The sequence below is a fragment of the Janthinobacterium sp. genome (assembly GCF_031995485.1).
GTDB lineage: Bacteria > Pseudomonadota > Gammaproteobacteria > Burkholderiales > Burkholderiaceae_D > Janthinobacterium.
Genome location: NZ_DAMAGB010000051.1, coordinates 1 through 48,303 on the forward strand (window position 1 = coordinate 1; position 48,303 = coordinate 48,303).

Consider the following 48,303-nt stretch of genomic DNA (forward strand, 5'->3'; position numbering starts at 1 on the left):
AAAGCTTGCTCAAGGCCACCATGGGAAGCTTTCCACACTTGATGGTGACATAGCCTTTTCAAGCCAAGGCAGGTCCGCGTAATCCGACAACATCGTTGGCAGCTTACTTCTTCAGCGTCTTTTCCAGCGCGACCTGGTAATCGGTCTTTTCGTAACCGGCGAAGTGCTTGTTGGTCACGTCGAGAAAGGCGCGCGAGCGGTACGCCGCTTCCAGGTCTTTGACCCATGGCTTGCCTTTGTCGGCCGTGCGGATGGCCACCAGGTTGATGTAGCTGTCCGAGATCTTTTCGGCCACCAGGGCGCTGGTCAGCTTGATGCCGGCCGCCTGGGCGAAGTTACCGTTGATGAAGGCGTAGTCGGTATCGGCCAGTGCGCGCGGCAGTTGCGCCGCTTCCAGTGGCACCAGTTTGAGTTTTTTCGGATTGGCGGCCACGTCGCGTTCGGACGCGCGCAGCGGGTCGACGTTCGGTTTGAGCTTGATCCAGCCCATCTTGTCGAGCACTACCAGTGCGCGCGCCTGGTTGGTCGGGTCGTTCGGCATGGCGATGGTGGCGCCATCCTTGATCTCGGTGAGGGCCTTGTGCTTGCTGCTGTACATGGCGATGGGGATCGTCGGCACCGTGATCAATGGCGTGATGGCCAGCTTGTTATCGGTGGCGAACTTGTTCAGGTAGACGATGTGCTGGAACACGTTGGCGTCCAGCGAGCCTTCGGCCAGCGCGTAGTTCGGCTGCACATAGTCGTTGAACTCGACGATGCGCACTTTATAGCCCTGTTTTTCCAGGATCGGCTTGATGCCGATTTTCAGCTGGTCGCCGTACGGGCCGGCGCTGGTGCCGATGACGATTTCCTTCGGGTCTTTTGCGTGGGCCGAGAAGGCCAGGGCCAGGCCGACGGTGGCGGCCAGCAGGTTGCGGCGGATGGTGTTCATGAGTGTCCTTTGATTCAATATATGATTAACGTTTGTCGAGGCGCTTGGCGATGCGGGTGCCGGCGAACTGGATGATCTGCACCAGCACGATCAGGATGGCGACGGTGACGACCATGATGTCGGTCTCGAAGCGGTAATAGCCGTAGCGGATGGCCAGGTCGCCGATGCCGCCGCCGCCCACCACGCCGGCCACGGCCGAATACGACAGGAAGCTGATCGACAGCACGGTCAGGGCCAGCACCAGGCCGGAACGCGCTTCGACCAGCAGCACGCGCAGAATGATCTGCATTTCCGACGCGCCCATGGCATGCGCCGCTTCGATCACGCCGCGCGGCACTTCGCGCAGGTTCTGTTCCACCAGGCGCGCCAGGTAGGGAATCGCGGCAAACGACAGCGGCACGCTAGCGGCCAGCGGGCCGATCGAGGTGCCGGCGATGACGCGCGTAAACGGCGTCAGGGCCACCAGCAAGATAATGAACGGGAACGAGCGCACGGTATTGACCAGCCAGCCGAGGATCATCGACAGCGGACGGTTTTCCAGCGACTGGTTTTCCGACACCAGGAACAGCAGCACGCCCAGCGGGCCGCCGATCAGGATGGCGGCGGTGAGACCTATGCCCAGCATGGTCATGGTCTGGCCCAGCGCGACCCAGATTTCCGGCAGCAGCGCGACGACGTTATTGATCGATTCTTCAAACATGGCTTGCATCCTTCCAGGCGGTCGCTTCAAACGCTTCGGTGCCGTAATAGGCCAGTTCGCGGCCCAGCGCCGTCTGGCGCGGGGTGGCGGTGTCGGCGAGGTCGAACTGTTCCGCAATCGCGCCGTTTTCCACCACGGCCACGCGGTTGCAGATGGCGCCCAGCACCGACAGCTCGTGGCTGACGAACACGATGGTCACGCCCAGGCGCTGGTTGATGTCGCGCAAGGTGCCGAGCAGCGCGCGCGTGGTTTCCGCGTCGAGTGCCGAGGTCGGTTCGTCGCACAGCAGCACGTCGGGGTGGCTGGCCAGCGCGCGGGCGATCGCCACGCGCTGTTTCTGGCCGCCCGACAGCTGCGCCGGATAGCTGTGCTGCTTGTCGGACAGGCCGACCAGCGCCAGGCATTCCTCGACACGGGCAGCGACCTGCTCGCCCCTGGTGGTGCCATGGATTTTCAATGGAAAGGCGACATTGTCGAATACGGTGGCGTTTTGCAGCAGGTTGAACTGCTGGAAGATCATGCCGATATTCTGGCGCGCGTCGCGCAGTGCGTTTTTCGACAGGCTGGTCAGTTCGCGGCCGGCCACCGTGATGGTGCCGCTGTCCGGACGTTCGAGCAGGTTGATCAGGCGCAGCAAGGTCGACTTGCCGGCGCCGCTCTTGCCGATCAGGCCGAAGATGTCGCCGGGGTAGATATCGAGGCTGACATCCTTGACGGCGTGGAATTGTTGGCCCTTGGGCAGCGCGAAGGTCTTGTTCGCGCCTTCGATGCGGATCACCGGCGGGCTGGGAGGTGTGGTCATGCAGATTCCTTTTATTATTGGAGCGTCGCGGCGCTGCCGTTGCAGTGGTAGCGGCTTCGGACAGTGCGTGGTGCGGCGTCGGCTGCGTAGTATACCCGAACGCGTTATTACTCTAACGACAGAATCTTGCTTTGGATATGCAAATAATGTCTATGCTGATGTTTTGTGGCGGTAAAAACAGGCGCGATGTTTATTGGCCGAATAAAATTCAGCATCCAATGCCAGGCATGGCGGCAGGCAAGCGAATATTTGCTGCCGGAGGCGTCACGGGATCAAGCGGCGGCGCGGCGTGGATGCGGCACGCCGCGGCGGGAAGGGGGTTATGGCGTGGAAGAGGATGGCGGCGGGGCAGATTCTGCTCCGACAGGCACCGGGGCAGGCGCCGGGCCTTCCGGGCGGCGCAGCAGGTAGACCAGCACGGCCAGCTCCATCGCGCCGACCATGGCGATCACCCACCATGGCGGATGGCCCAGGCACATGGCGACAAAGCCGATCGCCATGCCGAGCGTCGCCATGGCCTTGCCGCGGCGCGAGACGGCGCGGTGCTGGCGCCACTGGCGCAGCGGATGGCCGAAGCGCGGGTGGTTCAGCAGCCAGTGTTCGAGGCGCGGCGAGGCGCGGCTGAAGCAGGCCAGCGCCAGGATCAGGAAGATGGTGGTCGGCATCACGGGCAGCATGGCGCCGATTATGCCCAGCGCCACCATCAGCATGCCGGCCGCCGTCCAGGCCCAGCGGCGCAGGCGCGCGCCATGCGCCTCGCGCGCGGCTGGCGGCAGCTCCGGCAAGGGACCCGCGTCGCTCATCGGCCCAGCGCCTCGACGTGGCCGTGCATGCGCATGAAGGCGGCGCGCGCGCCATCGATCAGGCGCGCTTCGCCGTCCGCATCGAGCGGGGCGGAATCGAGCACGGCCGTGAAGTCGCGCCAGTGGCGCGCGCGTCCGTCCGGATGGCCGGCCAAGTGGCGCGCGCCGAAGTGTTCGTCGAGGCCGATCTTGCCGGCCAGCTTGTACAGCACGGCCGCGCCCAGCTTCGAGCCTTCGCTGACATACAGCCAGCCCAGCGCCGTGCCCAGGTCCAGCTGTTTGCCGAACGGCGGCGTGGGCGAATCGGACGGCAGCGCCGCGTCGAGGTCGCGCAGGTCGGCGGCGATGCTGGCGTAGCGGCGGCGCTGCTCCAGGTCGGGCAGCAGGGCGGCCAGGCCAGCATGGTCGTACAGGGCGTCGACATCGCGCAGGAAGGCGTATTGTGCTTGCAGGAAACGCGCGTAGTTTTGCTGGTTGTCGAATGGCGCGCTGGCCATGATGCGTTTGTCGAGCACGTCATGGGTGGCCGAGGTGTCGGCCTTCAGACGGGCGCTGCGGGGCAGGGCAGGAGTTCCGCTGTCGCTTGCGGTAATGGAATCGGGTGTGGCTGCGGTCATGTGGTCGGCTCGCTTTACGTCTCTGTATTATGGATGAATCAGGGCAATGCTGCATAGGCGGATGGCGGGCAGCGCAGATGCGCGCGGGTGGCGCGGCAAAAGGCCGAGATGATAGCAAGCGAAAAGAATAATAACAAGAATCATTCTCATCTGGTGTGCTGGAGTTTTTCAGCCAGGTGGAGAATAATCGGCAGCAGAAGGCGGTAGGGCGGAGGGCTGATTGCTTACTATCGATATTTTCGATGCTAAGTAAGTAAATTTTCCGTTTTACATCGATCTTCATGCCATGCATAATCATTGCAACAGAAGCCACATCAGTGGGCCAGTTGTACCTCAACAATGGCTTGCTTGCGGTTTTACCTCTCTTCACCTTACAGGAAACTGATCATGAAAAAACTGCTCGCCTTTATCGCCGCCGCCGGCTTCTCGCTGTCCGCCTTTGCCGCTCCAGAAGTGTACGTCATCGACGGCAGCCACACCTTCCCCCGTTTCGAATACAGCCACATGGGTTTCTCGACCCAGCAAAGCCGTTTCAATAACACCACCGGCAAGATCACGCTGGACCGCGCCGCCAAGACCGGTTCCGTCGAGGTACTGATCGATACCAAATCGGTCGACACCGGTTCGAACCTGTTCAACGGCCACATCCAGGGCGAAGACTTCCTGGATACCGCGAAGTTCCCGGTTGCCACCTACAAATCGACCAAGTTCAACTTCAATGGCGACAAGCTGGCTACCGTCGAAGGCAACCTGACCCTGAAAGGCGTGACCAAGCCAGTCACCCTGACCGTCACCTCGTTCAACTGCGCGCCACACCCGATGCTGAAAAAAGACGCCTGCGGCGCCAACGCCACCGCCCAGATCAAGCGCTCGGAATTCAATGCCGGCAAATATGCGCCAGCCGTCAGCGATGAAGTGACCCTGACGTTTGCGATTGAATCGGTCAAAGAGTAATTGTTTTAATGCGAAAAAAATGGCGGCGGGCCGATGGCCCGCCGCCATTTTTTTTCGTCTGTCTGGCAGGTCGGCTCAGGCCGCAAGCCGACACCACCACCGAATGCGCCAACAATGTTTCGCGGCATCGTGAATTTGCGGTTACGACAAGTGATGCACCTCCTGCTGCCCATACACGGGCGTGTCCAGTCCCTCCATGCGGGCCTTCAGCTGCAGCGACAGGTATTGCGAATAATGGCGCGACTGGTGCAGGTTGCCGCCGTGGAACCACAGCGCCTGCTGGCGGGTCGGCTTCCACATATTGCGCTGTTCGCCTTCCCACGGACCCGGATCTTTGGTTGTATTCGACCCCAGTCCCCAGACCTTGCCCACCTTGTTGGCCACTTCCGGCGAGATCAGATCGGCGGCCCAGCCGTTCATCGAGCCATAGCCGGTGGCGTACACCACCAGGTCGGCCGGCAGTTCGGTGCCGTCCGTCAGCAGCACCGAGTGTTCCTTGAGCTCCGCCACGCCGACGCCGCTTTTCAGCTTGATCTTGCCGTCGGCCACCAGTTCGGACGCACCGACGTCGATGTAGTAGCCGGAACCGCGGCGCAGGTATTTCATGAACAGGCCGGAATCGTCGTCGCCGAAGTCCAGCATGAAGCCTTTTTCTTCCAGCCGTGCATAAAAATCGGCGTCGCGCTCGCGGATCGCCCTGAACACGGGTTTTTGAAAATCGGCCAGGATCTTGTACGGGATCGAGGCAAAGGTCAGGTCGGCCTTGGCGGTGGTCATGCCGGCCGCCAGCGCCCGTTCGGAGTACAGGTCGCCCAGCGCCAGGTCCATCAGCGAGTCGGACTTGACGATATGCGTCGACGAGCGCTGCACCATGGTCACGTCCACGCCCGCTTCCCACAGCGCAGCGCAGATATCGTGGGCGGAATTGTTGGCGCCGATCACCACCACCTTCTTGCCGGCATACGCGTCCGGCCCCGGATGCTGCGACGAGTGCTGCTGCTCGCCGCGGAACACGTCCATGCCCTTGAACTTCGGCAGGTTCGCCTTGCCCGACATGCCGGTGGCCAGCACCAGCTGTTTCGGCGTCAACGTGATGCTCTGGCCATCGCGCACCACCTTGACCGTCCACTCCCCGGTGGCCTCGTCGAAGCTGGCCGACTCGCAGGTGGTCGAACCCCAATAGTTCAGTTCCATCACCTTGGTATACATCTCCAGCCAGTCGCCGACCTTGTCCTTCGGCGTGAAGACGGGCCAGTTGTCGGGGAACGGGATATACGGCATATGGTCGTACCAGACGGGGTCGTGCAGGCACAAGGACTTGTAACGCTTGCGCCAGCTGTCGCCGGCCCGCGCATTTTTTTCGATAATGATGGTGGGAACATTGAGCTGGCGCAGCCGCGCGCCGAGCGCGATGCCGCCCTGGCCGCCGCCGATAATCACGCAATACGGCTGGCGCGCGTAGCCGAGTTCTGCCGCCTCGCGCTCGCGCTGCTCCAGCCAGCTGGTGCGGTTGGTGCGCGCGCCGTGCTCGGCGCCCATCGGCCGGCGTCCACCCTTGGCCTCTTCAAAGCCTTTCAGCTCGCTCATGGTGGTGAGGAGGGTCCAGATCTTGCCGTCGCGGATGCGGATAAAGCCCACGCCGCGCGCCACATTGGTGTCGATGCTGATCCAGCATTGTGTGACGCCGCCGGCCTCGCTGGCCTGTTCTCCCTCGGCGATGCGGATGGTCACGGGACGCACGGCAGCGAGCTGGGCGTGCAGCATGGCGCTGATCTGCGCGCGGCCCTCCAGGGTCTTCAAATTCCAGGTGAACAGCACCAGGTCGCGCCAGTAGCCGTCTTGCTCGAACAGCTGCGCCGCGCTGTCGCCGTCGCCGGCACGTAAATGGCCTTCGAGCTGCTCCAGCATGGCGGCCACCGTGTGTTGATGGGTATCGTTGCTCATCGTGTCTCCTCATGTCGTGATGATGGAATGCGGCTTGTGTTTTTCCACCGCTGACGATGTTGTATCACGCGCGATTTGAGGTGGCATTGCGCAGTGCAGCACAAGCGGCGATGAGACAAAAATCTCAGCTAGTTGCCGCTTATTGCCGCTTATTGCCTGTGCGGTGCGACGATGTTCAGCTGTTTCAGGCGCCGGTACAAGGTGGCGCGCGAGACACCCAGCATGGCCGCCGCCGTCAATGGCCGCCATTTGGCCTGCGTCATGGCCTGCACGATGCGCGTGCGTTCGGCCTGTTCCTGCGCGTTGTAGTCTGGCGCATTGTCGACGGGACTGGCAGTGCTGGTGATACGGCCGCGTGGCTTGGCATGCCTGGCCGGTGCGCGCACGCGCGCATGCAGCCAGGTGCCCGCGCCCGCCAGCCGCAGCGACAGCAACTGATGGCCGGCGCGCGCATCGACCAGCCGTTCCGCGCGCACCTCCAGCACCTCGCCGACGGGCCGGGGCAGGGCATCGAGACCGGCAATCACCTGCCGCGCGCAGCGGTTCGCCGCCACGATATCGCCATGTTCGTCGATGGCGAGCAGCATTTCCGGCTGTACTTCCACGAAATGGCGGTTGCGGTGGGCCAGCAAAATACAGCAGTGGCCATATGATTGGAGGAAAAAACCGTCCTCGATCACGGTCGCGCTTTGCCGCACCAGCTGGTACACCAGGCGCTGGCTGTCGCGCGCATCGGGCGAGGACAGGGCGGACGCATCGAGCACACCAATCAGCTCGCCATGCGGAGTAAAGATCGGCGCGGCGCTGCAGGTGAGGCCCGTAAACGCGGCGCGGAAATGGTCGGTCTTGTGCACGGTGATCGCTTCCCGGTCCAGCAGCACGGACGCGATGCCGCAGGTGCCTTCTTCATTTTCGGACCAGCACGAACCCGGATACAGTCCCGCTTTCTTGAAATGCTTGCGCTGGTCCTGGTCGACCGCGTAGTCGATCGTCACGCCGTGCGCATTGGCCAGGATCACGCAGTAGCCCGCTTCGCGCACCATCGCATGCAGGCGCGGCAGGCATTGTCCGGTCGAGCGTAAAAAGTTCTCTTCCGACTGCTGGATCGCGCGCAGCTCGCCGCCCGTCAAAATGCGCGGGCCGGTGGTCGAGGCGGGGTCAAGCCGGTAGTCGTCGAGCGAACGGCGGTACGATGAGGCAAGGCGGGCAAGGTCCTGGCCCGGATTGACGACCCTGCCGGCGATCAGGTCGCGCACGCGGTCAAGATGGCTGGTCTGGCGCACATAGGGCATGGCGGTCTCCTTTGGTGTTGCTTTTTATCTGCTGCTTGTAGCACGAAGCGGGGCGCAATGCATTCTGCAGCGCAGCACCGTGTCCAGATGAGACATTCGTCTCAGCAGTGCGGCGCTGATGGGCACAATTGCAATACCATGTTCCTGCTGTTACCAACTATTACTTGAAATGCAAGTAAAAAATACCAAGGAGTATCAAGATTGAATGCTGGCCGTCCCGATGATCATGCAGTAACGCCACCCCCGCCACCGCCGAGGCTGAGCTTGGGCAAGCGCCTGCTGTGGCCTTTCGTGCAATTGGGGCAGGCCTTCAAGCTGACCGGCACCCACTTGCTGCACCATATTATCGGTGCCACCCTGATCGCCTCGCTGATGCTGGCGCTGGAAGGGTTTCATGTGCTCGAATGGCTCGATGCGGCCATGCTGCGCGCCAGCGCCGAACATGGCCAGCTGACGCGCGAGCGCACCGACCAGGGCGCGCAATACCGGCCCGGCATTATCGAGATCGACCAGCCGGCGTTTGAAAAAGTATTCGACGAGCGCGAACCGCTGGAGCGCTCGCGCCTGGAGCAGCTGATCGCCAGCGCGGCCGCGCGCGGCAGCAAGGTGCTGGCGATCGACCTGGACCTGGCGCCGGCCGTGTATGAGCAGAACAAGGATGGCGAACGCCCGCTCGACAGCCTGCTCGACAGGCTGGCCGGCGAGGGCCGCCAGCTGGTGCTGATCCTGCCCGAACAGTCGGACCAGAACGCCAACCTGCCGTGGATCCGTGAACGCTGCGCGGCCGGCGTGCATTTTGCCAGCGCCCGCATCCGCGAGCGCATGGGCGCCGTCACCCGCATCGAAGTGAAAAGCCCGGTGCTGTCGGCCGTCGCCTTCGAGCTCGCGCATGGCGCCGAGGAACAGGAAAACAAGCAGCCGATACCCGCCGTGCTGTCCGAACAGAAGGAAGTGGTGCCGCTGGCCGACCGCGTCTGCCAGCTGGCCAGGCGCACGAATAGTGAAAAGGAACTGGCGCGCTGGGCGTTCGAGCCGGTGATCCATGGTGACGCGAAGGATGCTGCCGAACAGAACGCCGTCACGGCGCCGTTCCACCCGACGGCGATGGCGCCGGAATTCCTGAACCCGACGCGCACGCGCGTGAAACTGGTCGATGGCAAGGCCGGCGTGGCGGCCGACGCCCTGCGCAAGAATGTCGTGTATATCGGCGCCACCTACGACGTGCGCGACCGCTACACCACGGCCGAAGGCGAACAGGCCAGCCTGCACCTGCATGCGGCCGGCCACACTTCGCTGGGCATCGGCACGGCCGACGTCAACAAATATGCGGTGTTTGCGGCCGATGTGCTGCTGGGCATCCTGCTGGGCTGCCTGTTCGGCGGCCTGTGGACCCTGTACGGCCGCGCCGAGCTGGCGATCGACAAGCGCATGGAAGACCACGATATCGGCAAGCTGCACCAGATGGGCACGCTGGCCGAGTTCTACGGCATCCGCATGATCCTGGCGGTGGTGTGGGCCTCGCCGGTGCTGATCGGCGTGTTGGCCGTGTACCTGTCGCATTTCCTGCTGGAACAGGGCTGGTGGGTCAATCCGGGACCGCTGATTGCAGGCATGTTCCTGCACGCCATGTCGCTGCGCGACGAAGCGCATCACCCGCACGAAGAAGTGCCGGGCCTGAACGTGTGGGCCCAGCTGCGCCGCACGCATCCGGGTATCGTGCTGGTGCAGGCGCCGCTGGCGGTGATATTATTTATTATCGCCGTCGTGTAAACCATTGTTGGCGCCAACGCCGTTGTCGGATTCGCGGCGCTGCGCGCCGCTAATCCGAGCCGGGGAGGATGCCATGCTGAACGGAGGATGTTTGTGCGGAGATATCCGCTATGAAGCGGGTGCGGGCGCCATGCACCAGAGCGCCTGCCATTGTTCCAGGTGCCGCCGCGCCTCGGGCGCGCCGTTTGTTGCGTGGTTCAGCGTGCCGCGCGCGAATCTGCGCTGGCTGCAGGGCAGGCCTGTGGCGTATGCTTCCAGCGAGCACGGCACGCGCAGCTTCTGTGCGCGCTGCGGCACGCAATTGATGTTTGAAGACGACCGTTCTCCGGAAGAGGTCGATCTGACCACGTGCAGCCTGGACCAGCCGGATCGGTTGGCGCCGCAGAGCCATATCTATACAGCCACGCAGGTGGCGTGGGTGAAGCTCGCTGATGGCTTGCCGAGATATGATGCGTCCAGTAGGTCGGATTAGGCCCGTCGGGCCGTAATCCGACAAAACCGCCGACGCCAACAATGTTGTCGGATTACGCGCTTGCGCGCTAATCCGACCTACGTGACTCCACCGCGCCGTAATCCGACGGATTCGCCGGGATTCGCCGCGTTATGCCAGCAGTTTCAACCCCGGCGGCAGCGCTTCGCCCAAAATTCGTTTTGTACTCGCTTCATCGAGCTGCACCATCTCGCGTACCATGGCGATCCAGGTGTCGGGCGCGCCGATGCCTTTCAGGCGGGCGATGATGGCGGCGCGCTGCGCGTCGCCGATATCGCGCGAGCGGTCGCCCGTCATGCGCGCGATATGCGAGGCGGCAAAGGCCGCCGCTTCGGTTTTTTTCCAGTCCAGCATCAAGAGCTTGTCCAGCCATTCGGCGGCGGTTTGCGCGTCCACCACTTCATGCGCGCTGCCGTGGAAGGGCTGGCGCGCGCCGACCCTGGCCAGCGCCCACAGGCTGTGCGCGTCGCCGGCGTCGGTCCTGCCCCTGGTTTTTTCCAGGCGTTTCAACAGCCAGGCGCCCACCTCGGCCTTGTAGCTGCCGGGGATGCGTTCGAGCGAAGCGCCCAGGCGCAGCATGTCGTCGGCGCTGCCGTTGACCAGGGTGACAGGGCGGCTGCTGCGCTGGGCCGCATCGGCCTGCAGATTGAAGGCGAAGTCGTCCAGCAGGCGCAGTTGCCGGGCGGCGTCCAGCCCGCCCGTCACGCGGCGCCACAGGGTCCACCATTCGGCGCAGACCTGGCTGTCCTTGTGGTGCTGCACGCCCGTGTCGAACATGGCCCACAGCTGGTCGATGCGCCACGAATCGAGCGCGTCGCCATAGCCGGGGCGCAGGCACCAGCCGGCCAGGTTCAGCCACACGCGCTCGTGTTCGGCCGAGCGGCGCCGGCCGCGCGCGCGCTGCAGCAGGGCGTCGAACAGCTGGCGCAGCAGGGCGGTATCCCAGCCTTCGCGCCCGCCCAGGCCCTGTTCCAGGTGCTGGCGCAGCTGGCGCACTTCCTTCGGTTCGACTTTCTGCGCCTTGCCGCCGAAGATGCGCTCGATCTTGTCGAGCGCTTCCCTGACGCGTGGCGGGACCGTGTCCGCGTCGTCGTCGGGATCTTCACCGGCGCGCAGCTGGAACTCCAGCAGCCAGCGCAGGCTCGCCTTGTCCTCGGCCACGCAATGCACTTCCAGCGTGCCCACTTCCGTCATCACGGTGGCCAGCTGCACCGTGATTTCGCGCTTGTCGGCCGGGTTGGCCGGATCGTGCAGCACGCTGGCCAGCGGCGGCAGGCGCACAAAATCGCCGTCTTTCAGGTCGACGATATGGCCCAGCTGCGGCGGCGTGCCGGTTTCGCCGGTGGACGAGGCCAGGTGAAAACGCACGGGCCGGCCCAGGCGCAGCGCGAAGCGGCGCTCAAGCAGGCGGATCTCTTCGCCGCTGTTTGCTCCGCGCGGCAGGATGCAGACGGCGCGCTGGTCCTTGCCCGCGTCGCCCAGCACCAGGAAATAGCTGCGCGGCGAGCCGCCACCGATGCGTGGCGCCTGGCCACGGCGCGCCAGCGCGTAGGCAACGGCGCCACGCGCCACCGCCACGTCGGGATTATCGTTGTGCAGCACCGTGACGGGCGCGCCGCGCCAGTGCGTCAGCGTGTCGGCCAGCCGGCGCGCCAGCGCATCGGCGCGGAACACGCCGCCATTGAGCAGCAGGGTGTCGGGCAGCGCGCCCGGATGCTGCTGCAAAAAGCTGGCCAGATGGCGCGTGATGGCCGCATCCTGCGCATACGGCAGGCCGAATGCAACGATGCCGGCGCGGCCCTTCCTGGCCATGTCCGATGCGTCCACCAGCGGGAAGAAACCGTCGATTATCATGGTGGCGACTTCTTCGCGCGTGATCTCGACCGAGCGCGTGCCGCCGATCAGGCGCGATCCCGCGCCCAGCAACGTCACTGTCGCCTTGTCGGGCGCGTCCTGCGACAGCAGCACTTCCTTGGCGGCGCGGCAGCGTTCCATCAGCTGCGACAGGCGCGCGGCCGACAATTTCATGCCACCGTCCGCGCCAGATGCCATGCGCGTTTCGACCAGATGCGCCAGCGCCAGGTCCATATTGTCGCCGCCGAGTATCAGATGGTTGCCCACGCCGCTGCGCGTGAACTGCGGTTCATTTTCATCTTCGTCAAAACTGACGTCGATCAGACTGAAGTCGGTGGTGCCGCCCCCCACATCCACCACCAGGATGCGGCGCGTGCCGGCCAGCTGCACGCGCAAGTCATCGCGGTGGCGGTGCAGGAAATCGTAAAAGGCCGCCTGCGGTTCTTCCACCAGCCGCAGCGCAGGCAGGCCGGCGATGTTTGCCGCTTCGACGGTCAACGCGCGCGCGCCTTCGTCGAACGAAGCGGGTATGGTCAGCACCAGTTCCTGGCGCTCCAGCGGAGCGTCGGGAAAGCGGGCATTCCACGCGGCGCGCACATAGGCCAGGTAGCTGGCGCTGGCCGCCACCGGCGACACCCTGGCCACATCGTCCGCCGCGCCCCACGGAAGAATCGGCGCATGGCGGTCGACCTGCGCATGCGACAGCCAGCTCTTGGCGCTGGCCACCAGCCGGCCCGGCACCTGGCCGCCGAGCACGCGCGCCAGCGTGCCTGTCACGGCGTCCTGAACGCCAGCCACGTCGGGCGTCGACCAGGGCAGGCGCAATGCGTCCTGCGCCAGCTCGCCGGCGGCAGGGTGAAAGCGCAAGGAGGGCAGCAGCGGGCGCGGCCCCACTTCACCGGGTGCCAGCAGCTGCTCGATGTCGAACAGGCGGAGGCCTGCGCTGGTGTCCGACGCATCGGCGTAGGCCACCACCGTATTGGTGGTGCCCAGGTCGATGCCGACCAGATACGCCGCTGTGCCCCTGGCCTTGGCCATTTATTGTGCCGTGCCGCGCACGTCGAACTCCACCTTCCAGCGCTCGGCGCCGTCCGGCGAGACGGCCAGCAGCTCCAGGGTGCCCGCTTCCGTCACGCGCGCACGCAGTTTTACCTGCACCACGTCGCCGGCCTGGCGGTTTTCCGCCGACAGGGTGGCCTGGATTTCGTTCAGTTCCTGCAGTTCTTCCGGACCCCAGAAGTCGAGCAGGTCGCCGATCTGGTCGCTGCGGCGCGTGGACGAGGCAAAGAAGCGGAAGTGCACCGGTTCGCCCACCACCAGGCCGAACTGCTGGCCCGGCAGTTCCAGCTCGCTGCCTTCTTCCATGCCGAACGGCGCCACGCACAGGGCCTGGATCGGCGGCTCCATGCCGGGAATGGCCGGCATGGCCGACTCGATCGCCACGTAGAAGGAACTGGCCGTGCCGCCGCGGATGCGCACGCCATGGCCGCGCCGCACATAGCTGTAATAGGCGGCGCCGCGCGCCACCGCCAGGTCCAGGTCGGCGCCGGCCAGCATGCGTGCCGGTTCCGCGCCTTCCAGGTACAGCCAGTCGTTGACGGCGCCCATGATGCGCTGCACCAGCAGGTCGGACTTGAACACGCCGCCGTTGAACAGCACGGCGGTCGGATGCAAGAAACTGGCATCGCTCGACTGGCGGCCGGCAAAGCCTTCCAGTTCGGCGGTGGCGCCCACTTGCCGGCCCAGGAACGCGGCCAGGTGGCGCGTGATGGCCGCGTCCTGCGCATACGGCAGGCCCAGCTGCGTCAGGCCGGCGCGCGTGCGCACGGCAGGGCGGCTTGATGCTTCCACCTGCGGGAAGAAGCCCTCTAAAATAAAGGTCGACACTTCAGCACGCGTGAGCTCGGTGCGGATCGAGCCGCCGATCAGTTTCGAGCCGCGGCTCGGCACCACGATCGGCGCGGTATCGAGACCGCTGTCGGCCAGCAGGCTTTCCTTGGCGCTGCGGCAGCCGTAGGTCAGCGCGCGCATCTGCCACGCATCGAGCTGGGTGCCGTTGGCGGCCAGCTTGCGCGCCACCAGGTGCGCCAGCGCCAGGTCCATATTGTCGCCGCCGAGCAGGATATGCTCGCCGACGGCCACGCGGTGCGGTTCCAGCACGCCATCGCGTTCGAGCACGGCGATCAGCGAGAAGTCGCTGGTGCCGCCGCCCACGTCGACGACCAGGATGATGTCGCCCGGTTTCACGTCCTTGCGCCAGCGGCCTTCGCTGGTCTGGATCCAGCTGTACAGGGCCGCCTGCGGCTCTTCCAGCAGGGTCAGATTGCCGTAGCCGGCCGCCTGCGCCGCTTCCATCGTCAGCTCGCGCGCGGATGGATCGAACGAGGCGGGAATGGTGACGGTGATTTCCTGCTGCGCGAACGGCGCTTCCGGATGCGCGTTGTCCCAGGCCTGGCGCAAGTGCGTCAGGTAGCGCGTGGCGGCCGTGATGGGCGAAATGCGCGCCACTTCCGGCGGCGCATCGTTCGGCAGAATCGCCGCGCGGCGGTCCACGCCCGGGTGGCACAGCCAGCTTTTCGCGCTCGACACCAGGCGGATCGGCGTGGTGGCGCCGCGGCTGCGGGCCATCTCGCCGACCACGAACGGCGCCTCGGCTTCTTCGGTCACCCAGGGCAGGGCCAGGTCGCCGGGCGCCACTTCATCGGCGTGCGGCAGGTAGACGAAGGACGGCAGCAGCGGCAGCTCTTCCAGCGTGCCGGGGCTTGACAACTGCGGCACCTGCAGCACGCCGTGCACGGATTTCTCGCCGTCGCTCTGGCCCAGGTTCACATACGACAGGGCGCTGTGGGTGGTGCCGAGGTCGATGCCGATCGCAAATTGCGGGGTCAAGGTCTGGGCGCTCACAGTTCCACCTCGGCCGGCGCCAGGATGGCTGCGTCATGCTTGTCGTTCAGTTTCGGCAGACGCACGGCGGCGGCGCGCCAGCCGCGGTGGCTCAGCGTTCCCGTAAACGGCGCCGAGCCGACCACGTTGCCGGTCAGGCGCACGGTGGCCGGATCGAAGCCTGCCTGCAGCACGATGCGGCTGCCTTCGTTTTCGGCGCGCACCGGTTCAATGCTGAAGTACTCGCGCATCACCTTGGCGCAGCCTTCATGCACCACGCGGGCGGCGGCGCCGATATCGGCATCGGCATGGCTGGCCAGGTTTTCCTGGGTAAAGTCGATCAATCGTGCTTCGCGTTGCAGCAGCGCCAGCAGTTGCAGCGCGGCGTCGGGCGTGGCTTCCTTCAGGATGACGGGAGCGGCGGCAGGCGTTGGCACCGGCGCCGGTGCGGGCGCCGGGGCGACGGGCGCGACCGGTGCGGCCTCGGGCAGGTTCAGCTTTTCCACGCGGGCGGCATAGGCGCCATCGGACAGGGTGCTGAAAAAAGCGCCAAAGGCCAGCGGGATGCGGCGCCAGAACGACGGATGGTTTGGTGTGCTCATAATGGATGCGTTCTCTTATAGTAGGGCGTCGGCGGCGCGCGCTTGAGTGGCTCGATGCGCAGGGCCGCTTCGCGGTGTGTTGCAAGGCTCGGGCTGCTTGACGGCCCGGCGTTTGCCCGCATGATACCAGTTAGCGGCGCAGGGCCAAAGCGGGCGTCCGCCTTGCGCGTTGCGTATGTTTTATGTTTGGCAATAGAATGCAGGCAATCGCATATTAATAAAAAGGAAATCATGCAATTTTCTATCAAGCTGGTCAAGGTGGCTGCGGCGGTAGCACTGATTGCGCTGGCCGGTTGCGGCAGCAAGAGCGAAAGCGGCGGACAATCGAGTCCGGCACGCCTGCAGGGCAAGGAAAAGGGCGCCGAGTTTCTCGCCTATGAACACTCGGTCGGCGTCGATACGGGCGAGGCGCAGGTGCGGCCGCTGTATGAAAAGGTCGTGGCCGCCTGCAAGGCCGATACGGCCAATGGCTGCATGCTGCTCGACTCCAGCCTCGACAGTGGCCGCTACATGCAGGCGCGTATCAGTCTGCGCGCCAAGCCGGCCGGGGTGCAGAAAATTGTCGCGCTGGTGGCGGCCGAAGGCGAGCTGACCAGCCAGGGCACCAAGGCGGAAGACCTGGGCCGACCCGTGATGGACAGCCGCAAACGGCTGGAAATGCTCAGGCAATACCAGGCGCAGCTGCAGGAACTGGAAAAGAAGTCGGGCAACGATGTCGACGCGCTGATCAAGGTGACCAAGGAGCTCGCCACCGTGCAGACCGAGCTGGAGGAGGCGACGGCGGAAAAATCGCTGCTGATGCAGCGCATCGATACGGACTTGCTGAATGTCTCGATCAGCGCGCAGGGCAAGCGCAGCTTCTGGTCGCCGGTGAAGCGCTCGCTGGGCAACTTCACGGAAAACCTGTCCGAGGGCACGGCCAACGCGATTACCGCGCTGGCCTACATCCTGCCCTGGCTGGCCGGCTTTGCGATCCTGTTCCCGCTGCTGCGCAAAGGCTGGCGCCGGCTGCGCGCACCACGCAAGGGCGTGGCAAAGTAAAGCACCAGCGCGTGGCGTTTCTGGCACCCGGCTGCACAGTCCTTGTGCAGCCGGGTTTTTTTTCGTGCGACAAAACCATCTGCGCACCATATCGTGGCGCGTTTGCTCCTGTCGCGTCAGGGCCGATGCTGGCATGCATTCTGCTTTAACAACATTCGTATGCCCCTCTAGCCTATCCCTCACCCTCAGGAGTCAACATGTCACGACGCATCATCTTGAAAGCGGCAGCAGCAGGCGCACTGGCCATGGTTACCTCGGCGTTTACGCAGCCGGCGTTTGCCGCCGACACCATCAAGGTCGGGATTCTGCATTCGCTGTCCGGCACCATGGCCATTTCCGAAACCTCGCTGAAAGACGTGGCCTTGATGACGATCGCCGAGATCAACGCCAAGGGCGGCGTGCTGGGCAAGCAGCTCGAACCGGTGGTGGTCGACCCCGCGTCGAACTGGCCGCTGTTCGCGGAAAAAGCGCGCCAGCTGGTAGCGCAGGACAAGGTGTCGGTGGTGTTCGGCTGCTGGACCTCGGTGTCGCGCAAATCGGTGCTGCCGGTGTTCAAGGAACTCAACAGCCTGCTGTTCTACCCGGTACAGTACGAGGGCGAGGAGCTGGAAAAGAATGTGTTCTATACGGGCGCCGCGCCGAACCAGCAGGCGATTCCGGCGGTTGAATACCTGATGAGCGCGGACGGCGGCGGCGCCAAGCGCTTCGTGCTGCTGGGCACCGATTACGTGTATCCGCGCACCACCAACAAGATCCTGCGCGCATTCCTGAAAAGCAAGGGCGTCAAGGACAGCGATATCAGCGAAGTCTATACCCCGTTCGGCCATGCCGACTACCAGACCATCGTTGCCAATATCAAGAAATTCTCGGCCGGCGGCAAGACGGCCGTCATTTCGACCATCAATGGCGACTCGAATGTGCCGTTCTACAAGGAGCTGGGCAATGCAGGCCTGAAGGCGACCGACGTGCCGGTGGTGGCGTTCTCGGTCGGCGAAGAAGAGCTGCGCGGCATCGACACCAAGCCGCTGCTGGGCCACCTGGCGGCATGGAATTATTTCGAGTCCGTCAAGAACCCGGTGAATACCGACTTCATCAAGAAGTGGAAAGCGTATGCAGTGAAACAGAAGCTGCCGAACGCCGGCTCGGTGGTCACCAACGACCCGATGGAGGCGACCTATGTCGGCATCCATATGTGGGCACAAGCCGTGGAAAAAGCCAAGTCCACCGACACCGACAAGGTCATCGCCGCCATGGGCGGCCAGAGCTTCAGGGCGCCATCGGGCTTCACCCTGACCATGGACCCGACCAACCACCACCTGCACAAGCCCGTGATGATCGGCGAGATCAAGGCCGACGGCCAGTTCAATGTGGTGTGGAAAACTAAAGAGCCGATCCGCGCGCAGCCGTGGAGCCCGTTTATCAAGGGCAATGAGGCGAAGCAGAAGTTGTAACGCTGATATGTAACCCACCAGCAACTGCCGGGGTCGGACCCTCAGGGACTAGGCGTCCCCGTCCGACCCCAGTCCTTGCCTTTGGGGTAAGCGAACTCCCTAAGCCGCTCTCATCAGGAACTTACAATGCAGCTCCTCCCCAAACTGCTGGTCCTCGCCTGCCTGCTTTTCTCTTCGCTGGCGCAGGCCGCCGTCGACCCCGCATTACTGAAACCGCTGGCCGGCGACGACCCCGAAGCCCGTCTCGCGGCCGTCGGCCAGCTCGCCGCGCTGGCCACGCCCGAGGCCGCCCGTGTCTTGCTTGCCCTGCAGGCCGAAACCCTGTATGCCACCCCGCGCGGCGATGTGCTGATCGTCGAAGGCGATGGCGCGCAAGCCTACGACCCTGCCACCGGCAAGACGGCGGCCACGCCCGACGGCATCGACGGCGTCATGGTCAACAACCGCTTGCGTGGCGTGGTCGAGGGCGCCTTGTCGGGCCTCAAGCTGCTGGCACCGGAACGCGGCGAACGCCTGGCCGCCGCGCAGCAATTGCAAAAGGCCGTCAGTCCCGCGCAAGTGCCGCTGATCCGCAAGGCGCTGGCGCAGGAGACCGATCCCGAGATCAAGCCGCTGCTGCAGGTGCTGATCGCCAGCGCCAATCTGCACGCACCCGACAGTGCCGTGCGCAGGCAGGCGGTGCAGGACCTGGCCGCCAGCAGCGATGCGCGCCTGCTTTCGCCCCTGCAGGCGATGCTGGACAAGGGGCCGGACGGCAAGCCTGGCGAACCCGACGAAGCGGTGCGCATTGCCGCGGTCGATACGATAGGCCAGATCAAGGGCCGCGTGCAGCGCACCGAATTTGTCGGCAATATCTTTTATGGCCTGTCGCTGGGCAGCGTGCTGCTGCTGGCGGCGCTGGGCCTGGCGATCACCTTCGGGCTGATGGGCATTATCAATATGGCGCATGGCGAACTCTTGATGATCGGCGCCTACACCACGTATCTGTGCCAGCTGTTTTTCCGCAGCTACCTGCCCGGCATGCAGGACTGGTACCTGGTGGCGGCGCTGCCGGCTGCGTTCCTTGTGGCAGGGGCGGTGGGCGTGCTGCTGGAACGCACGGTGATCCGCTGGCTGTATGGCCGGCCATTGGAGACGCTGCTGGCGACCTGGGGCATCAGCCTGATCCTGATGCAGCTGGTCCGCACGATTTTTGGCGCGCAGAACGTGGAAGTGGCCAATCCGGCCTGGATGTCGGGCGGCGTCACCGTGCTCGGTTCGCTGGTGTTGCCGTATAACCGCATCGCCATTATCGCCTTCGCCATGCTGGTGGTGGTGGCGGTGTGGCTGATCCTCAATAAAACCCGGCTCGGCCTGTTCGTGCGCGCCGTCACGCAAAACCGCCGCATGGCCGACTGCGTGGGCGTGGCCACCGGCAAGGTCGACATGCTGACCTTCGGCCTCGGCTCCGGCATTGCGGGCCTCGGCGGCGTGGCGCTGTCGCAGCTGGGCAATGTGGGGCCGGACCTGGGGCAGAGCTATATCGTCGACTCGTTCATGGTGGTGGTGCTGGGCGGCGTGGGCCAGCTGGCCGGTACCGTGATCGCGGCGCTGGGCCTCGGCGAAGTCAACAAATTCCTGGAACCGGTGGCGGGCGCCGTGCTGGCCAAGATCGCCATCCTGGTGTTCATCATTATTTTCATCCAGCGCCGGCCGCAGGGCCTGTTTGCCATGAAGGGACGCAGCGTCGAATGATTACCTCACTCCGTGTCAGGCAGGGCCTGTTTTCGCGGCCCGTGTGGGCGGCGATCGCCGCCTTCACCATCGTGGCAGCCTTGCTGCCCGTCTTCAACCTGCTGTTTGCCGAAGGCCATCGGCTGCATGTGTCGGCCTACACGGTCGGCCTGGTCGGCAAGTTCATGTGCTATGCGCTGGCCGCGCTGGCGCTCGACCTGGTCTGGGGCTATACCGGCATCCTGTCGCTGGGCCATGGCGTGTTCTTTGCGCTGGGCGCCTATGCGCACGGCATGTACCTGATGCGCGCCATCGGTGCCGGGGGCCAGTATCAGAGTGCCTTGCCCGACTTTATGGTGTTCCTCGACTGGAAAACCTATCCCTGGTACTGGGCCTTCACCGAACATTTCTGGTACTGCATGGCGCTGGTGGTGCTGGTGCCGGGCGTGCTGGCCTTTGTGTTCGGCTACTTTGCGTTCCGTTCGCGCATCAAGGGCGTGTATTTTTCCATCATCACGCAGGCGATGACGTATGCCTTCATGCTGCTGTTCTTCCGCAACGATACTGGCTTTGGCGGCAACAACGGTTTTACGGACTTCAAGACCATCCTTGGCCACAGCGTGACGGCGCCCGAGACCAAGGCCGTGCTGTTCCTGCTGACCCTGGCGTTCCTGCTTGCCGCGCTGATCGGTGCGCGCGCCATCGTCAGCTCCAAGCTGGGCCGCGTGCTGCAGGGCGTGCGCGATGGCGAGGCGCGGCTGATGTTTTTGGGCTATAACCCGCTGTGGTTCAAGCTGTTTGTCTGGACCCTGTCGGCCGTGCTGTGCGGCATTGCCGGCGCCCTCTACGTGCCGCAGGTGGGCATTATCAACCCGTCCGAAATGTCGCCGGCCAATTCCATCGAGATGGTGGTGTGGGTGGCGGTCGGCGGGCGCGGCACCCTGATCGGCCCGATCCTGGGCGCGTTTACCGTCAACGGCCTGAAAAGCTGGTTTACAGCCGCCTTGCCCGAACTGTGGCTGTTCGCGCTGGGGCTGCTGTTTATCGTCGTCACGCTGTTCATGCAGCAGGGCATGCTGGGCATGCTGGCCAAACTGAAACGCAGGAAAAGCGCCATCGCGGCAGAGGAGGCCGCATGAGCATCCGCATGTTGCCCGGCATGGCCGGGGCCGAAGCCGGGGCGGGCCCGTCGTATGCGCGCGTCAAAGGCGAGGGCGTCGACACCACCCATGGCGCCATCCTGTACCTGGAAGACATCACCGTCTCGTTCGACGGCTTCAAGGCCATCAACAAGCTCAGTCTCGATATTTCGGTGGGCGAATTGCGCTGCATTATCGGCCCGAATGGCGCGGGCAAGACCACCATGATGGACGTGATCACCGGCAAGACGCGGCCCACCTCCGGCACGGCCTGGTTCGGCCAGACCATGGACCTGTCGACCATGACCGAATACGCGATCGCCCACGCCGGCATCGGCCGCAAGTTCCAGCGCCCCACCGTATTCGAGCAGCATACGGTGTTCGACAACCTGGAACTGGCGATGAAGATGAACAAGCGCGTGGCCACCACGCTGTTTGCGCGCCTGACCTCGGAGCAGGAAGGCAAGATCGAAGCCATCCTGCGCCTGATCCGCCTGCACGGCCAGGAGGCGCGGCTGGCCGGGCTGCTGTCGCACGGCCAGAAGCAGTGGCTGGAAATCGGCATGCTCTTGATGCAGGAGCCGCAGCTCATTTTGCTCGACGAACCGGTGGCCGGCATGTCGGACGCGGAAACGGCGCGCACGGCGGAACTGTTGAACGAACTGCGCGGCAAGCATTCCATCATGGTGGTCGAGCACGACATGGGATTTGTCACGGAAATCGCGCAGCAGGGCATCGTGACCGTGCTGCATGAAGGCAGCGTGCTGGCGCAGGGCCGCATGGACGAAGTGCAAGCCGACGAGCGCGTGATCGAAGTCTACCTGGGAAGATAAGCATGCTGGAAGCGACGCAACTGAATCAGTATTATGGCTCCTCGCACACCCTGCGCGGCGTGTCCCTGACGGCCCGCAAGGGTGAATGCCTGGCTTTACTGGGCCGCAATGGCGTGGGCAAGACCACCTTGCTCAAATGCCTGATGGGCGTGCTGCCGGTGGCGCAGGGCACGGTGGTGTTCAATGGGCGCGACATTACCAAATTGTCGCCGCATGCGCGGGCCAGGCTGGGCATTGCCTATGTGCCGCAGGGCCGCGATATCTTTGCCCGTCTGACGGTCGAGGAAAACCTGCTGATGGGCATGGCCGTCAAGAAGGGGCGGCAGGCCTCGCACATCGACGACACCGTGTATGAGCTGTTTCCGGTGCTGAAGGACATGCTGCAGCGGCGCGGCGGAGATTTGTCCGGCGGCCAGCAGCAGCAGCTGGCGATCGCCCGTGCGCTGCTGGCCGAACCTCAGCTGATTATCTTCGACGAGCCGACAGAAGGCATCCAGCCATCCGTCATCAAGGATATCGGCCGCGTGATCAGCCTGCTCAAGCAGCGCGGCGATATCGCCATCGTGCTGTGCGAACAGTATTTTGATTTCGCGCGCGAACTGGCGGACCAGTTTATCGTGCTGTCGCGCGGCAGCGTGGTGGCCAGCGGCCCCGCCGGGCTGATGGATGGCGAGGATGTCAGGCGCCACCTGGCTGTCTGACGGCGCCATTCAGCTGGCACTGCCGGCAACGACAAAGTTGCCGGCAAATATGCGCTTGTCATTGACATTACATATTTATGCGCAATACTTCCCCTGTTGCCGCTTGTAACGCCCCTCGTCTTTCTTCCCCGATTCTCGTTTGCTTCTCTCCACCTGACCGCAGGAGCCTGCCCATGATAACGACCGACCATACTTTGCATCTGCCTGCCACGCCGCTCCATGCCCATGCACGGGTGGATCTGGCCATGAGCAAGATCGTCGAGCTTGGCATTGCCGAGCAAGCCGCCTATGGCACGGTGTGCGCGTTGGAATACCTGAAGTCATACCGGCTGGCGCCGGAACTGATCGAGCGCGTCCTGACGCGGCCGGCGGAACGGCGCCAGTTCAGTCAATAAGATACCAGGCGCTGGCAATGTTGCCGGCAGGGCTGGAATGGGATTGTCGATTTGCTCACTACAGCTCAGTTATGCACAAATGATGGGTTAGCGAAATTGCGTAAATAATTTTCCAGGCATGAACCTTGTTTTTGCAAGTGCTTGATTTGTAGGGGATTTATTTCTGCTGCTTGATTGAGCAGTTTATTGAAAGCCGCACTGGCTGTGGCTTTGAGGCCTGTCAATAGGGCCTTATCCACAAAGATATCCACAATCCGTGTGGATATCTGAAAAAGCGCTTGAGAATCCGCCACTTAGCGCAAGTGCGGTGGCGGGCAGCATGGATTGCATTTGGACATGCACAAATCGACGTTGCTCAATACTGCTGTATGCCTATCCAGTGTTGTTGTTTACTGACCAAAAGTCACGCCGGGCCAGTCTGCCCGGAAGGCTTGGCCGGCACCTCAATGCAATGTTCGAGCGCGGCCGCCAGGTCGGCCACTTGCCGCTCGGCATCGCGCAGGCTGGCATAAGTGCGCAGCGAAGAGATCACCGTGGTAAACAGTTTGCGCGTGGTGAGGTCGGTCTTGCACCAGAAATCGTTGATATCGTAGTCGATGATGATGCGGTGTTCAAGCGCCTGGCCCGGCTGGCCCGTACGCAGGATAATGCGCACGGCGCTGTTGTGCAGGTCTTCGCGGATCTGGCGCGCCACGTGCAGGCCGGCATCCTGGGTTTCCATGATGACGTCGAGCAGCACGACGGCGATGTCGGGGGTGCTGCGCAACAAAGCCAGTGCTTCTTCGCCCGTATAGGCGTGCAGAAAGCTCAGCCTGCGGCCTTCGAAGCTGGCCTGGCTGAGGGCGAATTTGGTGACGACGTGGACATCGACATCATCATCGACGATCAGCACGCGCCATGGCGGCGGCGGGCTGGCCTGGCCGGCCTCGTCATCTTCTGCGGTGTGCGGATCATCGACCAGCCAATCAGGTTCATCATCCGCCTTGGCGGCTTTAACAGTATCGGTATTCATGCATTTCCCAGCGTTGAGCGTGCGCGCCGCATCTACCTTAGGCCAGTGCAGGCGCTTTGTCAAAGGGCAGGCCTGCGCGCAGTAGCCGGATGGCGCCCGGCTTATGCACAGTAAAAATATTTTTCATCTTATTCGGCATCTGTCTGCGCAAGCGCAAGAGCGCTATCGCAAGTCATTGATTTGATTGACTTAAAATATTGCCTGCGAATTCAGCAAATTGTTGAAACCCGCATCAGTACTGGCGTTGCGGCTTGTCAAGAGGTGCTTATCAACAACTTTATCCACAGTTGCTGTGGATATCTGAAAAAGCCGTGCAAAAACCGCAGCTTAGGGCGGGCAAGCGCGGCAGCGGGCAAAGCAACGGTGGCACGCTCGTATCCTCATGCAGCGCCCACTGAGCCTGTCAGTTCGTGGTAGCGCTGCAAGAAACATTGCTTTGCTTCACCGGGATCCATGGCAACAATTATACCGGGCAAAGGCGCAATGCCGTCAAGGTAAGCCCAGCGCTCGGTGGAGTGGGGCATCAGGTCGCGTTTCTCGGTTGCCAATGCCACCAGGTCGGCGCGCTTGATCGGCGCATAGTCGGAAAAGTCGATGCCATAGGTGGCGGCGATGATGGCCGTGACCTTGTCTTCCAGCGCGGCAAATTCCGGCAGCAGGACTTTCAGCGGCTTGACCATGTCGCCCAGATAGGCTTCGGCCGCATCGTGCAGCAGCGCCGCCAGGCGCAGGGGCGGCGGCACCAGGCTGGCGACGATCAGGCTGTGCTGGGCAATCGAATAAAACGTTTTTGTCTGGCCATTGAAGCGGCACTGGTAAGCGAGGCCATGGGCGATGTCCTCGATCGCCACCTGGTCGATATGGGGGCGCAATGGATAAAAGCGGTTGCCGGAAAAAGTGGAAACGTAATCGGTGGTGATGGCAGTGTGTTGCATATCGATAGTCAATCTGGCGGTAGCAAAGGGCAGGCCACCATCGTACACCGGGCTTTGCATGGGCGTCGGTTCTGCAAAGCGACTCAGCAATTAATTTCATATCGTCAATCTTGCTTCGTCACCTACACTAGTAGCTGCGTTTTTTACAACCGGGACAGGCAATGACACGACCTTCTTATATCTACCAGGGCGGCTCGGTGATGATGCACTCGCCGCTGCAACTGAAGCAATCCGAGATGGTCGGCTATTTCGTGAAAGGCGACCTGGCAAAACTGCAGGCCACCGTCGACACGACCTTGAACCGGGTAGCGGGCGAGCACCTGACCTTCAAAGCCCTGTCGCCGTACGTGATGCTGACCTTTACGCGCGTCAACCATGCGGACTCCGCCAACCCCGCCGACCAGGCCAAGGGCTGGATCACCGAAGTCGATATCGTTACCTGGATCATGGTCGGCGAGATCGATGCGAAAGGGAAACTCGCGCATATCTACTGGTATCCGTGCCACATCTTTGTCGACGATGCGATGGCGCTGATCAACGGGCGCGAACTGTTCGGCTACCCGAAGTATCTGTGCGAGTACGAGATTCCCGCAGCGGGTACCGAGCCGCTGCGCTGTTCGGTGTCGGCCAAAGGCTTTCATCCTTTTTCGCCCGAGACGAAAATTGCCCTGCATCCGCTGCTGGAAGTGAACGCCACCGGACAGGCCGGGCCGCACAAGCCGATCGGCAGTTTCCTCGAACTGATCGAGCAGGCGTTCAGGATCTTCCTGTCGATTCCCGACTTCTTCGACATGGATGCGGCCGGCTGGCAGGATATCCTGTCGCTATTGCGCAATCCGCGCATCGATCAGATTTTCCTCAAGCAGTTTCCGGACAGTGCCGGCGTCAAGGCCGTCTACCAGGCGCTGGTGGCCGCGCCGGCCGAAATCAACCGCCTGCACAGCGCGCGCCTGCTCGGTTATGAATACGAATGCACGCTGCACGCGTTCGACAGCTTTCCGCTCAACCAGACGCTGGGCCTGCGGCTGGGCGCGCAGGCGGCCATCCTGCCGTTCCAGGTCCATTTCGATTTCACGGCCATGCCGGGCGAGGAACTGGTCGACAATTCCGTCATCGCGCCCGAAAAGATCGCCATCCTCGGCGGCGGCGTCGGCTCGCTGACGGCGGCCTACTATCTGACCGGGCAGCCGGACTGGCAGAACCGCTACCAGGTCACCGTCTACCAGCTGGGCTGGCGCCTGGGCGGCAAAGGCGCCAGCGGGCGCAACGCGCAGCAGGGCCAGCGCATCGAGGAGCACGGCCTGCATATCTGGTTCGGCTTCTATGCCAACGCGTTCAAGATGATCAAGAAGGCGTATGCCGCGCTCGATCGTCCGCCCGGTTCACCCCTGGCCACCTGGCGCGACGCCTTCAGGCAGCAGGATTACGTGGCCCTGTCGGAAGACGTCAAGGGCGAGTGGCGCAACTGGTCGATCGTGTTCCCCACCTTGCCGGGCGAGCCGGGCGAGGGTGGCGAAGACATTACGCTGTGGCAGATGGCGGTGGCCATGGTCGGCTGGATCGAGCAATGGATACGCCAGATCCGGCAGGTGGCCGACGCCGATGCGCGCATCGCGCGCGCCGCCACCGACCTGGGCACCAGCGCCGAGGGGAAGTGGCCGGGCTGGCTGCGCCGCCTGGCCGATGAAGTGGTGGGCCAGGCCGATGAGCTGGGACTGGACGTGGGCCTGTCCGTGGGCGCGCTGGTGGCGCTGGTGGCCGACCTGGCGCCCGACTCCACGCACCACGATGCGGCCCGCCACCAGCTGCTGGCCAGCACCCTGACGGGCATCCGCGCCTGGCTGCGCCTGCGCTACCGGGCGCTGATCGATGCCGACGACGAGCTGCGCCGCCTGTTCACCTGCCTGGACCTGGGCATCACGGTGATGAAAGGCTGTTTCGACGATGGCGTGTTCAAGCACGGCTTTGATGTCATCAACGATATCGATTTTCGCGACTGGCTGAAAAAACATGGCGGCGATGAGCGCTTCAGCGTCAATTCGGCGCCCGTACGCGGCTTTTACGACCTGGTGTTTGCCTACGAAGGCGGCGACTTTTCCAGGCCGAATATCGAGGCCGGCACCTTGCTGCGCTCGATGGCGCGCATCGGCCTGGCCTACCGCGGCGGCATCATGTTCAAGATGCAGGCCGGCATGGGCGACACGGTTTTCACGCCGCTGTACGAAGTGCTGAAACAGCGCGGCGTGCAGTTCAGGTTCTTCCAGCGCGTGGAGGAACTGGTGCCCGGCGGCGGCACCGGCGAGATCGACAGCATCCGCATCACCGAACAGGTGGCGCTGCGCGACCCGGCGGCCGGCTATGCGCCGCTGGTTGATGTCAAGGGCCTGGCCTGCTGGCCTTCCACGCCCGACTACGCGCAGCTCGATCCTGCGCAGGCGGCATTGCTGCAGGAGGCGGGCGTGAACCTGGAATCGTACTGGAGCGACTGGCCGCAGCGCTACCAGCAGGCTTTCGGCCAGCCGCTGCCCGCCACCGTGCTGAAAAAAGGCGTGGATTTCGACAAGGTGGTGTTCGGCATCTCGATCGGCGCCTTGCCGATTTTGTGCCCGCAATTGCTGGCGCAAAGTCCCGCCCTGCGGCAAACCGCCGACAACGTGCAAACGGTGGCTACCCAGGCCTACCAGGTATGGCTGAACCAGGACCTGGCGCAGCTGGGCTGGACCACGCAGCCGGGCGGCCAGCAGCCGGTATTGTCTGCCTTTACGGAGCCGTACGACACCTGGGCGCCGATGGACCAGCTGCTGGCGCGCGAAGACTGGCCGGCTGGACTGGCGCCGAAGAACGTCTCGTATTTCTGCAGCGCGCTGCCGATCGCCGGCTATCCGCCGCTGAGCGACACGGGCTTTCCGGCCCGCTGCGCCGAGCAGGCCAGGCAGGGCGCGCTGCACCAGTTAAGCGAGGAAATCGGCGCGCTGTGGCCGCAGGCAGGAGCGCGGGGCGCGTTTCCGTGGCACTGGCTGGTGGACGCAAAAGAGGGCACCGGGCCGGCGCGTTTCGACAGCCAGTACTGGCGCGCCAATGTCGATCCGTCCGAGCGCTACGTGATGTCGGTGGTGGGCAGCACCCGGTACCGCCTCGCCAGCGACCAGTCGGGGTTTGCCAACCTGTTCCTCACTGGCGACTGGATCAAGACCGGTCTGAACGCCGGCTGCGTCGAGGCGGCCGTGATGGCCGGCATGCAGGCCTCGCGCGCGATCAGCGGGTATCCGGTGGTGATCCAGGGGGAGACGGATTTTTGAGCACCGCTTGCGGCAGCAATGTGTCGGATGACGTGGCCTGCGGCCGCTAATCCGGCCTGCCCGATTGTACCAATTGTGCGGTCAGATCGGTTTGCGCCGTCCGCAGCGCTGCCTCGATGCGCGGCAGATGCTGTTCCACTTCATCGAGCTCCCCGTTCGACGCCAGCGTTTCCATCTGGTGGCACAGCGCGTGCAGCGTGGGGCGGCTCAGATAACCCGCGCTGCCTTTCAGCGCATGGAAGGCGGCGGCCACGGCGCTGGCGTTGCCATCGCGGACAGCCTGGCGGGCCACGTCGAAACGGCGCGGCGCCTCGTCGAGAAACGCTTTGGCGATGCGCTGCAGGTGCTGCGCCGACAATCCGGCCAGCGGCAGGATATGCACGGGGTCAGTCATCGGATCGCTGGCCGGCGGCGTGGCCACTGGCGCTGGTGGAACAGGGCCCTTGGCCGGTTTGCCCAGGCCGAACTGGCGCGCCAGCGCATCTTCGCCGGATTCGGCTGGCGGCACCGGCACGGCGCACGGCAGCTCGTGGCCGCGCGCCAGCAGCAAATCGATCAGCGCGTCGATCTTTTGGTACAGCAGCGCTTCGTCGACCGGCTTGCTGAGGAAGTCGTCCATGCCGGCGCTCAGGTAGCGCTGCCGGTCATGCTCGCTGGCGTTGGCTGTCAATGCAATGATGGGGATCTGCGCATCGGGGATCGGGAAGGCCTGATTGCCGCCGGCGCGGATCAGGCGCGCCGCCTGTTCGCCATCCATCATCGGCATGCGGCCGTCCATCAGCACCGCGTCGTACGGGCCGGAAGCGAGCGCGCGCAGCACCTCCTCGCCGTTTTCCACGATGGTGACCGTGTGGCCCATGCCTTCCAGCAGCGTGCCGATAATGATCTGGTTGGTGCGCACGTCTTCCGCGCACAGGATATGCAGGCGGCAGGCATGGCGCGCATTGCGCGGCACGTGGCGCGCATCGGCCGGCGGCGCGCTGCCGGAAGGCAGGGGCACGCTGAAATGGAAGCGGGAACCGATGCCGATCCGGCTTTCCACGCCGATGCTGCCGCCCATCAGCTCCACCAGCTGCTTGCAGATGGCCAGGCCCAGTCCCGTGCCGCCATAGCGGCGCGTGGTCGAGTGATCGGCCTGCTCGAACTTCTGGAACAGGCGCGGCAGGGTGTCGGCGTCGATGCCGGCGCCCGTGTCGCTGATGGTGAAGTCGATCTGGTGGCAATCCTTGTGGTGCGACGGCGTGCGGCTGCAGCGCACGTCCAGCAGCACTTCGCCGTTGGCCGTGAACTTGATCGCATTGCCCAGCAGGTTGATCAGGATCTGGCGCAGGCGCGTCGGGTCGGCCCGCACGTAGCGCGGCAGGTCCAGCGCCAGCTCGCGCCGCAGCAGCAGGCTCTTGGCGTCGGCCTGGCCCTGCACGATGCCGGTGGCGTCGCCGATCAGCGCCAGCAGGTCGAAGTCCACCGTTTCCAGCGTGAGCTTGCCGGCGTCGATCTTGGAGAAATCGAGGATGTCGTTCAGGATGGTCAGCAGCGACTCGCCGTTATGCAGGCCGATGCGCAGGTATTCCTGCGTGCGTCCGCGCACCGTCTGGTCGCGCAGCGCGAATTTCAGCATGCCGATCACGCCGGCCAGCGGCGTGCGGATATCGTGGCTCATGGCGGACAAAAAGTCGATGCGGTGGCGGCTCACTACTTCGGCCTGCGTCTTGGCCGCCAGCAGCGCGGCGTTGCTGTGCGTGAGCGCCTGCGTGCGCTCCAGCACCCGCTGTTCCAGGTGATTGCGCAGCAGGCGGATCTGCTCGGCCAGCGCGAAGGCCAGCAGCAGGCCGTCCAGCGTGCCGCCCAGCAATGTCAACAGTTGGGCGTTGCTGACCAGCGCCGGTATCAGGCCCAGGTTGGCCGGCAGGATGACAAAGCCGGGCAGCATCAGGGCGATAAACCCCAGCACGAAGAAGCGCGCCGGCTGGTAGCCGCCGCGCCAGACGACGATGCCGCACACCAGCGCCAGCACCATCCAGATGGTGATGGCGACGGTGGCCAGCGCATGCGCGTATTGGGACGCCAGGAAACAGCTGGGCATCAGCACGAACGGCAGCACCAGGTTGAGGCGGCTCCATTGATGCAGGCGCGGCGCCAGTTCGCGCAGGCGCAGGAAGTGCCGGTAGAACAGGGTGCTGAGGACGGGCAGCAGGAAGAAGGGCACGTAATGGAGCTGCAGCCAGCGCCAGTCGAACAGGTCGGAAAACACGTGGAAAGTCATGGCCCACGCCAGGCCGTACATCAGCACATACAGCGCATAGTAGAACGACGCTTTTTCGCGCGTCAGCGAAAAAATGAAGAAATTGAACAGCCCCAGCGCCAGCAGGGCGCCGATCGAGGCGATGATCTGGAAATTTTCCTGGCCCACCAGCTTGCGGTAGGCGAGCTGGGTCCTGACGGCAAACAGGGGCGGGCGCGCGTAATAGGGGCTGTCGAAATGGATCAGGATATCGTAGGTGGCGCCCGGCGCCAGCGCGACGTTCTTGCCGTAATGCAGCAGGTATTCGTGCGGCCGCTGGTAGCCCGACAGCAGGGGCACCGGTGCGCCTTGCTGGCCGGGTGCATACACGTGGATGTCGACCGTGTCGATCAGCGTGTCGTTCGGATCGATGACCCATGCCGTTTGCCTGCTGTCGTTGCGCACGCGCGCATGCAGCCAGTAGGCGCCGCCGAACAGGTTCACCTCGGCAGCGGGCCGCTGGCGCGCCAGCCAGGCGGGCAGGGCGGCCGCATCGGCAGGCGGTACGCTGTCGCTGGCGAAATACAGGCGGCCTTGCGTGCCCAGGTGATGGATGCCCTGCGCGGTCAAGGGCGTGGGGGTGGCCTGGGCGTGTGCGCTGTTGCTCAGGAAAAGCAGACTGCATAGTAACCATAGCAGCCACGCCGCCACGCGCTGCAGCGGTGGGGAACTGGAATGGCGGATTGGAAAGGACTGGGCTGGCATCGGTTGTATGGAGTGATTGCGCGAGCGGCAAGTCCTGTGCAATGGATACCTCATTCTAATCGACAAGTGCGGGGCAAGCGCAAGTACTTGCCATTAATGCATTAGTGCTGATGCAGCCGCAACAATTTCTACGCAACACTTCTGTATCATGGCGGTTTTTGCCTGTGAGCGCGAACATGCTGAGTCCCGAACAATTGATGGCCTTCCTGGCCGCCGCCGTGCTGGTCACCGCCAGCCCCGGTCCCGACAACCTGATGGTGCTGGGCGTGGGCATGTCGCGCGGACGGCGCCAGGGGGTGGCGTTTGGCCTGGGCTGTGCACTGGGCTGCCTTACGCACACGCTGCTGGCCAGTATCGGCGTGTCGGCCCTGCTGGCCGCCTCGCCCACCGCGTTTACCGCGCTGAAAGTGGCCGGTGGCCTGTACCTGGTGTGGCTGGGGTTCGGCGCCATCCGCAGCCGTGGCGGCGCAAAGATCGATGGCGCGAGTAATCTGGCGGACGAATCGCTGGGCAGGCTGTTTGCCAAGGGATTGTTTGCCAACAGTATCAATCCGAAAGTCGTGCTGTTCTTTCTGTCGTTCCTGCCGCAGTTCGTTGTGGCCGGACAAGGCAACGCCAGCTGGCAGACGGCGCAGCTGGGACTGGTGTTTACGGCCCAGGCCTGCGTGCTGTTTGGCCTGCTCGGCTATTTCTCGGGCGCGGTCGGCAAGTGGCTCAATCGCCGTCCGCGCGCCGGCCTGTGGCTCGACCGCGTGGCCGGCACCATCTTTATTGCGCTGGGGCTGCGGCTGATCCTGGCGCGCTAGCCTGGATGGCGACGATATCGAACGCCAGCTCCATCGGGTCCTGTACCGCCATCGCGCCACCGAGGATGGCGAACGGCACGATGCCGAAGTCGCTTTGTTTCAGTACCACGGCGCCGCTGGCGCGCAGGCTCTTTCCATCACCGGCCTGCTCCAGCCTGACCGGCACCCTCACTGTGCGCGTGACGCCATGCAGCGTGATGGCGGCATCGGCTGCCTGCGCACCCGGCTGCAGCCTGGCCTGCACCCGCACCAGCGGATAGTGTTCGGCGTCCAGCACGCGCACCAGCATATTGTGGCGCGTGCCGGCAATCGCGTCGCCCGAGGGCGTGGTGTCCAGTCCCGCCTGGGCGCGCAAGCCGCTTTCATCGACTGTCATGGCGTCGAGGCGGAACTGGAAATCGGCCTGTCCCGGCTCAGGCGCCACCCAGCCGGTGACGGTGCGGCTCGCTATGACATGATCGTGCCCCAGCCGCGCCAGCGCGCCGCCGCGCCTTACGGTGATGGTGAGCAGGGTGGCCTGCGGGTCGATCTGCAGCAGCCGTTCGCCGCTGGCCGGTGTTGCAACGCGTACGCTGCCAGGCATGCCAGGCGGTGGGGTGACCGTTGACGGCGGGGTGCAGGCCGCCAGCAGCAGACAGGCGGAGAATACTGGCAGAAGGCGGCCGCGATGGAACATGGTGGTCTCCTGAACTAAGTGATATCCGGATGGTAAGCGATTTGGCGCGCCATTGCGTTCCTTGCAGAAAGTGCGCACGAATTTGGCGCGCGTCATATCCCCGTCATATGGCGCTGTTATGCTGTTTCTCGTTGGCACAGCATGTGTGGCGCAGATCACTACGCTCGGGGAGCGATAGGATGCCCATATGACTCAACAGCTTAGCCGGTGAGCTCAACCATCGGCACCAATTCAGCAAGGAAACAGCAGCAGGGAGGAAAATCAGGCCGGTTTAATGAAGTCCTAAGCCTGATTAAAGAAAGCGCTGGCATAGTACACACATGGCGCACGGACACCCCGGGCGCAAGGTTGCCGGACACCTCAATGACCGGCACGAATGTGTCGTACCGCAGTGCCGTGCTCATCGCACCTCACTGCCCCCTGTTTATCCCTGCGCTCTGAACAAGCGTTTCAACCGGCTGCCGCGTAATGCGAAGCCGGTTTTTTTTGCGTGACCCGACAATATGGCTAACGCTGTTGTCGGATTGCGCGCGGCTGCGCCGCGCTAATCCGACCTGCGATCGTTACGACTGTTTCGACAGCCACGCATCAATCGCCGGCAAGCGCTGTTCGCGCACCTTGATACGGTACTCGATGTCGGCGATCGAGGTATCGGCGTCGCCGCGCGCGGTGGCCGCCAGGTGGGCCCTGGCATAGGCATCGAGCTTGCCGACCATCGCCTGCTGGCTGGAGCTGGCCGCCAGGCGCGGGAAATAGCGGCTGCGCGAGCTGGCGTCGATGCGCGCGTTGACCTGGTCGATATGGGACAGCGCGAAATCGAAGGCCAGGTCCGGATGGCGGTATGCCACGCGGCTGATCATGGCCGGGCTGTTGGTCAGGCCCGGTTCGTCCGTCAGGGCCAGCGCCAGCGCACGCTGGGCCAGTGCCGCATCGTCGCTCGACGCCAGCAGGTCATACAGCTGGTTGCGGATCAGCGGCGTTTTTTCGGCTTGCGCTTCGGCGTGCAGCTGGTCCCAGGCGGCGGCGTCCGCATGCTGGGCCACCACGCCCAGGATGGTGCGGCGCAGGGCAGCCGGCAGGGCGGCCGGGTCGGTGGCGCGTGCCGCATGGCGGCGGCGCGCTTCCGTGATGACGGCGGTGTCGCCCAGATTGCTCAGGGTGCCGATCAGCTGGCTGCGCAGGGTGGCCACGGTGTCCGCTTCGCCCTCGCGCGCCTGCCAGCCGGTTTGCGCCATCACGGGCGCCAGGCGGGCAATCGCCCAGGCATCGAAGCGGCGCTGGCGCAACTGGTCGCCGGCATACTGCTCATGCAGGCCATTCAGCGCACCAGCCACCTTGCCCCAGACCTGCGGGTCGGCCGACAAGGGCGTCGCTTTGACCAGATCGAGGAAGTCGGCCGGATTCTGCAGGCCGGCCATGCCCAGCGACTGGCTGTCCGACAGCACGCCCAGCTGATCGATGGCAGGCAGCTGCGCAAAGCTTGAAGCCAGCGCGCCGGCCTGTTTCGGCGCATACAGGGTGCGGTAATAGCCGCTCTGGCCGGCGTTCACCAGCAGCGGGCCGCAACCGGGCACCGTCAGGGTAGCCTTGCCGTTCTGTACCAGCACGCGCGCCAGCTTGCCGCTGCCCAGTGTCTGCGCGATCACCGGCACGCGCCAGGCCAGCGGTTTTTTCTGTTCGCGGTCCTTGGTAAATTCACCCTGGGTCAGCGTGACGGTGGTATTGCCGGCCTTGCAGGCGGTCTCGCCCACGCGGATCAAAGGCACGCCCGGCTGCAGGGTGAAGTCGTGCGCGATCGCGCTGACCGGCTTGCCGGCAGCCGCATCGACTTCGCGCCACAGGTCGTCGGACACCGTATTGCCATACGCGTGCTTGCGCATGTAGCTGCGCACGGCCGTGCGCCAGGTATCGGCGCCCACATAGGCTTCGAGCATGCGGATCACCGACTCGCCCTTCTGGTAGGTGATGGTGTCGAAGGCCTGGCTGGCCTGTTCCACCGTGGCGATGCGCTGCACCACCGGATGCGTGGTGGCCAGCGCGTCGCGGCTCATCGCGCCTTCGCGCACGCGGACCGATGACAGGGCGGTGTTCCATTCCGGATGCATGCGTTCGGTGGTGCGGCTTTCCATCCACGAGGCAAAGCCTTCGTTCAGCCACAGGTCGTCCCACCAGCGCATGGTGACCAGGTCGCCGAACCACTGGTGCGCCATTTCGTGCGACAGCGTGGTGTAGATGTTTTCCTTGTCGGACTGGGTCGAAATGGCCGGATCGAGCAGCAGGCTGTATTCGAACGTGAACACGGCGCCCCAGTTTTCCATCGCGCCGAAAAACTGGCTGCGCCCTGGCGCGGCGATATTGTCCAGCTTGGGCAGCGGAAAGCGCACGCCGAAATAATCGTTGTATTCGCGCAGCAGCGCGGCCGATTCGTCCAGCGCGAAGCGGCTTTGCGCCAGCGCGCCTTTCTTGGTGATGACACCGACTTCGGTGCCGTCCGCCATGGCCGTGGCGCGCTCGAAGTCGCCCAGGCCGAAGAACAGCAGATAAGTCGACATGCGCGGCGTGACGCCGAACGTCACGCGCTTCTTGCCATTGCCCAGCTCCGTGCTGCTGGCAACGGGCATGTTACCGACCGCCATCTGGTTGCTCGGCACGGTCGCTTCCAGCGCAAACGTGGCCTTGTAGTCCGGTTCGTCCCACGACGGCAGCACGCTGCGCGCGTCCGAGTTCTCGAACTGCGTGTACAGCGCGCGCTGGCGGCCGGCTGGCGTATCGTAGTCGAGCGAGAACAGTCCCGTGGCCTGGGTGCCGATCTTGCCGCTGTAGCTGATCGCCAGCGTGTGCTTGCCCTTGGCCAGCGGCTGGGCGAAATGCAGCGTGGCTGTCTGCGTGGCGCCATCGACATCGATCTTGCTGGCCTGCTGGGTGCCGCCGGGCCCTTCGGCGGTGGCGCCCGCGAACGCCAGTTCCAGCGCATTGAGCGTGACCGTGCGCGTCGGCGCGGCGACATCGACCGTGATCGCCACGTTCGCCGTGAAGGTCGCCGCCTGTGCATCGGGCGTGAGCGACAGCGCATAGTGCAGTGGCGTGACGCCGCGCGGCAGCTGCGTGGTGGTGGACGTGGCGTGGCTGGCGGAGGCATGTGGCGCACTCGGCTGGGCGGCATGGCTGGTCAAGGAGGCCAGCGCGAGGACTACGGCGGCGGCGATACGGCTGCGTGAAAGATTGCGGTGCATGAGAACCCTGTTGATGAGAGTATCGCGCCGGCCAACCTGGTAAGCGTCCGGCGCACTGGGAGGTGATGGGCGCGCTGGCGTTGATATAGGCAGGTCAGCATTCCCGTCCAGCAATCTAAGTGTAAACGTGGGCAAAGTCAAACGCCGGGTGGCAGGGTATGATGCGGCAGCGATCATAATAAACAGCATAAAGAGGAGACCAGCATGAAACTGTATGTCAGCCCCCGCACGCCGAACCCGCGCCGGGTCACCATGTTCATTGCCGAAAAAGCCATTGCCGGCATCGAGGAAGTGCCGCTCGACCTGATGGCGGGCCAGCATCGCGATCCCGCTTTCCTGGAAAAGAATCCGATGGGCCGCGTGCCGGCACTGGAGTTGCCCGATGGCCGCGTGCTGGCCGAGACGCGCGCCATCTGCACGTATCTGGAAGGACTGCAGCCGGAACCGAACCTGATGGGCGAGGGGTTTGAAGAGCGGGCATTTATCGAAATGGCGGACCGCCGGGTGGAACTGCATCTGTTCCTGGGCATCGCCAACTGCGTGCGCCACAGCCATCCGGCGCTGCTGGCGCTGGAAAACCCGCAGTTCCCCGACTTCGGCGCCGCGCAGGGCGCCAAGATGCGCGAGACGGCGCAGTGGCTGGACCGCCTGCTGGCGCGCCAGCCGTATGTGGCCGGCGAGCGGTTTACCATCGCCGACATCACCACCTTCTGTTCGCTGGAATTTGCACGCGGCCTGATGAAATACCGGCCAGGCGCGGAGGGGCTGGAGCATCTGCAGGCGTACCGCGACCGGATTGCCGAGCGCCCCAGCGCGGTCCACAGCAAGTAGGTCGGATTAGCGCGCAAGCGCGTAATCCGACAACATTGTTGGCTTGGGCCGGTGGTGTTGTCGGATTACGCGCAAGCGCTAATCCGACATGGCGTTACCGTAATTGCTGCTGCAGAAAGGTATACGTCAACGCCCACATCAGCGCCTGCTGGTCGTTATTGGCCGCGCCCGCATGGCCGCCTTCGGTGTTTTCCCAGTACAGCACGTCGTGGCCCTGTTCTTCCATTTTCGCCACCATCTTGCGCGCATGGCCCGGATGCACGCGGTCGTCGCGGGTCGAGGTGGTAAAGAACACGCGTGGATATTTCTTGTCCTTGAAGACGTTCTGGTACGGCGAGTACTTGCCGATGTAGGCCCATTGTTCCGGCACATCCGGGTCGCCATACTCGCCCATCCATGAAGCGCCGGCCAGCAGCTTGTTATATCTGCGCATGTCGAGCAGCGGCACCTGGCTGACCACGGCGTTGAACAGGTCGGGCCGCTGCGTCAGCGTGGCGCCCACCAGCAGGCCTCCATTGCTGCCGCCCATGATGCCCAGGTGGCGCGGGCTGGTCAGCTTGCGCCTGATCAGGTCCTGCGCCACCGAGATGAAATCGTCATAGGCGCGCTGGCGGTGTTCCTTCAGCGCCGCCTGGTGCCAGCGCGGGCCGAACTCGCCGCCGCCGCGGATATTGGCCAGCACATACACTCCTCCCTGGGCCAGCCACGCTTCGCCGATAATGCCGCTGTAGGCGGGTTTCAGCGACACTTCGAAGCCGCCATAGCCATACAGCACGGTCGGGTTCTTGCCGTCGAACTTCGTCTTCTTGTTCATGATGACGAAGTAGGGCACTTTGGTGCCGTCTTTCGAGGTCGATTCGAACTGCTCGACCTTGTACGGCTTGGCGTCAAAGTAGGCCGGCAGCGACTTGATCCTGGTGCGCTGGTCGCTGCTGGCGGTGGCCAGGTAAAGGGTGGTGGGGTTCAAAAAATCGGTGACGGTCAGGAAGTACTGGTCCGAATCGACGGAGTCCAGTGCGCTGACGGCCAGCGTGCCCAGTTTCGGCGCATCGACCTCGCGGCGCAGCCACTTGCCATCCACATGGCGCAGCTCCGTGATGCGGTTCTTGACCTTGTCCAGCGTGGTCACCAGGATGGCCGACTTCGTGGCGGCCACGCTGTCGAGCGATGAGGTGGCGGTCGGCGCATACAGCACCTCGAACTGCCGCTTGCCCTGCATGAAGGCCCGGAAGTCGGTGGCAATCAACGCACCTTGCGGAAAGGTCTTGCCGTCGAGCGTCCAGTCCGAGCGCAAGGTGATCACCAGCTGGTCGCGCACGGTAAAGGCGGTGGCGTCATCGGGTTTCGGCACCTTGGTCAGGCGGTCGCCTTCGCGCAGGAACATCTCGCCGCTGTAAAAGTCGATCTGGCGCTCGACGAACTGGAATGCATGGCCGGGCGTGAAGTCCTTGTAGGCGGCAACGCTCATGTCGTCCGGTTTGGCCTCGTACAGCGTGCGCGCCTGGGCCAGCGGCGTGCCGCGCTTCCATTCCTTGACGATGCGCGGGTAGCCGGAACTGGTCATCGAGCCGGGGCCGAAGTCGGTCGAGACGAACAGCGTGTCGTCGTCGATCCAGCCGGTGCTGCTCTTCGCTTCAGGCAGCACGAAGCCGTCGGCCACGAACGCGCGTTTGGCCACGTCGTATTCGCGCACCACCTTGGCGTCGCCGCCGCCGCGCGACAGCGACACCAGGCAGCGTTCGCCCTTCGGGTACAGGCAGGAGACGCCGCCCCAGACCCAGTTCTCGTTCTCGCTGGCGGCCAGCGCATCGAGGTCGATGACGGTTTCCCAGGCCGGTTCGGGCAGCTGGAACTGCGCCAGCGTGGTGCGGCGCCAGATGCCGCGCACATGCTGCGCGTCGCGCCAGAAATTATAGAAAAACGCGCCTTCCTTGCTGACGTAGGCAATCCGCTCTTTCGAGTTCAGGATGGTTTTCAGGCGCGCCTGCAGGGCCGGGAACGCGGCTTTGCTTTCCAGTTCCCTGGTGCTGACGGCGTTGTGCTGATGCACCCAGGCCATCGGCTTGTCGCCGGCGACTTCTTCCAGCCACTGTAATGGATCGGTCGGGGCAGTGGCAGCGGCGGCATCAGGCGCCTGGGCATGGGCGACGCCCGCAGTGGCCAGGCCGAGCAGCATGCTGCCGGCAAATTTGCGATAGAAAGACATGGGCTGGTTTTCCTTGACAATGATCGGTTGCGCCGTTTTGCACTCAAGACGGCGCTGCCATGTTGCCATGGATTGCAGGAAGGAACCAGAGGCAAGCGGCGGCTGCAAACCCTGCGGCGCCTTGCTAGCTGGCTTGTGCCGGCAGTTTCGCCACCACCTTGATCTCGAACTGGAAGCCATACAGCCAGGTCACGCCGACCGCCGTCACGGTCGGGAACGGCGCCTGGCCCCAGTATTCGGCCTGCACCAGGTCCCAGATGCGCTGGAAGTGGGCTTGCGGATCGACGATAAAGATGGTCACATCCTGCACATCGCCGAACGTACACCCGGCAGCAGCAAGAATGGCGTTCAGGTTGCCGAAGGCGCGCCGCACCTGCGCGTCGAGTTCCGGTTCGGGCGAGCCATCGTCGCGGCTGCCGACCTGGCCCGACACGAACAGCAGGCCGTTGGCGCGCACGGCCGGTGAATAGCGGTTCCGTTCATACAGCGCCTGGCGGCCTGGTGGGAACACGACGTCGCGTTGGTTCATGGTGATCTCCTGTGGTCATGCAGCCGGCGGCTGCGCAAGACACCACTGTAAGCGCGGATGGCCTGCAGATAAACGGGCAAGGCTGCGCTAGACTGTTTGTATAATCCAAACAATCAACGCGGAGTAAACAGTATGGACAGGTTTGACGCAATGACCGCTTTTGCGCGGGTAGTCGAGACGGGCAGTTTTACGCAGGCAGCGCGGACACTGCACATGAGCCGCACTACGGTGACGCAGCTGGTGCAGCAGCTCGAAGCGCGCTTGCGCCTGAAACTGCTGAACCGCACCACGCGCAAGGTCAACGTCACGGCCGATGGCGCCGTGTATTACGAACGCATCGTCGAGGTGCTGGCGGCGCTGGAAGAGGTGGAGACCAGCCTGCCGAATGCATCGGCATTGCCGCGCGGCCAGCTGCGCGTGGATGTGCCCAGTCCGCTGGCCAGCATGCTGCTGGTGCCGGCGCTGCCGCAGTTTCACGCCTTGTATCCCGATATCGTGCTCGACATGGGCGCCAGCGACCGCATGGTCGACGTGATCGGCGAAAACGTCGACTGCGTGATACGCGGCGGCGCCATCGCGGACCAGTCGCTGATGGCGCGCCAGGTCGGCGACCTGCAGCTGGCCGTGTATGCGGCGCCGGCCTACCTGGCACGGGCCGGCACGCCCGTGCATCCCGCCGAGCTGGAGAGCGAACAGCATCGCATCGTGCGCTTTCGCTGGGCGAGCAGTGGCAACGGCTTTGCGCATGTGATGCAGCGGGACGGCGAGACTGTCAGGATACAGGGGCAATACGTGCTGTCGATCGACGACGGCAACGCCTATCTGGCGGCGGGCGTGGCGGGCTTGGGGGTGTTGTGGCTGCCGGACTATATGGCGCGGAAACATGTGGCCAGTGGCGAACTGGTGCCGCTGTTTGAAACCTGGGCAATCGCCGCGATGCCCTTGTACCTGGCGTATCCACCCAACCGCCACGTCAGCAAGAAGCTGCGCGTGTTTATCGATTGGGTGGTGGAATTGATGGACCGGCATGCGCCGCTGGCGCGGCCGGCCGGCAAATCAGTTACCTAAGATAATCTGTGCGATCAGACCGGTTGCGGCCGCCATCAGCACATAGTCGTTATCGACCTTTACCCACTGGTGGCCGCGCGGAGGCGGGCTCAGGCGGCGTGCGCGCCAGTCGTTGACGACGTGGCGCTTGTTGCGGTATTCCGCTGGCAAACGGTTACCCTTGTGCCATTCATGGCGCGGACCGACGCCGCGGTTGCCTGCATGCTGCGGAGCATGGCCAGGACGCGCATGGTCATCGCGGCGGTCATCACGCCTGTCGTCGTGCCGGTTGTCATGCTCGTCGCCACGCTGGTCATGCTGCTGCGGCCTGTTGTCATTCCGGTCGTGGCGATCCTGGGCAAAGGCCGAGGCGCTGCAAGCCATGAAGGCTGCGATCAGGGAAGAGACGAGGATTTTCTTGTTCATGAGGTGTTCCTTTTTGACAGGGCGCAACGAGGTAGCTGGCCAATGATGACATTGGAACATGCAGTTGCTTTTTGTTCAGTTTGCTAGCGCACATAGGCCTTCATAATCTTGACGATCATCACCATACAGCGATTGACAGCGCAACGACAACAGCGGAATATGTTCTTTAAAGAAACCACTTCAACTCAGGCATGGCCGCCAATCTGTGCTGCGGCAAGCGCCGCATGAGGCCAGCCCTGCCATCACACTATCCACCGGAGTCTGTCGCATGATGCACCACCTTACCCCCACCTTCGAGCAAGCCGGCGCGCTCGACCAGTTGCTGGCCCTGCAAGCCGACGACATGGACCGGCTCGACTTCGGCGTCATCGGTTTCGATGCCGATGGGGTAGTCCGGCAATACAATGCGTTCGAATCGAAAGCGGCCGGCCTGGCGTCCGATCGCGTTCTGGGCCATCCCCTGTTTACCGTGGTGGCACCGTGCATGAACAACTTCATGGTGGCGCAGCGTTTCGAGGATGCGCTTGCCGACGGAAGCGAGCTCGACGCCATCATCAATTATGTCCTGACCTTGCGCATGCGCCCGGTCAAGGTGGCCCTGCGCCTGCTGGCCGCGCCGCACGCCGCCACGCGCTATGTGCTGGTGCAGCGCAAGCCATGAGCGTGCCGGAAGCGGCTGGCGAGGATGCGGCAGCCAGCCATGAGGCGCTGCTGCAATTCCTGTACATGGCGCCGGTCGGCCTGGTGCAGACCGATGCGGACGGCAATATCGGCCTGATCAACCCGGTCTCGGCGCAGCTCCTGATGCCGCTGTCGCGCGACGGCTCGCTGGAAAACCTGTTCGATGCGCTCGGTTCGGTCGCGCCCGACCTGCGCCATCTGGCTGCCGCCTTTGCCGCCCCGAATGGCATCGTCTGCGATGGCGTGCGCATCCAGCTGTATGCCGATTCGAGCAAAAGCTCGCCGCAGTTCCTGTCGCTGAGCCTGATCAAGCTCGATGGCTCGCGGCTGATGGCCGTGCTGGCCGATGTGACCCAGCAGGTACGGCGCGACCGCCAGCTGCGGCAAAGCGATGCCTGGCTGAATGCCATCCTGACCGGCATCAGCGACTACGCGCTGGTCAGCCTGGACCAGCGCGGCCGCATCAATGAGTGGAACGACAGCATCGGCCGCGTCACCGGTTTTGGTGCGGATGCCGCTCTGGATCAGCCGTACTCGCTGTTCGATGAAGCGGGCGCCACCACGGCCGAGCGGCTGGCGGACCGCCTGCGCGAAGCGGACGCCAACGGCTGGAGCCTCGACGAAGGCTGGCGCGTGAAAGCCGACGGTTCGCGCTTTTGGGGCAGCGCCATGATCTCGCCGCTGCCCGACCGCGAATCGCCTGCGTCCGCCTTGCACGAAGACACCGAGTCGGCGTATTGCCTGGTGATGCGCGATATCAGCGACAAGCGTGAGGCCAGCGAGCGCTACCGCCAGGCCAGGGACTGCGATTACCTGACCGGCATCGCCAACCGCCGCGCGTTTTTCGAGGCGGCCGAACGCGAACTGGAGCGCAGCTTGCGCCTGCCGCGCCCGATCGTGCTGCTGCTGTTCGACGCCGACCATTTCAAGGCGGTCAATGACCGTCATGGCCACCCGGCCGGCGACGCCGTGCTGGTGCATCTGGCCACTTCGCTGGTGGCCGCATTTCGTCCGTCAGACCTGGTCGCGCGCATCGGCGGCGAAGAGTTTGCCGTCTTGCTGCCGTCGACCAGCGTGGCCGTGGCGCAGGAACTGGCCGCGCGCTTCTGCCAGCGCATTGCCGGCGAAACGGTGCAGGTTGACGGCGTGCCCATCAGCTACACCGTCAGCGGCGGCATGGCGCTGGCCGGCGACGGCGCGCAGTCGCTGGACCTGCTGCTCAGGCGGGCCGGCCAGGCCCTGGCTGCGGCCAGGACGCAGGGACGCAACAGGATCGCCTGCTGGAAACCGGATCTGAGTGCCGCAGGCACCGCGAGGAGCGCTCCATGATGGCTACCCACGACGATGACGCTTACCAGACGCTGATCGAGTTTCTGTACCGCGCGCCAATCGGCCTGGTGCAATGCGACGTGCACGGCGAGATCGACATGCTCAACCCGATGTCGTCGCAGCTGCTGATGCCGGTGGCGCCGGAAGGCGATCTGAGCAATCTATTCGACGTGTTCGACGGCATCGCGCCGCAGTTGCGCGTCATGGCGGCGGCGTTCGAGCGCAGTTCGGGCGTCGTCTGCGAAGCGTTGCGCATCCCGGTCAACGGCATGCAGGAAACGGGCATGGATGCGCGCCATGCGCCGCAGGTGCTGTCGATCAGCCTGCTGAAACTCGATACGGGCCGGCTGATGGCGGTAGTGATCGACGCCAGCATCGACCAGCACCGCGAACAGCAGCGGCTGGCGCAGAAGCTGAGCGGCGCCGAGCGCATCGACCGCCTGACGGGCTTGCCGAACCGGCTCGGGGTGCAGGAACAATTGCAGCAGCTGATCGATCGCGGCGCCAGCTCCGGAAATGGCTATGCCGTCCTGTTGCTCAACTGCGACCGCTTCCGGCAGATCAATGCCACGTTTGGCGAGGCATCCGGCGACCGCCTGCTGATCATGCTGGCAGATCGCCTGCGCGCCGCCCTGCGTTCGAACGGACAGGTCGCCGCCCGTTTCGGCGGCGACGAGTTTGTCGTGGTGCTCGACGGCATGCGCCAGGCGGCGGACGTGCACAGCGTGGCGCGCCGGCTGCTCGACGCGATCAGCCCCTTGTTCCTGATCGACGGACAGCAGCTCAATTGCACCTGGCGCATGGGCATCGTGCTGCAACAGGACGCTTCGGGCAATGCCGAGGACGTGCTGCGCGATGCCGGCATCGCCATGCAACATGCGAGACAGGCCGGCTCGGCGCATCCGGCCCTGTTCGATCCGGCCATGCGCGAGGCCGCCGCGCAACTGGGCGAAATCGAGGCCGACCTGCGCGTGGCCCTCAGCGGGAACCAGCTGTTCGTGGTGTACCAGCCGGTGGTGGGCCTGAACGAAGACATGGGCATCGACCGCGGCGCCGCCGTCGAAGCGCTGGTGCGCTGGCGCCATCCGGTGCGTGGCGTGGTGCCGCCGCTGGAATTTATCGGTATTGCCGAGCAGACCGGCCAGATCGGGGCCTTGGGCGACTTCGTGCTGGCGCAGGCCTGCCACGACTTCATGGCCTGGCAAGCGAAGCTGGGTCCGCGCGCACCGCGCCTGATGGCCGTCAACCTGTCGCGCGCGCAACTGGCGCAGCCGGACTGGATCGCCACGGTGCGCCAGATCCTGGCCGCCAGCGGCATGCGCCCGGACCAGCTGCAGCTGGAAGTGACGGAAAGCCTGGCCGCACAGGACGAACAGGTGCAGCTGCGGCTGGCCGAACTCAAGGCACTGGGCGTCACGCTGGCGCTGGACGACTTCGGCACCGGCTATTCGTCCCTGTCCAGCCTGCATTTGCTGCCGGTCGATACGGTCAAGATCGACCGCTCGTTCGTCTGCCAGGCCGATACCAGCAATCACCACCGCGTGCTGATCCAGGCCACCATCAGCGTGGCGCGCAGCCTGGGCATGCGCACGGTGGCCGAGGGCATCGAAACGCCGGCGCAGGCGGCCGTGGTGACGCAGCTGGGGTGCGACAAGGGACAGGGTTATTTCTTCAGCCGCCCGCTGCCGAGCGAGGCACTGGTGGAGTGGCTGGCGTTGCCGCCGGCCTCCTGAAGCGGGCTACGGTACCTGATTGATCCACACCGGCGCCGACCACGCGATATTGCCATCGTCCTGCGTCACGCGCGCATAGTAGAAATGCGGTCCGGGCGAGGGCGTGATCGTGATCTGCGCCTGGTCCGACAGCGGCGTCACGCTGCCATTGCTGCCAGGCACGCCCTGAAACAGGACGATGCTGGCCGCCTGGCGGCCCTGGCTGTGGCTGTGGCGTACCGTGAGCGACAGCGGCCCCCGGTTGTCGAAACGCTCGCCCATCATCCTGCCGTTGGCCGTGAATATCAGCTGCGCGTGCTTGTCCATGGTGGCGAACACGCGCCGCGCGCGCAGGGCCTCGAACAGGCTGTCGCGGCTCAGTGGCGCATCGGCCCGGACCAGGATAGCCGTGCGGTTGCCGTAGGCCGCACCCCAGTTGGCGCAGTGGTTGTCCTGGTTGGTGCTGAACGCCACATGGTAGCCGGCACTCAGGGCGCGGTTGCAGGCCGCTTCATAGTTGCTGCGGCGCGGCTCCGTTTCCTGTTCGTTGGTGGAAAAGGCCGAGGTATTCATCACTTCGCACAAGACCATCGCGGCGTCGCCATCGGGTGTATAGCCAAGCGGCTGGCCGGCCACCGTGAACTGGCCCGAGACCGCAGGGTGGTTGAACTGGCCCAGCCAGCCCCGTTCGCGCATCAGCCCATACAGTGCCGCGTAGTCGCCTTTCGGCGTGTCCAGGTCGGCCAGCAGTTCTCCCTTGCCATTGCGTTCCCAGCCCAGCAGCAGATCGCTGTTGAGGATATTCAGGTGGCCGCCCTTGTTGATCACGCCCCATTCCATGCCGTACAGCGCCAGGAAGCCGGGGTTGTCGGCAGTGTAGGCGGCCGCTTCGGCCAGGCCCGTCTGGTACAGCGCCTTCGCTTCGGCCGGCTCGGCTGCCGCGTTGGTGCCATCGGAGCCGTCATACATATGGTTGTGCTCGGACGCCAACAGCACGTCCAGGCCATGCTGCTGCGCATAGCGGTAGGCGTCGATCGGGCCGAACGGCGCCGTTTGCGGTTCCTGCGCGCCCTTGCACGCATCGAGCGCGGCGCCGCCGTCGCTGTGGCGGGTCTGGCTGTGCAGGTTGGCCAGGACGATTTTATAGGGCAGCTTGTCAAGCAACGGTTTCGTCGCAGGCGGCAGCGCGGCCCGGCGCGGCGCCAGGGTGCGATTGCCATCGCTGCGCTCGACGGCAATCTGCCACTGCTGTTCCACCGTCTGCCGCCCGGCGCCATCGCCTGCGGTGGCGCGCAACAGCAGCTGGTACAGGCCTGCCGGTGCCGGAGCTCCGCCGTCAAGGCGGCCATCCCAGGGCACGCTGACCGTCGCGCCGTCGCCGGCCATGCGCGCCAGGCCTTGCCAGCTGCGCGTCAATTGACCCTGCGCGCCGGGACCGGACAGCGTCAGCCGCCAGTCGACGGCATGGACCTCGCCTTCGCCGGGATAGGACAGTTGCACCTGGAACGTGCGCGCCTGTGTCCTGCGCGCATCGGGCGCCGCGTGAAACGGCGCCTGCACGGTGGCATCGAGTTCCTGATGCTCCTTGGGCTCGGCAGCTTGTCCTTGCGCGGCAGCACCGCTGCTGCATGCAAGAAAGAGCAGTGCCGCCCATGCGCGCGCCAGCCTTGTGATGCCATCGTGCGCAGCCATGCCGGCCTCCCTGGTCGATCCGATAGCATTTAGACAAATCCTGCCTCGTTTCAGTTCCATCACCGCACCAACAAGAGGCGATGCTGCACCGCGATCACCCATGACCGGGCGCAAACGGCGGCGATTTTGTGTTGCAGCCCCTGCAAAAACCTGGCACGGCGCTTGCTAAAGGATAGGGACGGATCAACGGCGATCCCCGGAACAAACAACGGTCCAACGACGGGCCACCATGGACAACGGCGTCCGCTCACACTGATTTGGCTATCGGTAGGGGCGGGCGCCGTTTTTGTTTTATCAACGGGATACTTCGGGAACCATCATGGCCAGCAAAGCTACCAGCATCACGCTCTTCTCCCTCGCCACGCCACCCATGCGCGCCTTCCACCTGACGTGGATGGCGTTCTTTGTCTGTTTCTTCGCCTGGTTCGCCTGCGCGCCGCTCATGCCCATCATCAAGGGCGAGTTCGGTCTGTCGCTGGCGCAAGTGGCCAATATCAATATCGCGGCCGTCGCCATTACCATCCTGGTGCGCCTGATCGTCGGCCCCATGTGCGACCGCTACGGTCCGCGCAAGACGTATACCGGCCTGCTGCTGCTGGGCGCGATTCCCGTGCTGGGCGTGGCCGCTTCGCAAAGCTATGAAAGTTTCCTGTTCTTCCGCCTGGGCATCGGCGCGGTCGGCGCCAGCTTCGTCATCACCCAGTACCACACCTCGGTGATGTTCGCGCCGCGCGTGGTCGGCACGGCCAATGCGGCCGCTGCCGGCTGGGGCAATGCGGGCGGCGGGGCGGCGCAAGCCTTGATGCCGCTGATGCTGGGCGCGCTGGTGATGCTGGGCGTGTCCGAATCGCTGGGCTGGCGCGTGGCGCTGCTGGTGCCGGGCGTGCTGATGCTGGTGATGGCGGCCCTGTACTGGCGCTTTACGCAGGACTGCCCGGAAGGCAATTACTCGGACCTGCGCAAGGCCGGCATCGCCATCGAGGGCGGAAAAGGTGGTGGCAAAAGCGGCGGCTGGGCCAGCTTCAAGGCAGCGAGCAGCAACTACCGCGTCTGGCTGCTGTTCGTTACCTACGGCGCCTGCTTCGGCATCGAAATCTTTATCCACAATATCGCCGCCGTCTATTACGTCGACCATTTCGGCCTGTCCCTGAAATCGGCCGGCCTGGCCGCCGGCAGCTTTGGTTTGCTGGCGCTGTTTGCCCGCGCCCTGGGCGGCTGGCTGTCCGACAAGCTGGCGCTGCGCGGCAACCTGAACAGCCGCGTCACCCTGCTGTTCATGCTGATGATCGGCGAAGGCGTGGGCCTGCTGTGGTTTGCCAGGGTCGACAGCGTTACTTTCGCCGTGATCGCGATGCTGGTATTTGGCCTGTTCACCCATATGGCATGCGGCGCCACCTATGCGCTGGTGCCGTTTATCGACAGCAAGGCGCTGGGTGGCGTGGCCGGCATTATCGGCGCCGGCGGCAATGTGGGCGCGGTGGCGGCCGGCTTCCTGATGAAGGGCACCGGCGACATCCGCCAGACGCTGGTCATCCTGAGCGTGCTGGTGGTGGTGTCGGCCCTGTGTGCCATCGCGGTGCGCTTTACCAGCAGCGCGGCCGAAGCGAAGCTGGCTGCGGCCTGAGGAGAGAAACATGCACACCCCCCTGAAAATCGTCGTCCTCGGCCATGGCATGGTCGGGCATAAATTCCTCGAACGCCTGGCGCTGGAAAACAATACGCGCCTGTCCGTGACCGTCTTGTGCGAAGAGCCGCGAGCCGCCTACGACCGCGTGCACCTGTCCGAGTTTTTCAGCGGCAAATCGGCGGACGACCTGTCGCTGGTGGCGCCCGGCTTTTTCGAGCAGGGCAATGTGGTGCTGAAGCTGAACGCGCGCGCCATCGCCGTCGACCGTGCCGCGAAAACCGTCACCGTCAGCACCGGCGACATCCTGCCGTACGACAAGCTGGTGTTCGCCACCGGCTCGACCCCGTTCGTGTCGCCGCTG

38 protein-coding genes are annotated in these 48,303 nt (G+C 64.3%); 19 read left to right on the forward strand and 19 right to left on the reverse strand.

The features are described 5' to 3' along the window. Positions 1 to 103 precede the first annotated feature (103 nt). The 5 genes from RTQ46_RS22740 to RTQ46_RS22760 form a co-directional block, all read right to left on the reverse strand. A complete protein-coding gene (locus tag RTQ46_RS22740) occupies positions 104 to 931 on the reverse strand; it encodes a MetQ/NlpA family ABC transporter substrate-binding protein (protein ID WP_312439863.1) in 828 nt (275 codons plus the stop codon). 25 nt (positions 932 to 956) lie between these two features. Then, complete coding sequence (locus RTQ46_RS22745) at positions 957 to 1,631, reverse strand: methionine ABC transporter permease (protein WP_312439864.1); 675 nt, start codon at positions 1,629 to 1,631, stop codon at positions 957 to 959. Then, positions 1,624 to 2,433, reverse strand: coding sequence for a methionine ABC transporter ATP-binding protein (locus tag RTQ46_RS22750; protein ID WP_312439865.1), 810 nt, complete (start codon positions 2,431 to 2,433; stop codon positions 1,624 to 1,626). The genes RTQ46_RS22745 and RTQ46_RS22750 overlap by 8 nt, the downstream gene beginning before the upstream one ends. 320 nt (positions 2,434 to 2,753) lie before the next feature. Next, on the reverse strand, positions 2,754 to 3,236 hold the full coding sequence (locus RTQ46_RS22755; protein WP_409518365.1) for a YbaN family protein: 483 nt from the start codon (positions 3,234 to 3,236) through the stop codon (positions 2,754 to 2,756). After that, positions 3,233 to 3,853 carry a biliverdin-producing heme oxygenase gene (locus RTQ46_RS22760; protein WP_312439866.1) on the reverse strand — a complete coding sequence of 207 codons (621 nt, stop codon included), beginning with the start codon at positions 3,851 to 3,853 and terminating at the stop codon, positions 3,233 to 3,235. The genes RTQ46_RS22755 and RTQ46_RS22760 overlap by 4 nt, the downstream gene beginning before the upstream one ends. A gap of 387 nt (positions 3,854 to 4,240) precedes the next feature. Here RTQ46_RS22760 and RTQ46_RS22765 point away from each other — a divergent pair, with 387 nt between their 5' ends. Then, a complete protein-coding gene (locus RTQ46_RS22765) occupies positions 4,241 to 4,807 on the forward strand; it encodes a YceI family protein (RefSeq protein WP_312439867.1) in 567 nt (188 codons plus the stop codon). 141 nt (positions 4,808 to 4,948) lie between these two features. Here the strand turns inward: RTQ46_RS22765 and RTQ46_RS22770 are convergent, their stop codons facing one another. Together RTQ46_RS22770 and RTQ46_RS22775 are read right to left on the reverse strand one after the other, a co-directional pair. Further along, a complete protein-coding gene (locus RTQ46_RS22770) occupies positions 4,949 to 6,751 on the reverse strand; it encodes an NAD(P)/FAD-dependent oxidoreductase (RefSeq protein ID WP_312439868.1) in 1,803 nt (600 codons plus the stop codon). 149 nt (positions 6,752 to 6,900) lie between these two features. Next, positions 6,901 to 8,043, reverse strand: coding sequence for a GAF domain-containing protein (locus RTQ46_RS22775; RefSeq protein ID WP_312439869.1), 1,143 nt, complete (start codon positions 8,041 to 8,043; stop codon positions 6,901 to 6,903). 264 nt (positions 8,044 to 8,307) lie between these two features. On the opposite strand from RTQ46_RS22775, the gene RTQ46_RS22780 reads away from it, so the two are divergent. Then, positions 8,308 to 9,813, forward strand: a complete 1,506-nt coding sequence (locus tag RTQ46_RS22780) for a CHASE2 domain-containing protein (protein WP_312439870.1) — start codon at positions 8,308 to 8,310, stop codon at positions 9,811 to 9,813. Between the two features lie 91 nt (positions 9,814 to 9,904). Further along, on the forward strand, positions 9,905 to 10,285 hold the full coding sequence (locus RTQ46_RS22785) for a GFA family protein (protein WP_312439871.1): 381 nt from the start codon (positions 9,905 to 9,907) through the stop codon (positions 10,283 to 10,285). Between the two features lie 129 nt (positions 10,286 to 10,414). Here the strand turns inward: RTQ46_RS22785 and RTQ46_RS22790 are convergent, their stop codons facing one another. The 3 genes from RTQ46_RS22790 to RTQ46_RS22800 are packed head-to-tail and all read right to left on the reverse strand — an operon-like array spanning position 10,415 to position 15,642. Further along, complete coding sequence (locus RTQ46_RS22790; RefSeq protein WP_312439872.1) at positions 10,415 to 13,195, reverse strand: Hsp70 family protein; 2,781 nt, start codon at positions 13,193 to 13,195, stop codon at positions 10,415 to 10,417. After that, positions 13,196 to 15,061, reverse strand: coding sequence for an Hsp70 family protein (locus tag RTQ46_RS22795; protein ID WP_312439873.1), 1,866 nt, complete (start codon positions 15,059 to 15,061; stop codon positions 13,196 to 13,198). It lies immediately after the preceding gene. Next, positions 15,058 to 15,642, reverse strand: coding sequence for a DUF2760 domain-containing protein (locus tag RTQ46_RS22800; RefSeq protein ID WP_312439874.1), 585 nt, complete (start codon positions 15,640 to 15,642; stop codon positions 15,058 to 15,060). The genes RTQ46_RS22795 and RTQ46_RS22800 overlap by 4 nt, the downstream gene beginning before the upstream one ends. Positions 15,643 to 15,873: 231 nt before the next feature. On the opposite strand from RTQ46_RS22800, the gene RTQ46_RS22805 reads away from it, so the two are divergent. The 7 genes from RTQ46_RS22805 to RTQ46_RS22835 all read left to right on the forward strand — a co-directional run bounded on the left by RTQ46_RS22805 (position 15,874) and on the right by RTQ46_RS22835 (position 22,915). Then, positions 15,874 to 16,683, forward strand: a complete 810-nt coding sequence (locus RTQ46_RS22805; RefSeq protein ID WP_312439875.1) for a DUF4349 domain-containing protein — start codon at positions 15,874 to 15,876, stop codon at positions 16,681 to 16,683. Positions 16,684 to 16,880: 197 nt separating this feature from the next. After that, positions 16,881 to 18,134, forward strand: a complete 1,254-nt coding sequence (gene urtA / locus RTQ46_RS22810) for an urea ABC transporter substrate-binding protein (protein WP_312439876.1) — start codon at positions 16,881 to 16,883, stop codon at positions 18,132 to 18,134. 126 nt (positions 18,135 to 18,260) lie between these two features. Next, a complete protein-coding gene (urtB, locus tag RTQ46_RS22815) occupies positions 18,261 to 19,868 on the forward strand; it encodes an urea ABC transporter permease subunit UrtB (protein ID WP_312439877.1) in 1,608 nt (535 codons plus the stop codon). Beyond that, the gene (urtC, locus tag RTQ46_RS22820; protein ID WP_312439878.1) at positions 19,865 to 20,986 is read left to right on the forward strand and encodes an urea ABC transporter permease subunit UrtC; all 1,122 of its coding nucleotides are present in this window, start codon (positions 19,865 to 19,867) and stop codon (positions 20,984 to 20,986) included. Before urtB ends, urtC begins: the two co-directional genes overlap by 4 nt. Further along, complete coding sequence (gene urtD, locus RTQ46_RS22825) at positions 20,983 to 21,819, forward strand: urea ABC transporter ATP-binding protein UrtD (RefSeq protein ID WP_312439879.1); 837 nt, start codon at positions 20,983 to 20,985, stop codon at positions 21,817 to 21,819. Before urtC ends, urtD begins: the two co-directional genes overlap by 4 nt. 2 nt (positions 21,820 to 21,821) lie before the next feature. Further along, on the forward strand, positions 21,822 to 22,520 hold the full coding sequence (gene urtE, locus RTQ46_RS22830) for an urea ABC transporter ATP-binding subunit UrtE (protein WP_312439880.1): 699 nt from the start codon (positions 21,822 to 21,824) through the stop codon (positions 22,518 to 22,520). Positions 22,521 to 22,693: 173 nt separating this feature from the next. After that, complete coding sequence (locus RTQ46_RS22835) at positions 22,694 to 22,915, forward strand: hypothetical protein (RefSeq protein WP_312439881.1); 222 nt, start codon at positions 22,694 to 22,696, stop codon at positions 22,913 to 22,915. Positions 22,916 to 23,318: 403 nt separating this feature from the next. Here the strand turns inward: RTQ46_RS22835 and RTQ46_RS22840 are convergent, their stop codons facing one another. Together RTQ46_RS22840 and RTQ46_RS22845 are read right to left on the reverse strand one after the other, a co-directional pair. Further along, positions 23,319 to 23,927, reverse strand: coding sequence for a response regulator (locus RTQ46_RS22840; RefSeq protein ID WP_312439882.1), 609 nt, complete (start codon positions 23,925 to 23,927; stop codon positions 23,319 to 23,321). Positions 23,928 to 24,307: 380 nt separating this feature from the next. After that, complete coding sequence (locus tag RTQ46_RS22845) at positions 24,308 to 24,862, reverse strand: phosphohydrolase (protein WP_312439883.1); 555 nt, start codon at positions 24,860 to 24,862, stop codon at positions 24,308 to 24,310. Between the two features lie 161 nt (positions 24,863 to 25,023). Between RTQ46_RS22845 and RTQ46_RS22850 the strand changes: the two genes are divergently transcribed. Then, positions 25,024 to 28,161, forward strand: a complete 3,138-nt coding sequence (locus RTQ46_RS22850; RefSeq protein WP_312439884.1) for an NAD(P)-binding protein — start codon at positions 25,024 to 25,026, stop codon at positions 28,159 to 28,161. A 46-nt stretch (positions 28,162 to 28,207) separates the two neighbouring features. On the opposite strand, the gene RTQ46_RS22855 is transcribed toward RTQ46_RS22850, so the two are convergent. Continuing rightward, positions 28,208 to 31,012, reverse strand: a complete 2,805-nt coding sequence (locus tag RTQ46_RS22855) for a 7TM diverse intracellular signaling domain-containing protein (RefSeq protein ID WP_312439885.1) — start codon at positions 31,010 to 31,012, stop codon at positions 28,208 to 28,210. Positions 31,013 to 31,323: 311 nt separating this feature from the next. Here RTQ46_RS22855 and RTQ46_RS22860 point away from each other — a divergent pair, with 311 nt between their 5' ends. After that, positions 31,324 to 31,953: a LysE family translocator gene (locus RTQ46_RS22860; protein WP_312439886.1), complete on the forward strand. Its 630-nt coding sequence runs from the start codon at positions 31,324 to 31,326 to the stop codon at positions 31,951 to 31,953. On the opposite strand, the gene RTQ46_RS22865 is transcribed toward RTQ46_RS22860, so the two are convergent. Both RTQ46_RS22865 and RTQ46_RS22870 read right to left on the reverse strand, forming a co-directional pair. Beyond that, a complete protein-coding gene (locus tag RTQ46_RS22865; RefSeq protein WP_312439887.1) occupies positions 31,916 to 32,629 on the reverse strand; it encodes a YceI family protein in 714 nt (237 codons plus the stop codon). The genes RTQ46_RS22860 and RTQ46_RS22865 overlap by 38 nt on opposite strands. 563 nt (positions 32,630 to 33,192) lie before the next feature. After that, a complete protein-coding gene (locus tag RTQ46_RS22870; protein WP_312439888.1) occupies positions 33,193 to 35,862 on the reverse strand; it encodes a M1 family metallopeptidase in 2,670 nt (889 codons plus the stop codon). Between the two features lie 204 nt (positions 35,863 to 36,066). Between RTQ46_RS22870 and RTQ46_RS22875 the strand changes: the two genes are divergently transcribed. Further along, positions 36,067 to 36,693 (forward strand): glutathione S-transferase family protein, encoded by a 627-nt coding sequence (locus RTQ46_RS22875; RefSeq protein WP_312439889.1) that lies wholly within the window; start codon positions 36,067 to 36,069, stop codon positions 36,691 to 36,693. A gap of 94 nt (positions 36,694 to 36,787) precedes the next feature. Here the strand turns inward: RTQ46_RS22875 and RTQ46_RS22880 are convergent, their stop codons facing one another. Continuing rightward, positions 36,788 to 38,899, reverse strand: coding sequence for a prolyl oligopeptidase family serine peptidase (locus RTQ46_RS22880; RefSeq protein WP_312439890.1), 2,112 nt, complete (start codon positions 38,897 to 38,899; stop codon positions 36,788 to 36,790). A 124-nt stretch (positions 38,900 to 39,023) separates the two neighbouring features. After that, positions 39,024 to 39,428 carry a RidA family protein gene (locus tag RTQ46_RS22885; protein WP_312439891.1) on the reverse strand — a complete coding sequence of 135 codons (405 nt, stop codon included), beginning with the start codon at positions 39,426 to 39,428 and terminating at the stop codon, positions 39,024 to 39,026. 132 nt (positions 39,429 to 39,560) lie between these two features. Between RTQ46_RS22885 and RTQ46_RS22890 the strand changes: the two genes are divergently transcribed. After that, positions 39,561 to 40,496: a LysR family transcriptional regulator gene (locus RTQ46_RS22890; RefSeq protein WP_312439892.1), complete on the forward strand. Its 936-nt coding sequence runs from the start codon at positions 39,561 to 39,563 to the stop codon at positions 40,494 to 40,496. On the opposite strand, the gene RTQ46_RS22895 is transcribed toward RTQ46_RS22890, so the two are convergent. After that, a complete protein-coding gene (locus RTQ46_RS22895; RefSeq protein ID WP_312439893.1) occupies positions 40,485 to 40,901 on the reverse strand; it encodes an RcnB family protein in 417 nt (138 codons plus the stop codon). The two genes, RTQ46_RS22890 and RTQ46_RS22895, sit on opposite strands and share 12 nt — an antisense overlap. Positions 40,902 to 41,169: 268 nt before the next feature. Here RTQ46_RS22895 and RTQ46_RS22900 point away from each other — a divergent pair, with 268 nt between their 5' ends. From RTQ46_RS22900 to RTQ46_RS22910, 3 genes are read left to right on the forward strand one after another with little or no spacing between them, the layout of a single operon-like run. Next, the gene (locus RTQ46_RS22900; RefSeq protein ID WP_312439894.1) at positions 41,170 to 41,562 is read left to right on the forward strand and encodes a PAS domain-containing protein; all 393 of its coding nucleotides are present in this window, start codon (positions 41,170 to 41,172) and stop codon (positions 41,560 to 41,562) included. Continuing rightward, entirely contained in the window at positions 41,559 to 42,911 is a 1,353-nt protein-coding gene (locus RTQ46_RS22905) for a diguanylate cyclase domain-containing protein (protein WP_312439895.1), read from the forward strand. The genes RTQ46_RS22900 and RTQ46_RS22905 overlap by 4 nt, the downstream gene beginning before the upstream one ends. Beyond that, positions 42,908 to 44,644: a bifunctional diguanylate cyclase/phosphodiesterase gene (locus RTQ46_RS22910; protein ID WP_312439897.1), complete on the forward strand. Its 1,737-nt coding sequence runs from the start codon at positions 42,908 to 42,910 to the stop codon at positions 44,642 to 44,644. The genes RTQ46_RS22905 and RTQ46_RS22910 overlap by 4 nt, the downstream gene beginning before the upstream one ends. A 6-nt stretch (positions 44,645 to 44,650) precedes the next feature. Here the strand turns inward: RTQ46_RS22910 and RTQ46_RS22915 are convergent, their stop codons facing one another. Further along, positions 44,651 to 46,315 carry a CehA/McbA family metallohydrolase gene (locus RTQ46_RS22915; protein WP_312439899.1) on the reverse strand — a complete coding sequence of 555 codons (1,665 nt, stop codon included), beginning with the start codon at positions 46,313 to 46,315 and terminating at the stop codon, positions 44,651 to 44,653. A 319-nt stretch (positions 46,316 to 46,634) separates the two neighbouring features. Between RTQ46_RS22915 and RTQ46_RS22920 the strand changes: the two genes are divergently transcribed. Next, on the forward strand, positions 46,635 to 47,939 hold the full coding sequence (locus RTQ46_RS22920) for an MFS transporter (protein WP_312439900.1): 1,305 nt from the start codon (positions 46,635 to 46,637) through the stop codon (positions 47,937 to 47,939). Positions 47,940 to 47,949: 10 nt separating this feature from the next. Continuing rightward, a partial coding sequence (locus RTQ46_RS22925) for an FAD-dependent oxidoreductase (RefSeq protein ID WP_312439901.1) occupies positions 47,950 to 48,303 on the forward strand: 354 nt, incomplete at its 3' end.

Excerpts from the sequence above, each read along its gene's own strand:
- RTQ46_RS22845 (WP_312439883.1), bottom strand. The coding sequence starts at position 24,862 with ATGCAACACACTGCCATCACCACCGATTACGTTTCCACTTTTTCCGGC.
- RTQ46_RS22840 (WP_312439882.1), bottom strand. The coding sequence starts at position 23,927 with ATGAATACCGATACTGTTAAAGCCGCCAAGGCGGATGATGAACCTGAT.
- RTQ46_RS22860 (WP_312439886.1), top strand. The coding sequence starts at position 31,324 with ATGCTGAGTCCCGAACAATTGATGGCCTTCCTGGCCGCCGCCGTGCTG.
- RTQ46_RS22775 (WP_312439869.1), bottom strand. The coding sequence starts at position 8,043 with ATGCCCTATGTGCGCCAGACCAGCCATCTTGACCGCGTGCGCGACCTG.
- urtE (WP_312439880.1), top strand. The coding sequence starts at position 21,822 with ATGCTGGAAGCGACGCAACTGAATCAGTATTATGGCTCCTCGCACACC.
- urtD (WP_312439879.1), top strand. The coding sequence starts at position 20,983 with ATGAGCATCCGCATGTTGCCCGGCATGGCCGGGGCCGAAGCCGGGGCG.
- RTQ46_RS22870 (WP_312439888.1), bottom strand. The coding sequence starts at position 35,862 with ATGCACCGCAATCTTTCACGCAGCCGTATCGCCGCCGCCGTAGTCCTC.
- RTQ46_RS22905 (WP_312439895.1), top strand. The coding sequence starts at position 41,559 with ATGAGCGTGCCGGAAGCGGCTGGCGAGGATGCGGCAGCCAGCCATGAG.
- RTQ46_RS22835 (WP_312439881.1), top strand. The coding sequence starts at position 22,694 with ATGATAACGACCGACCATACTTTGCATCTGCCTGCCACGCCGCTCCAT.
- RTQ46_RS22740 (WP_312439863.1), bottom strand. The coding sequence starts at position 931 with ATGAACACCATCCGCCGCAACCTGCTGGCCGCCACCGTCGGCCTGGCC.
- RTQ46_RS22895 (WP_312439893.1), bottom strand. The coding sequence starts at position 40,901 with ATGAACAAGAAAATCCTCGTCTCTTCCCTGATCGCAGCCTTCATGGCT.
- RTQ46_RS22885 (WP_312439891.1), bottom strand. The coding sequence starts at position 39,428 with ATGAACCAACGCGACGTCGTGTTCCCACCAGGCCGCCAGGCGCTGTAT.
- RTQ46_RS22790 (WP_312439872.1), bottom strand. The coding sequence starts at position 13,195 with ATGGCCAAGGCCAGGGGCACAGCGGCGTATCTGGTCGGCATCGACCTG.
- RTQ46_RS22770 (WP_312439868.1), bottom strand. The coding sequence starts at position 6,751 with ATGAGCAACGATACCCATCAACACACGGTGGCCGCCATGCTGGAGCAG.
- RTQ46_RS22915 (WP_312439899.1), bottom strand. The coding sequence starts at position 46,315 with ATGGCTGCGCACGATGGCATCACAAGGCTGGCGCGCGCATGGGCGGCA.
- RTQ46_RS22750 (WP_312439865.1), bottom strand. The coding sequence starts at position 2,433 with ATGACCACACCTCCCAGCCCGCCGGTGATCCGCATCGAAGGCGCGAAC.
- urtC (WP_312439878.1), top strand. The coding sequence starts at position 19,865 with ATGATTACCTCACTCCGTGTCAGGCAGGGCCTGTTTTCGCGGCCCGTG.
- RTQ46_RS22865 (WP_312439887.1), bottom strand. The coding sequence starts at position 32,629 with ATGTTCCATCGCGGCCGCCTTCTGCCAGTATTCTCCGCCTGTCTGCTG.
- RTQ46_RS22760 (WP_312439866.1), bottom strand. The coding sequence starts at position 3,853 with ATGACCGCAGCCACACCCGATTCCATTACCGCAAGCGACAGCGGAACT.
- RTQ46_RS22900 (WP_312439894.1), top strand. The coding sequence starts at position 41,170 with ATGATGCACCACCTTACCCCCACCTTCGAGCAAGCCGGCGCGCTCGAC.
- RTQ46_RS22850 (WP_312439884.1), top strand. The coding sequence starts at position 25,024 with ATGACACGACCTTCTTATATCTACCAGGGCGGCTCGGTGATGATGCAC.
- RTQ46_RS22805 (WP_312439875.1), top strand. The coding sequence starts at position 15,874 with ATGCAATTTTCTATCAAGCTGGTCAAGGTGGCTGCGGCGGTAGCACTG.
- RTQ46_RS22755 (WP_409518365.1), bottom strand. The coding sequence starts at position 3,236 with ATGAGCGACGCGGGTCCCTTGCCGGAGCTGCCGCCAGCCGCGCGCGAG.
- urtB (WP_312439877.1), top strand. The coding sequence starts at position 18,261 with ATGCAGCTCCTCCCCAAACTGCTGGTCCTCGCCTGCCTGCTTTTCTCT.
- RTQ46_RS22765 (WP_312439867.1), top strand. The coding sequence starts at position 4,241 with ATGAAAAAACTGCTCGCCTTTATCGCCGCCGCCGGCTTCTCGCTGTCC.
- RTQ46_RS22910 (WP_312439897.1), top strand. The coding sequence starts at position 42,908 with ATGATGGCTACCCACGACGATGACGCTTACCAGACGCTGATCGAGTTT.
- RTQ46_RS22920 (WP_312439900.1), top strand. The coding sequence starts at position 46,635 with ATGGCCAGCAAAGCTACCAGCATCACGCTCTTCTCCCTCGCCACGCCA.
- urtA (WP_312439876.1), top strand. The coding sequence starts at position 16,881 with ATGTCACGACGCATCATCTTGAAAGCGGCAGCAGCAGGCGCACTGGCC.
- RTQ46_RS22800 (WP_312439874.1), bottom strand. The coding sequence starts at position 15,642 with ATGAGCACACCAAACCATCCGTCGTTCTGGCGCCGCATCCCGCTGGCC.
- RTQ46_RS22875 (WP_312439889.1), top strand. The coding sequence starts at position 36,067 with ATGAAACTGTATGTCAGCCCCCGCACGCCGAACCCGCGCCGGGTCACC.
- RTQ46_RS22745 (WP_312439864.1), bottom strand. The coding sequence starts at position 1,631 with ATGTTTGAAGAATCGATCAATAACGTCGTCGCGCTGCTGCCGGAAATC.
- RTQ46_RS22880 (WP_312439890.1), bottom strand. The coding sequence starts at position 38,899 with ATGTCTTTCTATCGCAAATTTGCCGGCAGCATGCTGCTCGGCCTGGCC.
- RTQ46_RS22890 (WP_312439892.1), top strand. The coding sequence starts at position 39,561 with ATGGACAGGTTTGACGCAATGACCGCTTTTGCGCGGGTAGTCGAGACG.